General features: G+C 60.1%; 62 protein-coding genes and 1 tRNA gene (2 of these 63 only partly in view). 30 read left to right on the top strand and 33 right to left on the bottom strand.

Annotated features, from left to right (window positions below):
• From argC to LC094_RS13195, 3 genes are all read right to left on the bottom strand, one after another.
• Positions 1-151, bottom strand: the 5' end (the start) of a protein-coding gene (argC, locus tag LC094_RS13205; RefSeq protein WP_226553257.1) for an N-acetyl-gamma-glutamyl-phosphate reductase. Its footprint begins 878 nt before the window's first position; only the first 151 of its 1,029 coding nucleotides appear in the window; it begins with the start codon at positions 149-151; its stop codon lies off the left edge, out of view.
• A 121-nt stretch (positions 152-272) separates the two neighbouring features.
• A complete protein-coding gene (locus LC094_RS13200) occupies positions 273-1,085 on the bottom strand; it encodes a glutamate racemase (RefSeq protein WP_226553256.1) in 813 nt (270 codons plus the stop codon).
• A 1-nt stretch (position 1,086) separates the two neighbouring features.
• Positions 1,087-2,055, bottom strand: coding sequence for a lysophospholipid acyltransferase family protein (locus tag LC094_RS13195; RefSeq protein ID WP_226553255.1), 969 nt, complete (start codon positions 2,053-2,055; stop codon positions 1,087-1,089).
• 240 nt (positions 2,056-2,295) lie between these two features.
• Here LC094_RS13195 and LC094_RS13190 point away from each other — a divergent pair, with 240 nt between their 5' ends.
• The 5 genes from LC094_RS13190 to grxD all read left to right on the top strand — a co-directional run bounded on the left by LC094_RS13190 (position 2,296) and on the right by grxD (position 7,016).
• On the top strand, positions 2,296-3,204 hold the full coding sequence (locus LC094_RS13190; protein WP_226553254.1) for a LysR family transcriptional regulator: 909 nt from the start codon (positions 2,296-2,298) through the stop codon (positions 3,202-3,204).
• Positions 3,205-3,560: 356 nt separating this feature from the next.
• Entirely contained in the window at positions 3,561-5,720 is a 2,160-nt protein-coding gene (purL, locus tag LC094_RS13185) for a phosphoribosylformylglycinamidine synthase subunit PurL (protein WP_226553253.1), read from the top strand.
• 72 nt (positions 5,721-5,792) lie between these two features.
• Entirely contained in the window at positions 5,793-6,278 is a 486-nt protein-coding gene (locus tag LC094_RS13180) for a hypothetical protein (protein WP_226553252.1), read from the top strand.
• 65 nt (positions 6,279-6,343) lie between these two features.
• A complete protein-coding gene (locus tag LC094_RS13175) occupies positions 6,344-6,574 on the top strand; it encodes a BolA family protein (RefSeq protein WP_167602179.1) in 231 nt (76 codons plus the stop codon).
• 82 nt (positions 6,575-6,656) lie between these two features.
• Positions 6,657-7,016, top strand: coding sequence for a Grx4 family monothiol glutaredoxin (gene grxD, locus LC094_RS13170; RefSeq protein ID WP_226553251.1), 360 nt, complete (start codon positions 6,657-6,659; stop codon positions 7,014-7,016).
• Between the two features lie 194 nt (positions 7,017-7,210).
• Here the strand turns inward: grxD and LC094_RS13165 are convergent, their stop codons facing one another.
• Together LC094_RS13165 and LC094_RS13160 are read right to left on the bottom strand one after the other, a co-directional pair.
• A complete protein-coding gene (locus tag LC094_RS13165; RefSeq protein WP_226553250.1) occupies positions 7,211-7,624 on the bottom strand; it encodes a cell division protein ZapA in 414 nt (137 codons plus the stop codon).
• Positions 7,625-7,627: 3 nt separating this feature from the next.
• Positions 7,628-8,194: a hypothetical protein gene (locus LC094_RS13160; protein WP_226553249.1), complete on the bottom strand. Its 567-nt coding sequence runs from the start codon at positions 8,192-8,194 to the stop codon at positions 7,628-7,630.
• Between the two features lie 384 nt (positions 8,195-8,578).
• Between LC094_RS13160 and tkt the strand changes: the two genes are divergently transcribed.
• The 6 genes from tkt (at position 8,579) to LC094_RS13130 (ending at position 14,887) form a co-directional block, all read left to right on the top strand.
• Positions 8,579-10,600, top strand: a complete 2,022-nt coding sequence (tkt, locus tag LC094_RS13155; protein WP_226553248.1) for a transketolase — start codon at positions 8,579-8,581, stop codon at positions 10,598-10,600.
• Between the two features lie 137 nt (positions 10,601-10,737).
• Positions 10,738-11,274, top strand: coding sequence for an NADPH-dependent FMN reductase (locus LC094_RS13150; RefSeq protein ID WP_226553247.1), 537 nt, complete (start codon positions 10,738-10,740; stop codon positions 11,272-11,274).
• A 214-nt stretch (positions 11,275-11,488) separates the two neighbouring features.
• A complete protein-coding gene (gene gap, locus LC094_RS13145; RefSeq protein ID WP_226553246.1) occupies positions 11,489-12,487 on the top strand; it encodes a type I glyceraldehyde-3-phosphate dehydrogenase in 999 nt (332 codons plus the stop codon).
• Positions 12,488-12,664: 177 nt separating this feature from the next.
• Positions 12,665-12,808 carry a glyceraldehyde-3-phosphate dehydrogenase gene (locus tag LC094_RS13140; protein WP_226553245.1) on the top strand — a complete coding sequence of 48 codons (144 nt, stop codon included), beginning with the start codon at positions 12,665-12,667 and terminating at the stop codon, positions 12,806-12,808.
• Between the two features lie 151 nt (positions 12,809-12,959).
• On the top strand, positions 12,960-13,961 hold the full coding sequence (gene gap / locus LC094_RS13135; RefSeq protein WP_226553244.1) for a type I glyceraldehyde-3-phosphate dehydrogenase: 1,002 nt from the start codon (positions 12,960-12,962) through the stop codon (positions 13,959-13,961).
• Between the two features lie 275 nt (positions 13,962-14,236).
• Positions 14,237-14,887: a MarC family protein gene (locus tag LC094_RS13130; RefSeq protein ID WP_226553243.1), complete on the top strand. Its 651-nt coding sequence runs from the start codon at positions 14,237-14,239 to the stop codon at positions 14,885-14,887.
• A gap of 8 nt (positions 14,888-14,895) precedes the next feature.
• On the opposite strand, the gene LC094_RS13125 is transcribed toward LC094_RS13130, so the two are convergent.
• Positions 14,896-15,522 (bottom strand): hypothetical protein, encoded by a 627-nt coding sequence (locus LC094_RS13125; protein WP_226553242.1) that lies wholly within the window; start codon positions 15,520-15,522, stop codon positions 14,896-14,898.
• A gap of 216 nt (positions 15,523-15,738) precedes the next feature.
• Between LC094_RS13125 and LC094_RS13120 the strand changes: the two genes are divergently transcribed.
• Positions 15,739-15,897 (top strand): hypothetical protein, encoded by a 159-nt coding sequence (locus LC094_RS13120; RefSeq protein WP_226553241.1) that lies wholly within the window; start codon positions 15,739-15,741, stop codon positions 15,895-15,897.
• Positions 15,898-15,974: 77 nt separating this feature from the next.
• Here the strand turns inward: LC094_RS13120 and coaD are convergent, their stop codons facing one another.
• The 3 genes from coaD to LC094_RS13105 all read right to left on the bottom strand — a co-directional run bounded on the left by coaD (position 15,975) and on the right by LC094_RS13105 (position 18,028).
• Positions 15,975-16,469: a pantetheine-phosphate adenylyltransferase gene (gene coaD / locus LC094_RS13115; protein ID WP_226553240.1), complete on the bottom strand. Its 495-nt coding sequence runs from the start codon at positions 16,467-16,469 to the stop codon at positions 15,975-15,977.
• A 145-nt stretch (positions 16,470-16,614) separates the two neighbouring features.
• Positions 16,615-17,049 carry a CBS domain-containing protein gene (locus LC094_RS13110; RefSeq protein WP_226553239.1) on the bottom strand — a complete coding sequence of 145 codons (435 nt, stop codon included), beginning with the start codon at positions 17,047-17,049 and terminating at the stop codon, positions 16,615-16,617.
• Between the two features lie 85 nt (positions 17,050-17,134).
• Positions 17,135-18,028: a LysR family transcriptional regulator gene (locus LC094_RS13105; RefSeq protein ID WP_226553238.1), complete on the bottom strand. Its 894-nt coding sequence runs from the start codon at positions 18,026-18,028 to the stop codon at positions 17,135-17,137.
• 158 nt (positions 18,029-18,186) lie between these two features.
• Here LC094_RS13105 and LC094_RS13100 point away from each other — a divergent pair, with 158 nt between their 5' ends.
• Positions 18,187-19,686 carry a CoA-acylating methylmalonate-semialdehyde dehydrogenase gene (locus LC094_RS13100; protein WP_226553237.1) on the top strand — a complete coding sequence of 500 codons (1,500 nt, stop codon included), beginning with the start codon at positions 18,187-18,189 and terminating at the stop codon, positions 19,684-19,686.
• A 193-nt stretch (positions 19,687-19,879) separates the two neighbouring features.
• On the top strand, positions 19,880-20,080 hold the full coding sequence (locus tag LC094_RS13095; protein ID WP_226553236.1) for a YgaP family membrane protein: 201 nt from the start codon (positions 19,880-19,882) through the stop codon (positions 20,078-20,080).
• Here the strand turns inward: LC094_RS13095 and LC094_RS13090 are convergent, their stop codons facing one another.
• From LC094_RS13090 to LC094_RS13040, 11 genes are all read right to left on the bottom strand, one after another.
• A complete protein-coding gene (locus LC094_RS13090; protein WP_226553235.1) occupies positions 20,081-20,737 on the bottom strand; it encodes a Crp/Fnr family transcriptional regulator in 657 nt (218 codons plus the stop codon).
• Between the two features lie 31 nt (positions 20,738-20,768).
• Positions 20,769-21,206, bottom strand: coding sequence for a DUF302 domain-containing protein (locus LC094_RS13085; protein ID WP_226553234.1), 438 nt, complete (start codon positions 21,204-21,206; stop codon positions 20,769-20,771).
• A 78-nt stretch (positions 21,207-21,284) separates the two neighbouring features.
• Positions 21,285-22,352, bottom strand: coding sequence for a c-type cytochrome (locus LC094_RS13080; RefSeq protein WP_226553233.1), 1,068 nt, complete (start codon positions 22,350-22,352; stop codon positions 21,285-21,287).
• Positions 22,333-23,631, bottom strand: a complete 1,299-nt coding sequence (gene soxC / locus LC094_RS13075; RefSeq protein ID WP_226553232.1) for a sulfite dehydrogenase — start codon at positions 23,629-23,631, stop codon at positions 22,333-22,335. Before soxC ends, LC094_RS13080 begins: the two co-directional genes overlap by 20 nt.
• Before the next feature lie 122 nt (positions 23,632-23,753).
• Positions 23,754-25,451, bottom strand: a complete 1,698-nt coding sequence (gene soxB / locus LC094_RS13070; protein ID WP_226553231.1) for a thiosulfohydrolase SoxB — start codon at positions 25,449-25,451, stop codon at positions 23,754-23,756.
• A gap of 119 nt (positions 25,452-25,570) precedes the next feature.
• Complete coding sequence (soxA, locus tag LC094_RS13065; protein ID WP_226553230.1) at positions 25,571-26,425, bottom strand: sulfur oxidation c-type cytochrome SoxA; 855 nt, start codon at positions 26,423-26,425, stop codon at positions 25,571-25,573.
• Positions 26,426-26,494: 69 nt separating this feature from the next.
• Complete coding sequence (gene soxZ, locus LC094_RS13060; protein WP_226553229.1) at positions 26,495-26,824, bottom strand: thiosulfate oxidation carrier complex protein SoxZ; 330 nt, start codon at positions 26,822-26,824, stop codon at positions 26,495-26,497.
• 25 nt (positions 26,825-26,849) lie between these two features.
• Entirely contained in the window at positions 26,850-27,266 is a 417-nt protein-coding gene (gene soxY / locus LC094_RS13055; protein ID WP_226553228.1) for a thiosulfate oxidation carrier protein SoxY, read from the bottom strand.
• Positions 27,267-27,307: 41 nt separating this feature from the next.
• On the bottom strand, positions 27,308-27,784 hold the full coding sequence (gene soxX / locus LC094_RS13050) for a sulfur oxidation c-type cytochrome SoxX (RefSeq protein ID WP_167602153.1): 477 nt from the start codon (positions 27,782-27,784) through the stop codon (positions 27,308-27,310).
• A gap of 150 nt (positions 27,785-27,934) precedes the next feature.
• Positions 27,935-28,531: a thioredoxin family protein gene (locus LC094_RS13045; RefSeq protein ID WP_226553227.1), complete on the bottom strand. Its 597-nt coding sequence runs from the start codon at positions 28,529-28,531 to the stop codon at positions 27,935-27,937.
• Positions 28,532-28,533: 2 nt separating this feature from the next.
• Positions 28,534-29,289, bottom strand: coding sequence for a cytochrome c biogenesis CcdA family protein (locus LC094_RS13040; protein ID WP_226553226.1), 756 nt, complete (start codon positions 29,287-29,289; stop codon positions 28,534-28,536).
• A gap of 168 nt (positions 29,290-29,457) precedes the next feature.
• On the opposite strand from LC094_RS13040, the gene LC094_RS13035 reads away from it, so the two are divergent.
• The 4 genes from LC094_RS13035 to LC094_RS13020 all read left to right on the top strand — a co-directional run bounded on the left by LC094_RS13035 (position 29,458) and on the right by LC094_RS13020 (position 31,912).
• Positions 29,458-29,871, top strand: coding sequence for a thioredoxin domain-containing protein (locus LC094_RS13035; protein ID WP_226553225.1), 414 nt, complete (start codon positions 29,458-29,460; stop codon positions 29,869-29,871).
• Positions 29,872-29,903: 32 nt separating this feature from the next.
• Positions 29,904-30,416 carry a GlcG/HbpS family heme-binding protein gene (locus tag LC094_RS13030; protein WP_226553224.1) on the top strand — a complete coding sequence of 171 codons (513 nt, stop codon included), beginning with the start codon at positions 29,904-29,906 and terminating at the stop codon, positions 30,414-30,416.
• A 73-nt stretch (positions 30,417-30,489) separates the two neighbouring features.
• A complete protein-coding gene (locus LC094_RS13025; RefSeq protein ID WP_226553308.1) occupies positions 30,490-30,816 on the top strand; it encodes an ArsR/SmtB family transcription factor in 327 nt (108 codons plus the stop codon).
• A 40-nt stretch (positions 30,817-30,856) separates the two neighbouring features.
• Positions 30,857-31,912, top strand: coding sequence for a YeeE/YedE family protein (locus LC094_RS13020; RefSeq protein WP_226553223.1), 1,056 nt, complete (start codon positions 30,857-30,859; stop codon positions 31,910-31,912).
• 47 nt (positions 31,913-31,959) lie between these two features.
• Here LC094_RS13020 and LC094_RS13015 read toward each other — a convergent pair whose 3' ends face one another.
• On the bottom strand, positions 31,960-33,195 hold the full coding sequence (locus LC094_RS13015) for a glycerate kinase type-2 family protein (protein ID WP_226553222.1): 1,236 nt from the start codon (positions 33,193-33,195) through the stop codon (positions 31,960-31,962).
• A 118-nt stretch (positions 33,196-33,313) separates the two neighbouring features.
• Between LC094_RS13015 and selD the strand changes: the two genes are divergently transcribed.
• Complete coding sequence (selD, locus tag LC094_RS13010; protein WP_226553221.1) at positions 33,314-35,494, top strand: selenide, water dikinase SelD; 2,181 nt, start codon at positions 33,314-33,316, stop codon at positions 35,492-35,494.
• A 2-nt stretch (positions 35,495-35,496) separates the two neighbouring features.
• Here selD and mnmH read toward each other — a convergent pair whose 3' ends face one another.
• The 5 genes from mnmH to LC094_RS12985 form a co-directional block, all read right to left on the bottom strand.
• Positions 35,497-36,546 (bottom strand): tRNA 2-selenouridine(34) synthase MnmH, encoded by a 1,050-nt coding sequence (gene mnmH, locus LC094_RS13005; protein WP_226553220.1) that lies wholly within the window; start codon positions 36,544-36,546, stop codon positions 35,497-35,499.
• 45 nt (positions 36,547-36,591) lie between these two features.
• Positions 36,592-36,894, bottom strand: a complete 303-nt coding sequence (locus LC094_RS13000) for a hypothetical protein (RefSeq protein ID WP_226553219.1) — start codon at positions 36,892-36,894, stop codon at positions 36,592-36,594.
• Between the two features lie 240 nt (positions 36,895-37,134).
• Positions 37,135-37,905, bottom strand: a complete 771-nt coding sequence (locus LC094_RS12995) for a formylglycine-generating enzyme family protein (RefSeq protein WP_226553218.1) — start codon at positions 37,903-37,905, stop codon at positions 37,135-37,137.
• A gap of 14 nt (positions 37,906-37,919) precedes the next feature.
• On the bottom strand, positions 37,920-39,140 hold the full coding sequence (gene nirK, locus LC094_RS12990) for a copper-containing nitrite reductase (RefSeq protein WP_226553217.1): 1,221 nt from the start codon (positions 39,138-39,140) through the stop codon (positions 37,920-37,922).
• Positions 39,141-39,216: 76 nt separating this feature from the next.
• Positions 39,217-39,645 carry a pseudoazurin gene (locus tag LC094_RS12985; protein WP_226553216.1) on the bottom strand — a complete coding sequence of 143 codons (429 nt, stop codon included), beginning with the start codon at positions 39,643-39,645 and terminating at the stop codon, positions 39,217-39,219.
• Positions 39,646-39,832: 187 nt separating this feature from the next.
• On the opposite strand from LC094_RS12985, the gene LC094_RS12980 reads away from it, so the two are divergent.
• A complete protein-coding gene (locus tag LC094_RS12980) occupies positions 39,833-40,534 on the top strand; it encodes a Crp/Fnr family transcriptional regulator (protein WP_226553307.1) in 702 nt (233 codons plus the stop codon).
• Here LC094_RS12980 and LC094_RS12975 read toward each other — a convergent pair.
• Complete coding sequence (locus LC094_RS12975) at positions 40,476-40,733, bottom strand: DUF1858 domain-containing protein (RefSeq protein WP_226553215.1); 258 nt, start codon at positions 40,731-40,733, stop codon at positions 40,476-40,478. The genes LC094_RS12980 and LC094_RS12975 overlap by 59 nt on opposite strands.
• A gap of 125 nt (positions 40,734-40,858) precedes the next feature.
• Here LC094_RS12975 and LC094_RS12970 point away from each other — a divergent pair, with 125 nt between their 5' ends.
• The 8 genes from LC094_RS12970 to LC094_RS12935 are packed head-to-tail and all read left to right on the top strand — an operon-like array spanning position 40,859 to position 47,671.
• Complete coding sequence (locus LC094_RS12970; RefSeq protein WP_226553214.1) at positions 40,859-41,311, top strand: c-type cytochrome; 453 nt, start codon at positions 40,859-40,861, stop codon at positions 41,309-41,311.
• A gap of 12 nt (positions 41,312-41,323) precedes the next feature.
• On the top strand, positions 41,324-42,673 hold the full coding sequence (locus LC094_RS12965; protein ID WP_226553213.1) for a cbb3-type cytochrome c oxidase subunit I: 1,350 nt from the start codon (positions 41,324-41,326) through the stop codon (positions 42,671-42,673).
• Entirely contained in the window at positions 42,670-43,482 is an 813-nt protein-coding gene (locus LC094_RS12960; RefSeq protein ID WP_226553212.1) for a CbbQ/NirQ/NorQ/GpvN family protein, read from the top strand. The genes LC094_RS12965 and LC094_RS12960 overlap by 4 nt, the downstream gene beginning before the upstream one ends.
• 10 nt (positions 43,483-43,492) lie before the next feature.
• Complete coding sequence (locus tag LC094_RS12955; RefSeq protein WP_226553211.1) at positions 43,493-45,382, top strand: nitric oxide reductase activation protein NorD; 1,890 nt, start codon at positions 43,493-43,495, stop codon at positions 45,380-45,382.
• A gap of 1 nt (position 45,383) precedes the next feature.
• Positions 45,384-45,557 (top strand): protein NnrT, encoded by a 174-nt coding sequence (locus LC094_RS12950; RefSeq protein ID WP_226553210.1) that lies wholly within the window; start codon positions 45,384-45,386, stop codon positions 45,555-45,557.
• Positions 45,554-45,787 carry an NnrT protein gene (locus LC094_RS12945; RefSeq protein ID WP_226553209.1) on the top strand — a complete coding sequence of 78 codons (234 nt, stop codon included), beginning with the start codon at positions 45,554-45,556 and terminating at the stop codon, positions 45,785-45,787. The genes LC094_RS12950 and LC094_RS12945 overlap by 4 nt, the downstream gene beginning before the upstream one ends.
• A gap of 13 nt (positions 45,788-45,800) precedes the next feature.
• Complete coding sequence (locus LC094_RS12940; RefSeq protein ID WP_226553208.1) at positions 45,801-46,997, top strand: NnrS family protein; 1,197 nt, start codon at positions 45,801-45,803, stop codon at positions 46,995-46,997.
• Between the two features lie 11 nt (positions 46,998-47,008).
• Complete coding sequence (locus tag LC094_RS12935; protein WP_226553207.1) at positions 47,009-47,671, top strand: NnrU family protein; 663 nt, start codon at positions 47,009-47,011, stop codon at positions 47,669-47,671.
• A 64-nt stretch (positions 47,672-47,735) separates the two neighbouring features.
• Here the strand turns inward: LC094_RS12935 and LC094_RS12930 are convergent, their stop codons facing one another.
• The 3 genes from LC094_RS12930 to LC094_RS12920 form a co-directional block, all read right to left on the bottom strand.
• Positions 47,736-48,140 carry a hypothetical protein gene (locus tag LC094_RS12930; protein ID WP_226553206.1) on the bottom strand — a complete coding sequence of 135 codons (405 nt, stop codon included), beginning with the start codon at positions 48,138-48,140 and terminating at the stop codon, positions 47,736-47,738.
• 305 nt (positions 48,141-48,445) lie between these two features.
• Positions 48,446-48,521 (bottom strand) — tRNA-Thr (locus LC094_RS12925).
• A gap of 98 nt (positions 48,522-48,619) precedes the next feature.
• A complete protein-coding gene (locus LC094_RS12920; protein WP_226553306.1) occupies positions 48,620-50,194 on the bottom strand; it encodes an ABC transporter permease in 1,575 nt (524 codons plus the stop codon).
• Positions 50,195-50,526: 332 nt separating this feature from the next.
• Here LC094_RS12920 and LC094_RS12915 point away from each other — a divergent pair, with 332 nt between their 5' ends.
• Complete coding sequence (locus LC094_RS12915) at positions 50,527-51,405, top strand: hypothetical protein (protein WP_226553205.1); 879 nt, start codon at positions 50,527-50,529, stop codon at positions 51,403-51,405.
• Positions 51,406-51,690: 285 nt separating this feature from the next.
• The gene (locus LC094_RS12910) at positions 51,691-52,347 is read left to right on the top strand and encodes a hypothetical protein (protein ID WP_226553204.1); all 657 of its coding nucleotides are present in this window, start codon (positions 51,691-51,693) and stop codon (positions 52,345-52,347) included.
• Positions 52,348-52,390: 43 nt separating this feature from the next.
• Here LC094_RS12910 and LC094_RS12905 read toward each other — a convergent pair whose 3' ends face one another.
• From LC094_RS12905 to LC094_RS12895, 3 genes are all read right to left on the bottom strand, one after another.
• Positions 52,391-53,068: an eCIS core domain-containing protein gene (locus tag LC094_RS12905; RefSeq protein WP_226553203.1), complete on the bottom strand. Its 678-nt coding sequence runs from the start codon at positions 53,066-53,068 to the stop codon at positions 52,391-52,393.
• A 23-nt stretch (positions 53,069-53,091) separates the two neighbouring features.
• A complete protein-coding gene (locus tag LC094_RS12900) occupies positions 53,092-53,373 on the bottom strand; it encodes a DUF2312 domain-containing protein (RefSeq protein WP_404815011.1) in 282 nt (93 codons plus the stop codon).
• Between the two features lie 134 nt (positions 53,374-53,507).
• Positions 53,508-53,729, bottom strand: the final stretch of a protein-coding gene (locus LC094_RS12895) for a LamB/YcsF family protein (RefSeq protein ID WP_226553201.1). Its footprint extends 534 nt past the window's final position; the window shows 222 of its 756 coding nt (coding positions 535-756); its start codon lies off the right edge, out of view — the gene reads right to left on this strand; its stop codon occupies positions 53,508-53,510.

The following is a 53,729-nucleotide window of genomic DNA, read 5'->3' as shown; positions in this document are numbered from 1 at the left end:
GCAGATGCGGATAGACCTCGCTCATGTCCATGCCTGCCTTGCGGTCACCCGAAAGCGCCACGATCTCCATCATCGGATGGGTCGCGATCAAGCGGACAAGTTCGGCGCCCGTATAGCCGGAGGCACCCAGAATGGCGATTTTATAGGTCATGTCGGTCGTCTCTCATATGAGCTCGGCACTGCCTTTGATCGGGCGCAAGCCTGAGCGCTTAATTTAGAAGAATTCTGATTTTATCGCAATTGCGACGGGTCACCGCAGGGCAAACTGCCCATCACGCTTTGATGAACTCGACTTTTCGTCGCAGGAATTGCGTGGCTCCTCGGGACACTTTCGCCGGATCGCCCGTGGTCAGGAACATCGACTCGGTGCCCGACCCGATCATCTGCGGGTGACGTTTCAGGTAATCATCCAGTGACGAGGCCACCAGATTTGCCTGACTGAACACCTTCACATCCGTGCCCAAAGCATCCTGAAACGCCTCCTCCATCATCGGATAATGGGTACAGCCCAGAATGGCCGCGTCGGGCGTCGGCATCTTGCGTTTGAGCGCGTCAACGTGCGAGCGCACCAGCGCATCGGCGAGGATCATGTCGCCGTCTTCGATCGCGTCAACCACACCGCCACAAGCTTGCGCCTCGACATCCACGCCGATGGCGCGAAACGCCAATTCGCGCTGAAACGCCCGCGAGGCAACCGTGGCAGGAGTCGCAAACAGCGCCACATGTTTCACATCGACCTCACGCGGCGGCGAATTGTCACCCCACTGCCGTTCGGTCAGCGCCTCGATCAGCGGCACGAAAACCCCCAGCACACGTTTATCGCGCGGGATCCAGCTTTCCTGCATCCTCCGCAAAGCCGCCGCAGAGGCGGTATTACACGCGAGGATCACGAGATCACAGCCTGCCTCCCAAAGCCGCTCCACGGCAGCCGTCGTCAGATTGTAAATGTCATCCGCTGTGCGCACCCCATAAGGCGCATGCGCATTGTCACCGAAATAGACGAGCGGCACGTCCGGCAGACGTTTCGACACCGCGTCATAGACCGTCAACCCGCCCAAACCACTGTCAAAAATACCGACTGCCATCTCAATACCGATCCTTCAGGCCCTGTCGGACCTTTGCGCCATGTTTCGCTTCGAATTCAAAGCCCAGCCCGGCCTTCACCAAAGGCTTTGACGATAGTGAATAGGTCTCGGCGCGCAGAAAATCCATCAACTTTTTCGCATCCCCGCGGAATTCGGCCAGACGCTCCGGCCCGATGGGCGCGCCAATCGCCACCCGCACCGGCGCGCCGAGGCTGCGGCGGAACTCCCGGATCAACAACCCCATCCGCAAAGTCGCGTGCAGATGGCTTGCCAATTGGAACAGTCGCGAATTGGCCCCGTCGAAAAAGATCGGCACCACCGTGGCGCCTGATTTCGCCACCATTTTCGCGGTAAACGCCCGCCAACCAGGATCCAGCGGCGGCCCCAAAGGCTTCGCCGAGGTCGACACCGTGCCCCCCGGGAAAATGCCGATACAACCGCCGTCGCTGAGATAGCGCAACGCCTCCTTGCGGGTCTCCAGATTGAGCGCCACCGCCTCTTTGGTCTCCTCGAAAGAAATCGGTAAAATCACCCGGTCGATGTCCTCGGCCTTCTTGAACACCCGATGCGCCAGAATGCGAAAATCGCCGCGTGCCAGCGACAGGATATGCCCCAGCATCAGCCCATCGAGAATGCCGTAGGGGTGATTTGCGACCACGATCAGCGGGCCTTGCGCCGGGATATTGCCCAAACTGCCCCGAATGACCTCAAGGCTTAGCCCGTAGCGTTCCGCCATCACCGCCCAGAAATCACGCCCCGCGGCGACCTCTGCATCGTAGCCCTCTGCGCGTCGGATCACCCCCAACCGCCCGGTGGCGTTCTCCATCACCCGGATCAAAACACGGCCTGATCGCGTCGCCGCAGAACTGGCATAGGAAATGTCGCGCGTCGCCCGTCCAGCGTCGAAAACCGCGCGCTTGCCCGTCGCGTGCTCTGGCGAAGGGCCGACCTCCTGAGCTTTGACATCCATGCTTTGATCCTCCCCGATCGTCACGAAAACGATATGAAAAATCCGCATCAAGGCCAAGCCGGAGCCGCACAAAGCACGTCGCCCGAAAAATTTGCAAATGCTCAACTTTCCTGCGGTAATTTGTGTTGGCGCAAAGCATTTTGCTTGCGATCCGGACAAAAAAAACGAAAGAAGCGGCCAAAACGCGCCGTCAGCCCCTATATTGTGTAAAATGACGGTAAATCGAAGCAGGTGATGGGTATGGATTGGGACAAACTGAGAATTTTTCACGCGGTTGCGGACGCAGGATCGCTCACGCATGCGGGGGATACCCTGCATTTGAGCCAGTCCGCCGTGTCGCGCCAAATTCGCGCGCTCGAAGAATCGCTCTCCACCACCCTGTTTCACCGTCACGCCCGCGGGCTGATTCTGACCGAACAGGGCGAATTGCTCTTTGAGGCCACCCGTTCGATGGCGAAACGTCTCGACGCCGCCGCCGCGCGCATTCGCGACAGCGAGGAAGAGGTTTACGGCGAGTTGCGGGTGACCTCCGCGACCGGCTTTGGCACGCTCTGGCTCGCGCCGCGCCTGTCCAAGCTTTATGACAAATACCCCGATCTCAAGATCGACCTGATGCTCGAAGAGCGCGTGCTCGACCTGCCAATGCGCGAGGCCGACGTTGCCATTCGGATGAAAGAGCCGTCGCAGGCCGATCTGATCCGCAAACGCCTGATGAACATTCGCATGCGCCTGTTTGCCACTGAGGAATATCTCGAAAAGAACGGCACCCCCGCGACTGTCGACGACCTCTCGAGCCATCGCCTGATCTGTCAGAACCCGAATGCGCATCAGGTCGCCGCCGGCGCGCGTCTGGTCGAAGAGTTGAACGAACATGACATTCGCTCGAAACTCTTTGTGAACAACTATTTCGGCGTGTTGCAAGCCGTGCTGAACCACCTCGGCATTGGCGTCCTGCCCGATTACCTCGTGGAAAGCGCGCCGCATCTGGTGCGGGTGCTGCCCAATTTGGAAAGTGGCGAAGTGCCCGTGTTCCTCGCCTACCCCGAGGAATTGCGGCATTCGAAACGGATCGAAGTGTTCCGGGATTTCATCACCGAAGAGATCAACGCCCACCGTCGCAACATGCGCGACGAGGACGAGACCGCCTAAGCCACGCGCTGCTCCTTTGCCCGCCCTTTGACCTCAAGGCGCAGTTGCGCCTTGAGCGCTATGCGTTTTCTGCATGACAGCATTGCACTGCAATCGCAGAAAATCCCTTGAACGATTCATAAACTGCCCCTAAATGCAGCAATGAGGCCGCCAATTGAGGAAACTCTCGGCGGTTTTACCTCCCTGTTGGACTTAGGCCGAGCTTTGCTCGGCCTTTTTTTTGCTCTCGCATATAAATGAATGCTTTCGGCACCGCGCGGGCAAAGCACACCCTTTCCGACGCCATACCCCCTTCCCCCAAAGCCACAAACAGCCTAATAGGACGCCAAAGCGAAGCTGCCGTTTAGGGGACCCACATGACCGAGCCCACCATCACCGAAGAGATCATCGCCGCCCATGGCCTCAAACCCGACGAATACGCCGAGATCCTGCGCATTCTGAACCGGGAGCCGTCCTTCACGGAGCTTGGCATCTTTTCCGCGATGTGGAACGAGCACTGTTCCTATAAGTCCTCCAAGAAACACCTGCGCGGCCTGCCGACCTCTGGTCCGCAAGTCATCTGTGGCCCGGGCGAGAACGCAGGCATCGTCGACATCGGCGACGGCCAATGCGTGGTCTTCAAAATGGAAAGCCACAACCACCCCTCCTACATTGAGCCCTATCAAGGTGCTGCCACCGGCGTGGGCGGCATTCTGCGCGACGTCTTCACCATGGGGGCACGCCCCATCGCGGCGATGAACTCGCTCTCCTTCGGCGTCAAAGACCACAAGAAAACCAAACAGCTCGTCCACGGCGTCGTCGAAGGCGTCGGCGGCTACGGCAACTGTTTCGGCGTGCCGACCGTGGGCGGCGAAGTCCGCTTCCATGAAGCCTATAACGGCAACTGCCTTGTGAACGCTTTCGCGGCAGGTCTGGCAGACACCGACAAGATTTTCTACTCGGCGGCCTCTGGCGTCGGCATGCCCGTCGTCTACTTGGGCGCAAAAACCGGCCGTGATGGCGTCGGCGGCGCGACCATGGCGTCTGCCGAATTCGACGACACCATCGAGGACAAACGCCCCACCGTTCAGGTCGGCGATCCGTTCACCGAGAAATGCCTGATGGAAGCCACCCTTGAGTTGATGGCCACCGGCGCCGTGATCTCGATCCAAGACATGGGGGCCGCGGGCCTGACCTGTTCCGCCGTCGAAATGGGCGACAAAGGCCAACTCGGCATCCGCCTTGATCTCGAAAACGTGCCGCAGCGCGAAGAGAACATGACCGCCTATGAGATGATGCTCTCCGAGTCTCAGGAACGCATGCTCATGGTGCTGAAGCCCGAGAAAGAGGCCGAGGCCCGCGCCGTGTTTGAGAAATGGGATCTGGATTTTGCCATCGTCGGCGAAACCATCTCCGAGGACCGCTTCCTCATCATGCACAACGGCACCTGCATGGCCGACCTGCCGCTCTCGACACTCGCGTCCTCCGCGCCGGAATACGACCGTCCGTGGGTGCCGACACCTGCCGCAGAGCAAGTCGCCGACGTGCCGCAGATCGACGGCATTGACGGTCTCAAAGGCCTGCTCGCCTCGCCGAACTACGCCTCCAAAGCCTGGGTCTATGAGCAATATGACACCCAGGTCATGGCCGACACGGTGCGCAAACCGGGCCTCGGCGCGGGCGTGATCCGCGTGCATGACACCGGCAAAATGCTGGCCTTCACCTCTGACGTGACCCCGCGCTACGTCAAGGCGAACCCCATCGAGGGCGGCAAACAGGCGGTGGCCGAAGCCTACCGCAACCTTTCCGCTGTCGGCGCGAAACCTCTCGCGACCACCGACAACCTGAACTTCGGCAACCCCGAAAAGCCTGAAATCATGGGCCAATTCGTCGGCGCTCTGGACGGCATCGGCCAAGCCGTCGCCTTCCTCGACATGCCGATCGTGTCTGGCAACGTGTCGCTCTACAACGAGACCGACGGCGAAGGCATCCTGCCGACCCCGACCATCGGCGCCGTGGGCCTCATCGCCTCCGAGGACGACCTTATTTCCGGTCTGGCGCAGGACGGCGACGTCGCTGTGCTCATCGGCGAGACCAAAGGTCTGCTGGGTCAATCCGCGCTCCTCTATGAGGTGTTCAACCGCCAAGACGGCGACGCCCCGCATGTGGATCTGGCCGCCGAGAAACGCAACGGCGAGTTCATCCGTGCCAACGGCGCGCTGTTCAACGCCGTGACCGATTTGTCCGACGGCGGCCTCGCGCTTGCCGCCTTTGAAATGGCCGAAGAGGCCGGTGTCGGCGTGCATCTCGACGCAAGCGACACCGCGACGCTCTTTGGCGAAGATCAGGCCCGCTACCTCGTCGCCTGCTCCTTCGACCAAGCCGAAGCCCTCATGGCCGCCGCCGCCCAAGCCGGTGTGCCGCTGGCCACCGTCGGCAAGTTCACCGGTGACACGGTCAGCTTCGGCAGCTCCAGCGCACCTCTCTCCGAGCTTTCCGCCCTCTACCGCGGCACCTTCGGCGAGATTTTCGGCTAAGTTTCCTTTGCTGGACAAATACTCATTCAAAGGCCCGCTGATCTGGCGGGCCTTTTGCCTTATAAGAGCCTCATGACCACCCTCCCCGACCTCACCTCCGATTGTTCCCAATGCGCAGCCCTCTGCTGCGTCGGGCTGACGCTCGACAAGGGCGATCTGTTTTCCTTCGACAAACCGGCAGGCACGCCCTGCCCCAATCTCGATAGGCATCTCTGTTCGTGCCACGACCAGCTCGACGAGATCGGCAATCATGGCTGTGTTCTTTATGACTGCGCAGGCGCCGGGCAACGCGTCACGCAGCTGCGCTTCAACGGCGAAAGCTGGCGCGATGACCCGACACTTTTGCCCGCAATGATCCGGGATTTCGAGCGGCTCAAACCGCTGCACGAACGCATGAAACAGTTGATCGAGGCCGAAAGCCTTGCGTTGACCGAGAACTTGGAAGCAGAGCGCCAGCGTCTCCTGCGCAAATGCGCGCGTCTTTGGGCCGACACCCCCACGCTTACATCTGACTACGAGCAGTTCCTGAGCGACCTTGCACAGCAGACCCGCGCCTGAATGCTTGCAGGCCCGCGCAGCAGAGCTTACATTTCATTCCGACGACCAACCAAGGAGCGCCCTACATGGCCATCACCGCCACCGATATCGAACACCTGATCCGCGCAGGCTTCCCCGACGCCCAGATCATCGTTCAGGGAGATGACGGTCAGCATTTCGCCGCCGAAGTGATCGACGCTTCGTTCAAAGGCATGAACCGGGTGCAGCAACAACGCGCCGTGAATGCGACGCTGAAAGAAAAGCTCGCCAGCGGCGAGTTGCATGCGCTGGCTCTGACCACCCGCGCCCCCGAGTAAATACCGCTTACTGGCCACTCCGCGCCGAAGCCCTAATCTCATGTCGGCCCAGACTGCACCGACACCCGAAAGGAAAACGCCCATGTCCGCTCAGGAAACCATCCAGAAAACCGTCGACGACAATGATGTCGTGCTCTTCATGAAAGGCACCTCGCAGATGCCGCAATGCGGGTTCTCGTCGAAAGTGGCGGGCATCTTGAACTTCATGGGCGTCGAGTATCTCGACGTCAACGTGCTGGCCGATCAGGACATTCGTCAAGGGATCAAGGACTTCTCCGACTGGCCGACCATCCCGCAGCTTTACGTCAAAGGCGAATTCGTCGGCGGCTGTGACATCGTGATCGAAATGACGCTGTCTGGCGAGCTGGACCAGATGCTGGCCGACAAAGGCGTGGCCTTCGACACCGAAAAAGCCGACCAGATTCGCGCCGCGAACGTCTGAGCCGCTTCTTAAAGCGTTTTTCGTTTAATCTGAATCAGATTGAGCGAAAAACGTTGCGACACTGAATTGATCTTGCTGCATTTTTCAAAAATTGAGTGCCTCAAGTTTTTTGAAAAACGCTTTAGTCTGCAAAATACAAAAGGCGCACGTCTGTGCGCCTTTTTGCTGTCTTCTGCTTGAGCTTTCAGGCCTCCTCAGGCCTCGAAACGATCCGTCACGCCCAGACGCTCCTCAAACGCCGCCGCCATCGCCTCGGTCCGCGCCGCCATTTCGGCCAGCGTGTCCATGACCTCATTGGGCACCACAGGCACCTCGACCTTTTGCGGCTCGGGTTCAGGCCGCGCGCGCATTTCCTCGATCAAGGCTTCCTGCGCGCCAAGTTTGGCCTCGAGGTTGCGCATCTGCTCTTCCATGCCCGCGGTCTTATCCGCAAGCATCAAGCCCGCCATCAACAGCATCCGCTCAGCCGGCAGACGTCCGATCTGGCTCGACAGCACAGAGGCCTCATTGTCCAAAAGCTCGGCGGCGGATTTCAGGAAATGCTCTTCGCCGACCTGACAGGCCACATCGAAATCGCGTCCGCCAATGGAGATTTTCACTTCAGGCATCTCTTAATACTCCTCGCGCGGGGATTGGTCCGGTCCGGGCGCATCTGCCCCATGGCGCGACACCACAGCGCGCAGCTCGGTCAGGATCGCATCCAGTTCCGTGACATCGGATTCGCGCGCCACTCGCAGCGCCTCCACTTCGGCATGAAGCCCCGCATCGATCAGACCGGCATCGCCGACGCCTTCGGCATTGGCCGCCCTGAGCGCCGCGTTGTTGTCGCGCAGCTGGGTGTTCACATGGCGCAGTTTCTGCATCTCGCGGTCATGATCCATCAACTGGCGACGCAGGGTTTCGACCTCCACTTCAAGGGCCGCCACATGGCTTTCCTGACGGTCGTGAATCGCCTTCACCCGCTCTTCAAGCTGGCTGTTGACGGATTTTTCTTCCTCCAGAGCATCGTGCAGGCGGGCAATCTCGGCCTCTGCCGCCTCGCTGGCGATTCCTCCAACAGGGGCGCCATTGGCCGCTTCTGTGGCCGCCTCGGCACGCTCTTCGGCCACCGCCACCGCGCGCCCGATCCGCTCCAGCGCCGCCGTGATCCGGGCTTCGAAATCGGAAATCTCGCTCATTGCCGTCTACTCACACTCTGCTCAGTCTCTGTTGCAACGCCTCGCCTGCATCTTCATGCGGCCCCGACTTTGGAACAGGAAACTCGAAACTTCCTTTGTCCTCAAGGGCGAAGCGCAAAAAGCTCATCCGCGGGCACATCTGTTTTCTCTTGATTCGTGAGCCTAGCCTATAGGGCAGGATTTACCAATATGCGAAGGCAAAACCGGCAAAAACCGCCCGCCCGGCCCGCGTCACACCGTCTTGAAAGCGCCGCAAGCCCCCAATCTACCGCCTCGCGGCTTGCACTTTGGGCCAGTATCGTTATCAGAAGGCCCGAAAGGCCAGACATCGTGGCGTTCCGCACCGATTTCGGCCTCATACCGGAGCTATGAGGAGATCCGCCCGTGGACATCGCAACCCTGCGCGAGGCGCACCCCGATCACTGGATGCGTGCCGCCGCCATCCGCACCCTGACGCTCGATGCCGTCGCCGGTGCCAATTCCGGTCACTCTGGCATGCCGATGGGCATGGCCGATGTGGCCACCGTGCTGTTTGAAAAGCACCTGAAATTCGATGCCGCAGCACCGCTTTGGCCGGATCGTGACCGCTTCATCCTGTCGGCGGGCCACGGCTCCATGCTGATCTACTCCCTGCTCTATTTGACCGGCTACAAAGAGATGCCGCTCGAGCAGATCAAGAACTTCCGCCAGATGGGCGCGAAAACCGCCGGTCACCCGGAGAACTTCCTGCTGGATGGTGTTGAAACCACCACCGGTCCGCTGGGCCAAGGCATCTCCAACGCCGTCGGTTTCGCCATGGCTGAGGAATCGCTCCGCGCCCGTTTCGGGTCCAAGCTCCAGAACCACCACACCTATGTGATGGCCGGTGACGGCTGTCTCATGGAAGGTGTGTCGCAAGAAGCTATCGCGCTCGCCGGCCGTCAGAAACTCGGCAAGCTGATCGTCTTCTGGGACAACAACAACATCACTATCGACGGCACGGTGGACATCGCCGACCGCACCGATCAGGTGATGCGTTTCAAATCCGCTGGCTGGCATGTGCAGAGCATCGATGGTCATGACCCGGAACAGATCGACGCCGCCATCGAGGCTGCGAAGAAGTCCAAGAAACCGTCGATGATCGCCTGCAAAACCCACATCGCGCTGGGTCACGCCGCACAGGACACCTCCAAAGGCCACGGCGCCTTGACCGATGCCGACCAGCTGGCCGCCGCCAAAGCCGCTTATGGCGTCAACTGGGGCGCCTATCAGGTTGCCGACGACGTCAAATCCCAGTGGGAAGAGATCGGCGCGAAAGGCCGCGAAGACCGCGTCGCCTGGGAAGCCCGTTTCGAAGAGCAATCCGAGCGCCGTCAGGCCGAGTTCAACCGCGTCTTCGCGCTTGAGGCTCCGAAGAAACTCTCCGCCACGATCAAGGCGTTCAAGAAACAGATCTCCGAAGAGCAGCCGAAGCTGGCCACCCGGTCGTCCTCGCAAAAAGTGCTCGAAGTGATCAACCCGATCATGCCCGAGACCATCGGCGGCTCCGCTGACCTCACCGGCTCGAACAACACGTTGACCGGCGACATGGGGGTCTTTGACGAGACCAACCGCAAGGGCCGCTATGTCTATTACGGCATCCGCGAGCACGGCATGGCCGCCGCGATGAACGGCATGGCTCTGCACGGCGGTATCCGCCCCTACTCCGGCACCTTCTTCTGCTTCACCGATTACGCGCGCCCGGCGATGCGTCTCTCGGCTCTGATGCAGATTCCGGTGACCTATGTGATGACCCACGACTCCATCGGTCTGGGCGAAGACGGCCCGACTCACCAGCCGGTCGAGCATCTCGCCATCTGCCGTGCGACGCCGAACACGCTGACGATCCGTCCCTGTGACACGGTCGAGACCGCCGAGGCTTGGGAAATCGCACTCACCTCGCAAAAAACGCCCTCCGTCCTCGTTCTGACCCGCCAGAATGTCCCGACGCTGCGCACCGAGCACAAGATCAACAACCTCGTGTCCAAAGGCGCCTATGTGCTGGCCGAAGCCGAAGGTAAGCGTGAAGCGATCCTGATCGCCACCGGGTCCGAAGTGGCCATCGCCATGGAAGCTCGCAAAATCCTGCAAGACAACGGCATCGGCACCCGCGTCGTCTCCATGCCCTGTATGGAGTTGTTCGCAGAGCAAGACGAAGCCTACCGTCGCAAGGTCCTGCCCGCAGGTCCGGTGCGCGTTGGCGTCGAGGCCGCTGTGCGTGACGGCGGCTGGGACCGTTGGCTTTTGGGCGAGCGTGGCCGCGAAGCGAAACAGGCCTTTGTCGGCATGACCCGCTTTGGTGCCTCCGCACCGGCCGACGAGCTTTACGAAAAATTCGGTATCACCGCCGAAAACATCGTGGCTCAGGTCAAAGCACTTCTGGGCTAACGCGAACGCCCCTCCTTCGGGCGCGCTCGCAGGACAAAGACACAAAAAGCCCGCCCCAGCGCGGGCTTTTTCCTTTTCTTATAAAGGCATTCCCAGATGACCTTGACCCGGACGGGCCGCTGTCGTGATCTGCGCGCATGAACATCCTCGCCCTCTCCGGCAGCGCCCGCCGCGCCTCAACCAACACCGCCCTGCTCCGCAATCTCGCCGATGTCGCGCCCGATGGGATCGACATCACGGTCTTTGACCGCATCGCCGAGCTTCCGGTGTTTTCCCCCGACCTCGAACATCCGCGCCCGGCCTCCGTCGCCGCCTTTGCCGATCTTATCGCAGGCGCCGACGGGCTCATCCTCTGCGTCCCGGAATATGCCCGTGCGCTGCCCGGCGGGCTCAAGAATGCGCTCGATTGGCTGGTCTCCGGCGAAGAGCTGATCGCCAAACCCGTCGCCTTGGCCCATGCCTCACATCGTGGCGACGACATGCTCGCGGATTTGCGCCGGGTTCTGACGACCGTGACCTCGGCGTTTCAGCCGGACGTTTTCTTACGCTTGCCTCTGATGGGCCAATCCCCGGAAGAGATTACCGCCCTATTCGAACAGCCCGACACCCGACACAAGACGCGGGCCTTTCTCAACGCCTTCGCCAAGACGCTCCCCCCAAAGTCACAAATCTAATCGCAGTCGCGAAGCCACCCTTCTTTTGTCCTGAAATATCCCGGGGAGCACGAGGGGCTGGCCCCTCGTTTTGGCGCTGAAAACCTCATGAATGTTTGCGTTAACGAAAATGTTTTCGCTAACATGTTGGCGTTAAACACTTTTCTGAAATCGCACACCTTTGTATACGCCCCTCAAAGACCCACGCCAACCAGATCAAGCTTGGAGACTCATCATGACCATCAAACTCGGGATCAATGGCTTTGGCCGCATCGGGCGCTGTACTCTGGCGCATATCTCCGAAGCCGGACTCAATGAAGTGGAAGTGGTCAAGATCAACGCCACCGGCCCCATCGAGACCAACGCGCACCTCTTGAAATACGATTCGGTCCATGGTCGCTTCAACGGCTCCGTCAAAGTGGCGGGCAACACCATGGATCTGGGCCAGGGCCCGATCGAAGTGATGTCCACCTACAATCCCGAAGAGCTGGATTGGGAAGGTGTCGATGTCGTGCTCGAATGCTCCGGCAAGTTCAACGATGGCGAAAAATCCGCCATTCACCTGCGCAATGGCGCCAAAAAAGTGCTGATTTCCGCGCCCGCGACCAATGTCGCGCGCACCGTGGTCTTTGGCGTGAACCACCGCGATATTCTGGCCGAAGATAAAATCATCTCCAACGGGTCGTGCACCACCAACTGCCTCGCGCCGCTGGCGAAAGTGCTGAACGATGGCATCGGCATCGAGAGCGGCATCATGACCACGATCCACTCCTACACCGGCGACCAGTCCACCCATGACCGCCGCCACAAGGATCTGTATCGCGCCCGCGCCGCCTCCATGGCGATGATCCCGACCTCGACGGGTGCCGCCAAAGCACTGGGGCTCGTTCTGCCGGAACTCAAAGGCAAGCTGGACGGCACCTCGATTCGCGTGCCGACCCCGAACGTCTCCTGTGTCGATCTGACCTTCCAGGCCTCCAAAGACGTCACCGTCGCCGATGTGAACGAGGTCGTGCGCGAAGCCGCCGCCGGTCACATGGGCGCCGTGCTGGGCTATGACCCGGAGCCGAAGGTCTCCATCGACTTCAACCACACCACCGAGTCGTCGATCTTCGCCCCCGACCAGACCAAAGTCGTTGGCCGCACCGTGCGCGTGCTCGCTTGGTACGACAACGAATGGGGCTTCTCGGCACGTATGGCCGATGTCGCCGCCGCCATGGGCCGCCTGTCCTAAGGACAAGGCCCAATACGGGGCGGAGGAAGAGGAGCCTCCGTCCTGTCTCTTTTTTCAACACCGCTTTGAGGTCCAAAGGGCAACCTTTGGGCCCTTTTCCGCTTTTTTTGATCTGCCCCCTTTTTTTCTTCACACCCCTGACGCATTGTGCCTGCAAGACAGACAAAAGCGTAGAACATGACCAACTCAATCGCCGTCGGGCTTGCCATCGTAATCGTGATCGCGCTCGGCTTGGATTTTGGCCTCACGGGAGGGGCGGGATCGCTCTTTCTGGCAAAAGAAATCCTGCGGTTGATCCATTGGATGGCGTTCTGGCGCTGATTTAAGGTTTTTCATGGCGTTCCCTCTCAGGTAGCGCTAACAGTGTGGAACTGATGTCAATCAGAGGGCTGAAAACCGGCCCAAAGATATTATGAGCGAGAGAACACCCTCCCCGTTCTCTCACCAGCCATCGCGTCAAGGAGGTGCTGACATGGCCGTGAAAGTTGCAATCAATGGATTTGGGCGTATCGGGCGTAACGTATTGCGCGCCATCATCGAATCGGGCCGGACCGATGTCGAGGTGGTGGCGATCAACGATCTGGGCCCGGTGGAAACCAACGCCCACCTGTTGCAGTTCGATAGCGTGCATGGCCGTTTCCCGGTCGAGGTGAAATTCACCGAAGACACCATCGACGCCGGTCGTGGCCCGATCAAGGTAACCGCCATCCGCAACCCCGAAGATCTGCCTTGGGGGGATGTGGACATTGCGCTGGAGTGCACCGGCATTTTCACCGCTAAGGAAAAAGCTGCCCTGCACCTCAAGAACGGGTCCAAACGCGTTCTGGTCTCCGCCCCCGCCGCTGGCGCCGACAAGACCGTCGTCTTCGGCGTGAACGACGACGTGCTGACCGCCGATGACATCGTTGTGTCCAACGCCTCCTGCACCACCAACTGCCTCTCACCGGTCGTCAAAGTGCTGAACGACGAGATTGGCATTGTCAAAGGTTTCATGACCACGATCCACAGCTACACCGGTGACCAGCCGACGCTCGACACGATGCACAAAGACCTGTATCGCGCCCGCGCCGCCGCCCTGTCGATGATCCCGACCTCCACCGGTGCCGCAAAAGCCGTGGGTCTGGTGCTTCCGGAACTCGCCGGCAAGCTAGACGGTGTCGCGATCCGCGTGCCGACCCCGAACGTCTCTGTCGTCGACCTGACCTTCGAGGCCGCCCGCGACACGACCGTCGAAGAGATCAACGAGAAAATCCGCGCCGCCGCAAATGGCCCGCTCAAAGGCATCCTCGGCTTCACCGACCGCAAGCTCGTGTCTTCGGATTTCAACCACGATCCGCACAGCTCGATCTTCCACACCGATCAGACCAAAGTCATGGAAGGCACCATGTGCCGCATTCTGACTTGGTATGACAACGAATGGGGCTTCTCGAACCGTATGGCCGATACGGCTGTCGCCATGAGCAAGTTCCTCTGAGGCACGCTGACGCGGCGGGGGGAAAGCTCCGCCTGCGTCGGAGCTTTTGAACCGTATGGCAGACACGGCTATCGCCATGAGCAAGTTCCTCTAAAAACGCCATAAGTTATCCCGCGCGAACGGGAGAAGGAGACGCCCCGGAGAATTCCGGGGCGTTTTTTTAGGCATTCTGTCTGCTTTCGCGCTGTACAGGCAGAGAGCCTCTTGTTCCCGCCCGAACGCATGTTATCTGCTGTCTATCACGCCCTACCCCCACCCGCTCAGCCAAAGTATCCATGCCCAGCTTTTCCACCATTCTCAGCGAGTTCATCACGCTTTGGGTCGTCATCGACCCGATCGGCACCCTGCCCGTCTTTATCGCCGCAACAGCAGGCCTCGCGCCGCGCCTGTCGCGCATGGCGGCGGCGCGTGCCGTGGTCATCGCTTTTGTCATCCTGCTGGCCTTCGTGCTCCTTGGACAGGCGGTACTCGAAGCCCTAGGCCTCGGCCTCCCGTCCTTCCAGATCGCAGGCGGGCTGGTCCTGTTCCTCTTTGCACTCACGATGATCTTCGGCGACGGCAAACCCTCGCTCGAAACCGCACAAGTCGAAAAGCCCCGCAGCGATCAACAGGCTCAGGCCCGCCGCGTCTCCGTCTTTCCGCTCGCCATGCCCTCCATCGCCTCGCCCGGTGCGATGCTGGCCGTGGTCATGCTCACCGACAACGACCGCTTTTCCGTTGCCCATCAGGCCATGACCGCCGCGATCATGGTCGTCGTGCTTTTGATCACCCTCGTGATCCTCCTGGCCGCGCAACCGATCCTGCGGGCCATTGGCGAAACCGGGGCGGCCATCGTGTCCCGCGTCATGGGGATGATTTTGGCCGCCGTCGCCGTGGATGCGGTGCTCAACGGCTTCGTCGCGATCGGGGTGATCCCGGCGTTCTGATCCGCGTATCAGCGGTGCGCAGCCTCGATCTTGCGGCGAAGGTCCTGCTTCACAATCCGGTTTGGAAATTCGAAAACACCGTCCACCTCCAACATGTCACTCATGAAGAGAGGAATCGGATCGACCTCCGGTGTGGGCAAACGCAGGATAGCCTTGGTGATCGCCCCCATCAAAATGATTGGAGGAATGACATCGGATTCAATCTGTTTATTCTCAATCATTTCGTCCAGACGGTCCTTAATATCTTCGATCGAGCTGGGTTGCTCCTGCGGTGACATTTCAGGCGGTTGCTGCAGAAGACGCAGAAGATCTGACAGCTGTTGAGCACTCGCTTTTCGCAGCAATTCCTCTTCAAGGGTCTGCCTGAAATACGTGACGTTTTCAGCAGTCACCTCATCAGGCAACGGCTCCGCAAAAAGATCCGGATCCGCGATCCGCACCCTATAGGGCCGCAACGCGACAGTCATATGATCCGCATAGCTTTGCGCAACAGAGGCCTGCACCATCTGACCGATCCCCGCCTGCAAAAGATGCTCTGAAATCCGTTCCACATCGTCTTGTGGCCCGGCCCGTAAGGGCGTGACGCAGGAAAGTGCTGTGCAAAATATAACGGCAAACAATATCAGCGGTTTCACAAATGCATTCCTCTCTAAAATCAATACACAGAGCAAATCAGATCATTTTGACATAAATAAGGATGGCGCTCGTCAGACCACGCAGAACGCCATGCATTTCCGGAAAACCCATGCACAAAGCGCATAACGATCTTGGCGAACCGGCATTGGTGTTAGCGCTAATTCGAGCGCATATAGGGGCCAGAAAACGCAGACTGGACCCAAAGGATCGGCATTATGAAAACGCTCGTCTCCCTCGCCACCGCCGCCCGCAAACGGGCCGCTTATCGCCGCACACTCGCCGAGCTGAACCGTCTTTCCGCCAAGGTCAAAGCCGATCTGAACATCGACGAGATCCGCGCTCGCCAAATGGCCCATGACGCGATCTACGGATAAGATTTAGACATCACGCACGAAAAACGCCCCGCAGTCCTCCTCCTGCGGGGCGTTTTCATGTCTCGTGTTTCAAACCTTCAGGCTTTGAACTTGGCCAAAAGCCGCGCTTCGACCTCGGGCGCGACGAATTTGGAGATGTCGCCGTCCAGACGCGCGATCTCTTTCACCAATTTCGAGGCAATCGCCTGATGCCGCGCATCGGCCATGAGGAACACGGTCTCGATCTTGCTGTCGAGCGCGCGGTTCATGCCAACCATCTGATATTCGTATTCAAAATCCGCCACGGCGCGCAGGCCGCGAATGATAATCGAGGCGTTCACATCGCGCGCGCATTGGATCAACAGGTTCTCGAACGGATGCACCACGATCTCGCATCCGGTGTCCGACGCCAGACCTGTTGTGTACTCTGCGAGCATCTCGACCCGCTCTTCGAGGCTGAACAAAGGCCCCTTGTCGCGGTTGATCGCGACGCCGATCACCAGACGATCCACCAAAGCACAGGCCCGGCGAATGATGTCGCCATGGCCGTGGGTCACCGGGTCGAATGTGCCGGGGTACAAACCGATACGCATGGGGTGATCTCCTCCTCTTCGTTCTGCGCACGCAACAATATTGCAGGTGCGAAATCAAGAGGGTTGAGGCGCATTGGGGCGCGAACGCCCCGATACGTGTCATAATTTCTTTGCAACCCCGGCAAACACCATGACTCTCAGGGCCTTAATGCCCCATGATCATGCCTTCGAGCGATTTGTTCTCCATCGCAAGCTGTTCGAGCCGCGCCTTGACCACATCGCCGATGGACACGAGGCCGATCATCTCGCCATCGCTCATCACCGGCATGTGGCGGAATCGCCCATTGCTCATCCGCTCCAACACGGCCAGCGCCGTATCGTCGGGCCGGCAGGACACAAGTTTGCGCGTCATGAAATCCGACACCTTATGGGCCAGAACCTCACTGCCGGTCTTGCCCAGCTCACGCACGATGTCGCGCTCCGACAGAATGCCTTCGGGGTGCTTCGGGTCCGTCGCGACGATCACCGCACCGATCTTGCGGCTCGACAAAAGATTTGCCGCCTCGCCCACGGTCATATCCGGCCGAATGGTGATGGTTTCGTCGATGGCCTTGGCTTTCAGAATCTGTCCTACGATCATGTGTCCTCCCTAAAATATCTGATGCGCCGTCGCGCGTTTTCCCTGTCTCTCCCTGATGTTAGCGTTCACTGCCTGCGACAATCTGTCAAGCTTCGCGTTCAAGGTGTTCGACCACCTCCCGCATGCTTTGGCACAAAACCTCGGAAAACCGCGACAGGCGTTCGACTTTGCGGTCATCCGCATGGCGCACCAGATAGAAGGCGCGTTTGAGCCGCACGTCCTCGGGCAAAACCCGCTCCATACGGTTCACATAGGGCAGGCAAAAGTCGTGCACGACCCCCACGCCCAGCCCCGCGCGGATCATGTTGAGCTGCACAGAGACGGAATTCGACGTATAATCCGCCTCGCTGGCGCCGATTTCCTCAAGATAGTCGAGTTCCTTGTCGAAAATCAGATCGGGCACATAGCCGACCAATTTGTGCCGTTTCAGGTCCTCTCGCGTGGTAATGTCCTCATGCTGGCGCAGATACCAGCGCATCCCCGCGAGCGAGAGGTGATAGTCGGTGATCTTCTGCACCAGCAAACGCCCGGAACTTGGCGGAGACACGCTGACATAAAGGTCGACCTCGCGTTTCGACAGGCTGAACAGCCGTGGCTGCGCGATGATCTGCACCTCCAGCTCCGGGTGTTCCTCAGCGATTCGCGCCACAACGCGCGGCAGCACATAGTTCGCACAGCCATCCGGCGCGCCGATGCGGATCACGCCCTTGAGCTGCTCATCCCCGTCACCGGACAGGTCATCGAGCCCTAAGGACACCGCCTGCTCCGCCGCCTCCGCATGGGCCAAAAGCCGCCCGCCATCGCGCGTCAATTCATAGCCCTGCGGCGATTTGGCGAACAGAGGCGCGCCCAGCCCCTCTTCGAGCCGCGCAATGCGCCGCCCCACCGTGGCCGGGTCGATCTTGAGCTGTCGCCCCGCCCCCGACAGGCTTTCCGTGCGCGCCACCGCCAGAAACACCCGCAAATCATCCCAATTCATCACCTTCGCCTCGTCAGTTCTTCATGCGATCCGCACCCTGCGCAATTGCAGCTCAACAAAGCTCCACCATTGCGAAAATGCAAAATGTTTTTGAAATCTTCTCTCTTTTAGAGACAAAAACGCAAAGTTAAACTCCCCTCAAAGATCAGGAGGTTTCCATGCAAGAGCTCAAACATTTCATCAACGGCACCTATGTCGCAGGCACGTCCGGCCGCTTCTCCGAAGTGCGCAACCCGGCCACCGGCGAAGTCATCGCCAAAGTGCCGCTCGCCACGCCTGCCGAGCTGGCCGATGCGGTCGAAAAAGCCGCTGTCGCCCAAAAAGAATGGGCCAAGGTGAACCCGCAGCGCCGCGCGCGAGTCTTCATGAAATTCGGTCAGTTGATCAACGAGAACATGGATGCGCTGGCCGAATGCCTGTCGCGCGAACACGGCAAGACGCTGCCGGATGCCAAGGGTGACGTGCAACGTGGCCTCGAAGTGGTCGAGGTCTGCATGGGCGCGCCGGCTTTGCTCAAAGGCGAATTCGTCGGCGACGCGGGTCCGGGCATTGATCTCTACTCCATCCGCCAACCGCTTGGCGTCGTGGCTGGCATCACGCCGTTCAACTTCCCGGCGATGATCCCGCTCTGGAAAATGGCGCCTGCGATTGCTTCGGGCAACGCGATGATCCTGAAACCGTCCGAGCGCACGCCGATGACCTCCCTGATGCTCGCTGAGCTGATCCAACAGGCCGGTCTGCCGGATGGCGTTCTTCAGGTCGTCCATGGCGACAAAGAGGCCGTCGACGCGATCCTCGACAACGAAACCATCCAGGCCGTGGGCTTTGTCGGCTCTACCCCGATTGCGCAATATATCTACGGTCGCGCCGCCACCAACGGCAAGCGCGCGCAATGTTTCGGTGGGGCGAAGAACCACATGATCATCATGCCCGACGCCGATCTCGATAAGGCCGCCGACGCGCTGGTCGGGGCCGGGTTTGGTGCCGCTGGCGAACGCTGCATGGCCGTGTCCGTCGCCGTGCCGGTGGGCAAGGAAACCGCAGATCGCCTGATCGAAAAGCTGGTGCCGAAGATCGAAAAGCTCAAAGTGGCCCCCTACACCGCAGGCGAGGACACGGACTACGGCCCGGTGATCACCGCGCAGGCCAAAGAGCGCATCGAGAGCCTCATCACCGCCGGTGTCGATCAGGGCGCGACGCTTTTGACCGATGGCCGCGGCATGAAAATCCAGGGCTATGAGAATGGCTATTTCGTCGGCCCGACGCTCTTTGACAACGTCACCCCGGACATGGACATCTATAAGGAAGAGGTCTTCGGCCCGGTGCTCTCCACCGTGCGGATGGACAGCTATGAGGACGCGCTCAACCTCATTCTCGACAACCAATATGGCAACGGCACCGCGATCTACACCGCCGATGGCGACACCGCGCGGGATTTTGCCGCCCGTGTCGATGTGGGCATGGTCGGCATCAACTTCCCGATCCCTGTGCCGCTGTCCTATTTCTCCTTCGGCGGCTGGAAAAAATCCGCCTTTGGCGATCTCGACCAATACGGGCCCGACGCGTTCAAATTCTACACCAAGACGAAAAAAGTCACCGCCCGCTGGTTCTCCGGCATCAAGGACGGGGTTGCTTTGAACTTCAAAGCGATGGACTAAACCATCTCTTTTCGAACCATTTGGCGGGGTCTCACACGAGGCCCCGCTTTCTTTTTGTACAAATCGAACATTTACCCCGCTTCTCTTTCTTATGAGAAAAACCGTCGAGCCTATGCGCTGGATGTGAGTTTGTTACAGACAGGCGGGCGCGCGGAGCCGTAGCTTACCCATAGGTTCACCAATGGAGGGTTCCATGCTCAAAAAAAATGTCGGCGGCCTTGACCGCATCCTGCGCATCGTTGTCGGCCTTGCGCTCATCCTCGGGTTCTTCCTGAACGCCGACGCCTCGCTGCGCTGGCTCTATTTGATCGGGATCATCCCGCTGGTGACCGGGCTGATGTCCTCTTGCCCGCTCTATTCGATCTTCGGAATCAACACCTGCAAGATGAAATAATCAGGCGGAATGCGCGAGCGCGTCCAGCGCCTCGCGATCCGTCAGCTTGACCTCGCCGCGGGCGGTTTGAACCCATCCGCGGCGTTGGAATTCCTGCAACTGACGCGAAATCACCTCGCGCGCTGACCCCAGTTCTGCGGCCAGTTGCGCATGCGTCGCCTTAAGCACAGGCCCGCCGTTGGTCAGCTCCAACAGCTTCTGCGCCAGCCGAATATCGATCTTTTGAAACGCAATCTCTTCGATCACATGGAACAGATCGGTGATCCGGCGCGAATAGGCGGAGAACACGAAATTGCGAAAGCTCTGCGAGGTGGCGACCAGATCGTCGAACACCCGGCGCGGGATGGCGACGGCGTCGATTTCAGTCTCGGCAATACCCTCGGCGCTATAATCTTCATAGGCCAGCAGGCAGGCCGTGGTCATCACACAGCTCTCCCCAGCATGCACCCGGTAAAGCACAATCTCGCGCCCCGCTTCGGTGGTCTGCTGCACCCGCACCGTGCCCTCGATCAGCATCAAAAGGTTTTCGGGGCTTTTTCCGGGGCCGAACAAAATTGTTCCAGCGGGCAGATGAATGATCTGCGACTGCGCCACGAGACGCGCGCGCACCTTGGGCTCAAGTGTCGAGAGCCCCGCAAACCGGTCGATCCAATCCATCTTTTATCCCTTCCATCGTCCGAAGGAATATTTAAAAGCTCGTGGCCTCTTCGACAATCTCTGTCAGCAAATCTTCGACCGCCTGCATCGGGCCGTCGGGATAATCGCGGAACCCGATCGTGACCTTGCCTTCACGATCCGCGACGTAGATCGAATAGGGGCAATGCACGATATTGCCGGGATCAGCCTCCATCACTTGCCGCGACACAACCGCCGAGCAGAACAGAAACACATCCGCCGCGTCGAAAATCGTCACCTCGGAGCCGACATCCGCTTTCGTGCGCTCCAGCATCTCGCCAGTGTGCGAGCGGTAGTCGATCACGAGGCCTTTGGAGACGATGGCATCCTCGACCGCGAAGGTCGCATCCTCGAAGGTGCCGTCATAGTCAAAGGTGATCGCCTGATCGTTTGCCAAGGCTGGCGTGGCACAAACCAAGGCGAGCGCGACAGTTTTGAACAATGTTTTCATAGTGAACATCCTCCCGGTTTTCATCCTACCCGAGAAAAGGGCGGCCCGATAGCCGCCCTCTTTGAGACTTGGTCGCGCCTACTGCGTCGTGGCCTTCAGATATTCGATCACCGCCGCAATATCGTCGTCGCTTTTCAAACCGGCGAAGGACATTTTGGTCCGCGGGAACATCGCCTTCGGCCTATGCAAATAGGCAATCAGGTTCTCTTCGGTCCAGGTGAACCCTTCCTCACGCGCATCCAGGAAGTCATTGGAATATTTGAAATCTTCCACATGACCGATGGTGGCTCCGAGCACCCCGTTGAGGACCGGACCGGTGCGGTTCTTGGCGCCCTCGCCCACTTGGTGACAGGCTTTGCACTTCTTGAACACGCTCTCGCCCTCGGCGGCCAGCGCCTCGTCAAATGCGGCTGCTGCGACCTCAACCGGTGCTTCCTCTGCGGGGGCCTCTTCCGCCACCGCGACCTGAACTGTCTCTTCCGCGACAGGCTCGGCGGCAGCTTCCGTCGTCTCCTCCGGCGTCACATCCAGAACGGTCGCCCGTTTGGTGATCTCGACCACCTCCTTACAGTTCTCGTAACAGGCGTTTTCTTCAGTAAAGATCGTGTATTCCGTCTCGGCGCGATCATCGGTGATGAAGCCCTCGGCATTCGGCATCTCGACCTCGAGGAAATTCTCGTTCGAGAGCACGAAATCATCCTCAACGATGTAGTTCGAATAGAGGATATAGGCCGTGATCGCGTAGACATCGTCATCCGTCATGGTCTGCGCCGCGCCGAAGGGCATGGAGCGACGCACATAGTCGTAAACAGTGGACAGATAGGGCCAGTAAGAGCCCACGGTCTTGAGCGGATCTTTGTCGGCCAGAGTGCCATCGCCACCCGCCAATTTGGGCCAGTTATCAACACCTTCCGCGAATTCGCCGTGACAGACGGCGCAGTTCTCGGAAAAGATCATCTCGCCATCTTCGACCGAGCCGGAGCCAATCGGCAAGCCGTCACCATTGGGCGAAATATCGTGGTTCCAGGCGGCGATTTCTTCGGGCAGAGCCGCGCGACCGAGACCGAATTTCTCCGCGAAAGCCGGCATCGCCAATGTCGCGGAGAGAGCCGTGGTGAGGATCAGTTTAGGAAGAAACTTCGACATTTTCCGCCTCCCCGTTCGATTTGACATGCCAGGTTTGGATACAGTTGTTGTGATAAACGGAGTTCTCGCCGCGCACCTCTCTGAGCTGCGCTTTGGTCGGCTGAACATAGCCCGTGTCATCATGGGCACGGCTCTGCAGGAGCATTTCCTCACCGTCCCAAGTGATATCAAGATAGAACCGCGTCAGCGCCATCGGTGCGCCCGGATTGGCCAGACGGGCCTTCTCCCAAGTCTTGCCACCGTCTTTCGACACATCGACGCCGGTGATGGCGCCACGTCCCGACCAAGCCAGACCTGTGATCACCAAAGGCCCCTTGCCATGCGTGATCGGCATCTGCGGGCTGGGCGAGGTCACCACCGATTTCGCATCCATGACCCAGGTCCATTTGCGCGAGGTGCCATCCGCCAAAGTGTCGGTGTATTTCGATGTTTCTTCACGCGATTCAATGGCTTGCGCGGTCACTTCGATACGGCGCAGCCATTTCACCCACATGTTGCCTTCCCAACCGGGCACGACCAGACGCACCGGATAGCCATGCTCCATGCGCAGCGCTTCGCCATTGGCCTTAAACGCAATCATGCAATCATCGAGCGCCTTTTCCATCGGAATAGACCGCCCGTTTGAAGACGCATCCGCGCCCTCGACATAGACCCATTTGTCCGCGAGATCTCCCGCAGCCCCCAGCCCCGCCTCTTCCAACAGAGTGCGCAGCGTGACGCCGGTGTATTCCATGTTGTGGATCATGCCATGGGTGAATTGCGAGCCATTGAGCTGCGCGCCAGCCCATTCCATGCCGGTGTTGGCCGCACATTCGAGGAAAAAGGTCTTGTTCACCCGCGGGAAGCGTTCGAGGTCTTCGTAGGTGAAGACCAGCGGCGTATCGACCAGCCCGTTGATCATCAGGCGGTAGTCTTCCTTTTTCAACTCAATCGCGCCGGAGTGGTGCCGCTCAAAGGCACAGCCCTGCGGCGTGATCGTCCCGTCGAGCGCATGGATCGGCGTGAAGTTGATCGAAGAGATCGGATCGGCGGTCAGCCACGGCACATTGCGGCGAATGACATCGCTCTCGTATTTGATCGGCAGACCATAGGGCGTTTCATCGACCCCTTCGCCGAGGCTCATCGCCCAATCTTGCTTTTCCGTGATCAGCGGATCGGGGCCATCGGCGGCAGCCTGACTCGCCGCCAGTCCCACGCCCGTGGCAGCCGCGCCGCGTAGAAACGCGCGACGGCTTGTTCCCTGACCGGTGCTCCGATTGTCGTTTTGGGTCTCACTCATCTCTCGTGTCTCCCTTCCGATGTGCATGCTTTGCATGAATTCTTTCATTCTCTTATGTGAATGAATTCATTGTAGAAAAACCGCTCCAACGAGGGTCAGAGCGGCAGATGTCAGGCCCGATTTCAGGCGCCGATGACCTCGACCGAGGTGTTCGGCGCGACCGTGACGGTGCCTTGTTTGCGGATGTGATCCTCCACCACATCCCAGATCTGCGGCCCTTCGGTGCCCTCATTCACAGAGGCCCAGCCCGCCACGACGTAGTTTTTCGCCGGGTCGAGTTTTTCGCCGGTTTTCAAAAGCGTCAGCTCCGAAATCCGCTCGCCCTGCGGCTTGGTGATGTCGATGCGATAGCCAAGACCGCCCATCCGCACCATGTCGCCGCCCTGCTGGTAATAGGGATCGGGGTTAAAGATGTTGTCGGCCACGTCTTCCATAATCGTATGGATGAACTCGCCGGTCATCTCGCTCCGATACGCCTTGCCGTAGGTCATCGAGGTGGCGTTCCAGATGTCCTCGCGGGTGATATTGTCCCCCGGCAGGAGGCTCGGCCCCCAACGCACGCCCGGCGACATCGCGATATCCGCCTCACGCTCGCTCAACAGCGCGTCACAGATCAGATCATCCCAAGTGCCGTTGAAGTTGCCGCGACGGTACAAGAGGCTGTCGGTCTGACCGATCACCTCGCCCATCGCCTCCTCGTAAGGCGCGCGTTGTTCGTTGATCAGCGCCGAGACCTCTTTGTCTGGCTCGATTACGTCGGAGAAGATGGGGATCAATTTGTGGCGGAAGCCCATCATGCGGCCATCGCGCACGTCCAAATCCACACGCGAAACAAATTTGCCGTTGGACCCCGAGGCAATGATGATCGTCTCGCCCACCAGCACAGGTTCCGGCAGCGCGTCATGGGTGTGGCCGGAAAGCACAACGTCGATGCCACTCACCAGCGACGCCATCTTCTTGTCGACGTCGAACCCGTTGTGCGACAGCAAAACGACCAGTTCTGCGCCCATGCCGCGCACCTCGTCGACGACCTCCTGCATCCGCTCGGTGCGAATGCCAAAGGAGTATTCCGGGAACATCCAGCCGGGGTTGGCGATGGGCATATATGGGAAGGCTTGGCCGATGACGGCGATCTTCACCCCGCCACGTTCAAAGAACTTATAGGGCGCGAAATCCTCCGCCGGTTCGTCCCATTCGGCGTCATAGATATTGGCGCCCAGAGCCGCAAAGGGCAGATCGGCCACCACTTCGCGCACCCGATCAGAGCCAAGCGTGAACTCCCAGTGGAAGGTCATTGCATCGGGTTTCAGTGCGTTCATCACATTGACCATGTCCTGACCCTGCGTGTGGTAGCAGGTGTAGGAGCCGTGCCATGTGTCGCCGCCATCGAGCAAAAGCGCATCGGGGCGTGCGGCGCGGATCGAGTTGATCACGGTGGCGACCCGGTCGAGGCCCCCAACCTTGCCGTAAGCTTTTCCCAAGGCGGAAAAATCATTGTAGCTCAACGCATAAGCCGAAGGGGAATTGTCCTCGATACCGTAAAGTTTGCGGAACTCCGCGCCCGTCACATGCGGCACTGCGCCCTTGTTGTCGCCCACGCCAATGTTGATCTCCGGCTCGCGGAAATAGATCGGTTTCAATTGCGCATGAATGTCGGTGACATGGATCAGAGAGACGTTGCCGAACGTGTCGAACTCCAAAAGCTGGTCCTGCGTCAGCGCCTGTTGCGCCGCGAGACGCGCCCAGTTGCCAAAGCCGGAGGCGCCCACCATAGCCGAAGCAGCCATGGACACCTGAAGGAAATCACGACGTGAAATCATGCGGAAACTCCGTTGTCGGACGCAGAAAACCTGAGCATTTCCAAAGGTTTCATGCGCAAATTTGAATGTATTGAGAGGAACAAAGCCCCGCTCGTCGCCAAGCGGGGCCCCGTCAAAGATCAGTTGCGGACAGAGGGGCCCTCGACCGAGAGGCCGTTGCCACGCGACGCCACATAAAGCTCAAGCGCCACAAATTCCGGCGAGCCCGCGTTGAACGTCTCACCACGGGTATCGCGGATACAGCCCTTGAACCGGCTATGCGCGCCATTCAGTTGCGCGTTCTTCAGACGGTAGGCCGGGAAGGCGTTGATCTGACCCTGAGACAGGTGATCTGCGCGGATCATGTTGCCGTAGTTTTGCTCGTGGCAGTTGGCACAGGACAGATCGAGCTGACCGTAGCGGGTGTAATACATCTCCTTGCCCTGCTCCCAAGTGGATTGGGCGGGACCGTCGATGGCGACATTCACCGGCATGCCACGCGACACAGAGGCCAAAGCCGCCTCGAAGTTCAGCATGGTGCTGTTGTCGTATTTCTGCGCATCGGCCCCCATCCGCTCTGTCAGACAGTCGTTGATCTGCATCTGGATGGTGTAAACCTGTTCTTTGTCGTCGTTCCATTTCGGATAGGTCGGACGCACATTCGCGAGGCTTTCGACGCCGTCGTGGCAATCCATGCAGGATTTGCCCTCGGACCCCATCACGGTCTCGAACTGTTCGAACCCGGCTTCGGCCCCCAGCATCCCGGGATTGTCGAAATCGTCCATCTCCATGGCCTGCGTGTCATCCGAACGGAAGCGCCAGCCGGACATGATCTCGCTCAGGTGACCGTCGAGATGCGCGGGCGCAGCCGTCTTGGTCACGATCTCGATCTCGCCGTTGATCACCAGCTCTGCGTCTTCATCCGCCAGCACAGGTGTTGCGATCACAAACGCCGTCAAAGCCGCCGCAGTGCTGAGCATTTTATTGATTTTCATGCGTTATCTCCTCCCTAGAGTTGGCTGGCGCGCCCCGCATCTTTGGCGGGACGCGCTTGCGGTCTTGGATCAGGCGATTTCGATCGCTTTTGCATCCTCGTAGACGGAGCCGTCGTCATCGTACCAGGTGAATTTGAATTCACCGGCCTCGGGCACAGTCGCATCGAATTCGATATAGGGGTTGGTCGAAATCGACGGTTCCAGCGTCACATCGACCACGCTCTGCCCATTAAATTCACAGGTGAAACGGTTGATGATCGAGCGCGGAATGACGTTGCCGTCGCTGTCTTTGCGCTGGCCGGATTCCATCGGGTGGGAAATGAGGGTTTTGATCGTGATCACCTCACCGGCAGAGGCCGATTTAGGGACTTTCACGCGGGGTTTGACACCAGATGCCATTGTCTTTGTCTCCTAAAAAATCGGGTTAGCCGCCGCAGCCGCCGATAGTCACTTTGACCGTGGCGGAGGTTTGGACGAAAGAGCCATCGGCCATTTTCGCAACCGCCACAACGTCTTGCGTGCCAGCGAGACGGATGCGGGTGGAGGCCGCCTGGCTGCCTGCCAGCGGACCGAAGTTGAACACCACCACTTCAGGCGTCGGGTTGCCGGTGGCGAACACCGCGATGGCCGTGGCGCCCGGCGCATTGACAGCGATCGGCACGGTGTTGCCGTTTTCGGCGATCTCCGGCGCGGTCAGGCTTAGATCGCCCGCGCCCGCCTCGGCACCCCCGGTGAATGCGGCGATGGCGTCTTCGGCAGCGGCGGTCGCACTCAGCGGCATAAACGCCGCCGCAGTCGCACCAAGGCCCAGAGCCAGAGCGTCACGTCGTGTGAGATTCATGGTTTGCTCCTAAGTTCTAAGTGTCAGGATCCGACGGGAGATCACTCGTCCGTCAGCGTCATAAGATAGGCGACCACATCCTCGACCTGCTGGGCCGAGAGGATCGGCGGCAGATCGGCCGGCGCGGCCTTGCCCGTGTAAGCATCACCCGGACGGGTGAAACCGTCGACCTTGTAAAAGGCCGGCATCACAGTGCCCTCAAAGGTCATCTTGGCGTTGACCACAAGGCCACGCAACTCGGCCGCAGACCAGCGCGAGCCCGCGCCATCGAGCCAAGGGCCGACCTCGCCGTGGAACGGCACATCGGCATAGGCGTCGGCGGCATGGCAGGACACACAGTTGCCCATGGATTTCGTGGTCAGGATCTTGCGCCCTTCTTCCGCGTTGCCCGGCGTGCCGGTCAGAGAGGCCTCAATCGCGCCGTAGTCGTCGAACTGAACGTCGCCCGGAGCCGTTTCGGCCAATGCTGCGCCGGTGCTCAGACCGAGTGCAACAAGACAGGTTGCGATGCGTTTCATGTCTCCTCCCTAAAAGACTGTGCTTACATTTCCGCATATCTGCGGTGTTTGTTTTAAAGAGCGTAGCGCGCCATTATGTCGCAGAGCAAGAGACAAATTCAAATACTTGAATTTTTCTGCACCGCAGCGTTACCTATACGCGAACATATATCACTCGCCAACCTTAAGCTTCCCCTGCTCTTGCTGCATAACCACTTGGCGCGCATGGTATTTTTGAAACGGCTCCTCGCCCTCATAGCCATGCCCCAACACCCATTGCATCATGTTGTAGGTCGTCAGCTTTCCAAAGGCGCCGGGCACTGTGGCCACTGCTGCGTCCTTGGCGGAGACATCTTCGGCCACCTCTTCGGGGAAATAGAGATTCGTCGGCGTGAACAGCGCGCCCCATTTCTGCACCATGTCTTTTTCCGGCAGGCTCTCGCCATCGAAATCCGTCACCTCGACATCGCCGAACATGTTGATCTGGATGACAAAGAAATTGTCTTCGATCATCTTTGTGATCTCCGGATCCGGATAGACCTCTTCGTGCATCTTGGTGCAATAGATACAGCCGCGCTGCTCGACCATCACGAGCAAGCGCTTCCCTTCTGCATTGGCCTCGGCCAAATCCTCGCGCAGGTCCTTGAAGGTGTCGCGCTGCCAGGCGGTTTTATGTAGCCCGTCATCGCCCATTTCCACCGCCAGCGCGGGAAAGGCAAAGGCAGCGAGACCCAGAGACAAAAGCGTACGTCGTGCGAGTTTAAACATTTTTACAGGCTCCCGTTTGATCCGATGTTCGCGAAAGAGGGGAAGGTCTCCAACATCCACGCCGCAATCACGTTCACCGAATTGGTGACGATCAATATAGCGAAGAGGATGAGGAAAAGCCCCATCACCTTTTCGACCTTCGGCAAATGGCGGCGGAATTTGGCCGCAAATTTGAGGAAGGGTTTGATAAACACGGCGGCCACCACGAAGGGCGCGGTCATGCCGATGCCGAAGACCACCATCATGATCAGCCCGCGCATCGCGGTCGCCTCATTCGACGCCATCATCACCACGCCGACCAAGACGCCGCCGACGCAGGGCGTCCATCCGGCGGCGAAGGCGAGGCCGACGATGTAGGACGACCACACGGTCATATTGCGCGTGTCGCCCGCCTGCATCTGGAACTGGCGATTGAGAAAGCCAATGCGGATCACGCCCAGAAAATGCAGCCCCATGACAAAGACGATGGCGGCCGACGCGATGCGAAAGATGTCCTGATGGCTGCGGAACGCCTGAGACAGCGAAAACGCCGCCGCGCCCAGAAGGACAAACACTGTGATGATCCCCAAAGAGAACATCACCGACGAGATCACCGCCCGTTTGCGCGCGCCCGGCGCCAATTCGCCCTCGGCGTTGATGTCGGCCATCGAGGTGCCCGCCATATAGGACAGGTAAAACGGCACGATCGGCAAAATGCAGGGGGAGAAAAATACCACCAACCCGCCCAAAAGGGCAGAAATAAAAGTCACGTCCAGCATATGGTCCTCCCAAATCGACCCCCAGTGTGCGCATCCCTGCGCCTCCGGACGGGGCTCCTCTTCCCCGCAAGCTTTGCGCCTGTCACCCTCTGGTGATTGCCTCAAAGCTTGTGTCATTCATATATTCAAATTATGTAGATTATGTCGCACCCGTCAATCGGTAGAGATATGTTGACACGAATCCTGGTCACACTGGCCACCCTCTTTGCCCTGATTCTCCCCGCCTCCGCCTGTGAGCCTTCGATGGAACTGGTGATGGTGGAACAAGACGGCTGTGCCTATTGCGCCCGCTGGAACGCGGAGATCGCGGAGATTTACCCGAAAACGCCGGAGGGCGCCTATGCGCCCCTGCGCCGGGTGGACCTGCGCGCGCCGATGCCGGAGGACTTGTCGTTCAAAGGCCCGGTGATCTTTACGCCCACCTTCATTCTCGTGGAGGACGGGATGGAACAGGGCCGGATCGAAGGCTACGCGGGTGATGAATTGTTCTGGACCATGCTGACCATGGTGCTGCGCGATCATTCGGATTTCAAAGAGATCACGACGGGTGCCCCGGTGCAGGAGGTCCAGCCGGGCGGGTGACAGGACATAAGGGACATTCAAGGGAGGAAAAAATGAAACTGTTTAAAATCATGGCGCTAAGCGCCACTATGGGCGCCGCAGCTTTGGCAACACCCGCCGTCGCACAAGACGACGATGCCTTCGTCACCTTTCAGGTGCTGAAACCCGAAGTGGCCCAAACCGCCGCCATCGCCGCAATGGAAAGCTGCCGCGAGGCGGGCTATCAGGTCGGCGTCATGGTGGTCGACCGCTTCGGCATCCCGCAGGTCTATGTGCGCGACCGCTTCGCCGGGCTTCACGTCTTCGAGACCGCCCGTCGCAAGGCCTGGACCGCTGTGTCATTTCGCACCGACACGCTGTCCTTGGGCGAATTGACCGCGCCGGGCGAGATGATGGCAGGCATCCGGGAGCTGAGCGAACCTCTGGCCCTTGGAGGCGGTCTTGTGATTGAGGCGTCAGGCTCTATAGTAGCAGGTATCGGAGTCTCAGGCGCTCCCGGACCGGACCTCGATGCCGACTGCGCGCAGGCAGGCATCGACGCCATCATGGATCAAATCGCCTTTTAGAGACGGGAGTCATATCTTTGAGGAACATGGGGTGGACAAAGTGAATTCGCCTTTACCAATCGTCACGGAAAACATGTCCGAAGAGGACCTGGATGTGATGATGTCAAGCGCCTGCGACGCATCGCAGCTTTTGAAAGCCCTCTCGCATGAGGGGCGGCTGATGATCCTGTGTCATCTGGTGACCGGCGAGAAATCCGTCACGGAACTCGAAGACCTTCTGTCCGCGCGTCAGGCCGCGGTGAGCCAACAGCTCGCCCGGCTACGCCTTGAGGGTCTTGTGACGCCGCGCCGCGAAGGCAAGGCAATCTACTACTCTTTGACGGATGACCGCCCGAAACGCATCCTCGAAGTGATCTACGACATGTTCTGTTCGGGGAATGGTGGCCCGAAAAAAGCCTGACCCCCAAGACAGAGACGCGCCGGGCATCAGGGGAGGAGACATGCTCGACACAGTTGCACCGGGGCTGCTTGCGGCCCTGATCGGTCTGTTTGGAGGTCTGGTCCTCGGACTTGCCGCCCGTCTGGGGCGGTTTTGCTCCATGGGCGCCATCGAAGACGCGCTCTATCAAGGCTCTGATCTGCGCGCCCGGCAATGGGGCGTGGCCTTGGGCGTGGCGCTCATTGGCAGTTTCAGCCTCATGGGATTTGGCCTTTTCGATCCGACCAAAACGCCCTACCTCGCGCTGGCATGGTCGCCCATGGCCTCGATCTTCGGCGGGCTTGTGTTCGGCTACGGCATGGCGCTCGCGGGCAATTGCGGCTTTGGCGCGCTGGCGCGTCTGGGCGGTGGTGACCTGCGCAATTTCGTCATCGTTCTCGTCTTGGGCCTCACCTCATACATCACACTGAACGGCCCACTGGCCGCGCTGCGCGTCACACTCTTCCCGCCCCGTCCCGCCGAAGGCCCCCTACCCGGTCTGGCGCATGGTTTGGGCCAAAGCCTCGGCCTACCCATCGTCGCCACCGGCCTCGGCTTCGGTGTGCTCTTTCTGGCCGTGGCGCTGTCGTCCCGCGCCTTTCGCGCAGAACGCAAACTCATCCTCTGGGGCGTGGCCGTCGGCCTCGCCGTCACCTCCGGCTGGGCGGGCACGGCGTGGTTGTCCGAGGCGACATTCGAGGCCACGCAGGTCGCCTCCCACACCTTCGCGGCGCCCATCGGAGACACGCTTTTCTACCTCATGACCTCCTCTGCCACCTCGCCCGGCTTTGGCGTCGGCTCCGTCATTGGCGTGCTTGCGGGCGCAGCGATCGGCTCGCTGATCAAAGGCCATTTTCGTTGGGAAGCCTGCGAAGACCCGCGCGAATTGAAACGTCAGATCATGGGCGCCGCGCTTATGGGCGTCGGCGCCGTGGTGGCCTTTGGCTGCACGGTCGGACAGGGACTGTCGGCTTTTTCCCTCCTCGCCTATTCGGCGCCGGTGACCGTGGCCGCGATCATCGCAGGCGCCGCCTTGGGCCTGCGTCAACTGATCTACGGCTTCTCATTCGCGCGTTGAATTCGTGCGGTGAAATGTGAGTATTTTTCGCAGCAAAGGAAACAGCTTTAGGCGCGGATCAAGACCTGAAGGTCCGCCACATTCGTCCCCGTCGCGCCGATCTGGAGCAAATCTCCGGCGGCCTGAAGCCCGTGATAGCTGTCGTTGCGCCCCACCACCTCATTGGGGTCAAGCCCCACGGCGCGCATCCGGTCCAGCGTGCCGGGGTCGACCAGACCACCCGCCGCATCCGTCGGCCCATCGCGCCCGTCGGTGCCACCCGAGAGGAAGGCGAACTCCGTGAGCCCGGCCTTTTCGGCCAGCATCGCAACACGCAGCGCCAACTCCTGATTACGCCCGCCCATGCCGTCGCCCACGAGTTTCACCGTGGTTTCGCCCCCGAACAGATAGGTCCCCGCGCCGCCCGCAAGTGCGCGATCCATAATAAACTGCGCGGCCTCGGCCACATCGCCCTCCAAAGGCGTTTCATCGACCTGCGCCTCAGGCCCCGCCGTACGGGCCATGGCCGCAACGGAAATTTTGTTCGAGCCGATGAGAGCGACATCGCTGTCGGGCAATGCGCCCAGATCGGCCTGCGGGCGCGCCAGATAGGCGGAGACGGAATGCGGCAGTTTCTCCCAAAGCCCGAGGTCTTGCAGCACCTTCGCGGCCTCTTCGCGGGTGCCGATGGGTGAAACCGTCGGCCCGGAGGCAATCGCGCGCAGATCGTCAGAGACCACATCGGACAAAAGCAAAGCCGTCACTTTCGCGGGTGCGGCCGCCCGCAACAACCCGCCGCCCTTGAGGCGCGAGAGCTGTTGGCGCACGAGATTCATCGTCACGATGTCGGCCCCCGAGGCAAGCAAAAGCCGGTTGACCTCAGCCTTGTCCTCCAAGGAAACACCCACCACCGGCGCAGGCAAAAGCGCGGAGCCGCCGCCCGAAATCAACGCGATCACATCGCCCTTGGCGTGCGACAGCGCCTCTTCGACACGGAGTGCTGCGCGCGCCCCTTCGGCATCGGGCACAGGGTGACCCGCGGCGCGGACTTCGGCGCCCTCCAAGGGTTTGGCGTTTTCGTAATTGGTGACCACGATCACGGTTTCAGCAGGCACATGTTTCATCGCCGCCTCTGCCATGGTGCGCGCGGCTTTGCCGACGGCGATGATCAGCGGATCGGTGAATTGGCGCCCTTTCAAGGCCGCCTCGACCGCATGGGCCGGATCGGCAGCCTCGACGCCTTGGAGGAAAATCTGACGCGCTTGGGCACGCATCGCTTCAAACGGGGAGGATGTGCGTAACATGGTCGCAATCTTGGCATGTGCAGCATGCGGCGTCCAGCACCCTTGCCCCCCCTTGCCAACTGGCGGACTTCGGGTCAGGTTTTCGCCAATATCCTTTTGCCGCAACAGGACTGAGCCGATGCACCCCCTGCCCCTGACCCGAGAGCTTGTCCTGATCGGCGGTGGGCACAGCCATGCGCTGATCCTGAAACGCTGGGGCATGCGGCATCTGCCGGGTGTGCGGGTGACGGTGATCAACCCGGGTGCCGTAGCCGCCTATTCCGGGATGCTGCCGGGATTTGTGGCGGGGCATTATGTCCGCGAAGACTTGGAATTGGACCTCCTGCGGCTGGCACGTTTCGCGGGCGCGCGGGCGGTCTTGGGACGCGCCACGGGGATCGACCGGGAGGCGCGGCTGATCCATGTCGAAGGCCGCCCGCCGGTCCGCTATGACATCGCCTCCATCGACATCGGCATCACCTCCGCCATGCCGGATCTCACAGGCTTCACGGAGCACGGCATCCCCGCCAAGCCGCTCGAGGCCTTTGCCAGTCGCTGGGACCAGTTTCGCAAAGAGGCCTTGGCCGGAGAGATCGCGCCCGAGGTGGCCGTGATCGGCGGCGGGGTCGCGGGGGCAGAACTGGCGATGGCCATGGCGCAGAGCCTCAAGACGATCCCGAACACGCAGGTCTCTCTCATTGATCATGGCGAGATCCTCACCGAGATGCGCCCCGCCACGCGCGATGCGGTGATGGGCGCGCTGGCGGAGGCTGGTGTCAAACTGCGCCCGCAGTCGCAGGTTATCGAGGTCCGCGCCGATGAGGTGCTTTTTGCCGATGGCACCACCCTGTCGTCGCACTTCACCTTGGGCGCGGCAGGGGCGCGGCCTTATGGCTGGCTGAAAGACACCGGGTTGGACCTGACCGAAGGGTTCATCACCGTGACTGAGACGCTGCAATGCTCCGACCCGCGCATTTTTGCCGCCGGCGATTGCGCCCATCTGTCCCATGATCCACGTCCGAAAGCCGGGGTCTATGCGGTGCGCGAAGCGCCCGTGTTGTTCGACAATCTGCGTCGGAGCCTGAGCGCAGGATCAGCCGCAAGGCTGCGCACTTATCATCCGCAAAAGGACTACCTCAAACTGATCTCTCTGGGCGGTAAGGCGGCGCTCGCGGACAAATCCGGCCTGCGCCTCAAAGGTCCGCTCATGTGGCGTTGGAAAGACCACATCGACCGGGCCTTCATGCGCAAACTCAAGGACTTGCCCGCCATGCCACCGCCGCCCTTGCCGGACACCGTGGCCGAAGGGCTGCGCGAGGAGGTCGAGGGCAAAAAGCCCATGTGCGGGGGCTGCGGCGCCAAGGTCGGCGGCGATATTCTCCACCGGGTGTTGAGCGCGCATCCCGGCCCGAAGCGGCGCGATGTGCTGCATCTCGCGGGCGATGACGCGGCGCTTTTGACCCATGGCGACACCTGGCAGGTGGCCTCTGTCGATCACCTGCGCGCCTTTGTCGAAGACCCCGTGTTGATGACACGGATCACCGCCATTCACGCGCTTGGCGACATCTGGGCAATGGGCGCGGCACCCCAAGCCGCACTCGCCACCGTGACGCTCCCGAACATGAGCGAAGCCCTGCAGGAAAGCTGGCTCACGGAGATCATGGAGGCCGCCCGCGACGTCTTTGAGGCCGAAGGCGCGGAGATCATCGGCGGGCACACCGCGATGGGGGCGGAACTGGCCATAGGGTTTACGGTCACCGGGCTGTTGGATCAGCCGATCACGCTCAAGGGCGCGCGGGCCGGGGATCGAATTTTACTCACAAAACCCATCGGCGCCGGCGTGATGCTGGCGGGCGAGATGGAGATGAAGGCCAACGGACGTGATCTGGAACGGGCCTATGCCTTTATGGTGCAAAGCTCCGGCGAGGCGGCGCGGATTTTGAACACTACGCATGCGATGACCGATGTCACGGGCTTCGGATTGGCCGGGCATCTCTTGGGGATATGCCGCGCCTCTGAGGTGGGGGCCGTGATCCGCCCGAAAGATGTGCCCATTTTGCCAGGCGCTCTGGCGCTTGCCGAAACTGGCCTGCGCTCGACGATTTTCCCGGCCAACCGCGCCTATGCCGCCGAATTCGACGGACCGGAGACGCCAGAGACCGACCTGTTGTTCGACCCGCAAACGGCGGGCGGGCTTTTGGCCGCTGTCTCGCCGATGCGGGCGGAAAAATGTCTGACGGCGCTCCGTGAGGCAGGGTATGAGGCGGCCATCATTGGAGAGATCACCGAAGGCCCGCCGCATTTGACCGTCGAAACGTAATTTCAGCGCGTTTTCAACAGGCTGACGATCCGTCCTACCACATCGTCACGCGCGCCGACGCTCAGATCGCCAAGATCAAACCCTGCAATCACATCAGGCGCATGGCGGGCGCGGGCTTTCTCGTAGCGCGGGTCGTAATGCTGGCCCATCAGCGCCTCGGCCAGCGCAGCAAAAGCCCCCTCTTCGGCCATCTCGCGCCAAGTCTTGACCCGCTCATGGCCCTGAAGCGGGATCAGCTGATCCAGACGCGCCTGCATCTTTGGGACATCCTCGGTCAGATCGGCATAGGCCTCCGCCAGATAGCGCGCCCGCGCGGGCAAACCGGCCGTCACGTCAATCCGAGGCGCGGCACACATCGCCTGCCAAAGCCGCGCCGGGATCGTGACCTCGCCGATGCGCGAGCTTTCCGCCTCCACCAAAACGGGCCGCGCGGGGTCGAGACGGCTCAAAGCCTCCGCCAACTTGCTTTCGAACCCCTTCTGCGCCGGTTGATCGCCCATCGGGCCGAAAATAGATCCGCGATGCTGCGCCAGACCTTCGAGATCGAGCACCTGCCCACCCAGCGCCCGCACCCGCTGCAAAAGATCGGTCTTCGCCGTGCCGGTGTTGCCGTCGAGCAAAACGAGCCGATGCGGCAAGGGCGTGTCATGCAACATGCCGATCACCAGCCGCCGCCACGTCTTATAGCCGCCGTCCAGAACCTCCACCCGCCAGCCGATCTGCCGCAGGATGATCGCGAAGGAATTCGACCGCTGCCCGCCCCGCCAGCAATAGACCAAAGGCCGCCAGCCGCCCTCTTTCTCGGCCAGAGGCCCCTCGATATGCGTGGCGGCATTGCGCGCCACCAAAGCGGCGCCGAGCTTGCGCGCCAGAAAGGGCGATTGCTGCGTGTAGATCGTGCCGACACGCGCGCGTTCCACGTCACTCAGCACCGGCAGGTTGATCGCGCCGGGAATGTGATCCTCGGCAAATTCCGAGGGCGCGCGCACGTCAATGACCGTGTCGAAACCCGCGTTCAAAACATCCGTCACAGAAGAAAAAGCCATGCTCATAGGCCCATTTTAAAAGCCTTTTTCACGACAGATGAAACACAAAATTCATGTGACGTGCACCGCCCTAGCCCGCCGCCTCAAGTGCCGCAAATGTCCTTTCTCTTGCGGCGTTTGAGCATGTTGTCGCAGCGCACCTTCCGCCGTTTGCGGGTCGGAGGCGAAGGAATAGATCAGATCAGCCGCCGCATCTGTCGCCAGTTCGACCTTGTTGAGCAAACGGGCGTTGAACAGGCTTGCTGAGCCGCCATCACGCCCGGGCGGAAAATAGCCGAAGTGATCGAACAGAGACCGCGCATAGGACAGCGGGCGATCTTCGACTTCGGACAGATCGGCAACCGGCAGAGCCATACAATAGCGCCAAAGCCGCCTCTGACGCCCCGTCCTCCGGTCGGACAGACGAGGGCACGACGGCGTAGCCTTCGAGATGCGCAGCGTGCAGGCGCGCGGAATTTGACACTTCGGCCAAACAGCTGGGCGGTGCAAGTTCACCTCTTCGGCCCCTTCTCTATCGCAGATGGCCTGCGCCTTTTACCTTTTGTCCTGGCAAGAGCGGATCGGCATCAAAGCCCCTAAGACACGCGCCGCCTCTCACCAACGCCTCAAAAAGCGCGTTGCGACGCCCTTCTCCGACACCAGTCTGAGTCCCAGATGCGCGGGCGGGCTTCCTACGGCGCAGCCGCCGCGCGCCGGGTCGCGGACGAGGTAAGGGATGGCGGCGATATGTTCGCCCGCGGCAAAAAACGCCGGGCAGCGGTCGCGGTCGATGGGCACACCGCCGTCGCCCGCGTAACAATCCTCGGTCCATTCCCAGACCGAGCCATCGAGATCGACAATGCCTTCTGCGCTGACCGAAAAACTGCCCCGCTGCATCAGGCGCCGGGGGGCGAGGCCTTCGGTCAGATAGGCCGAGGCCCAGCTCAGCTCCGGATCGGTGAAAATCGGATCGGGTTCCTCGGGCAGGACATCCTTCGCCATGAATTCCCATTCTTCCATCGTGGGCAGGCGAAACTCGTGCCGGGCACGGCGATTGATCCAGTCGAGATACTGGCTCACATCGACAAAATTGAGGCCGGTGGCGGGAATAAGTGTCGGGTCTTCGCCTGCAGGTGCACGCAGTTCCAGATCACAGGCCCCATCGGCATGGCACGCATTCCATTCCGCCACGGTGACTTCGAATTTCTGAACGTACAGGTTGCGGTGGTCCGGCAACACCACCGGATGTTCGGCCATTTCAGGCACATAGGTCAGATCGGGGCCGCGCAGCATTCCCCACGCGCCCCCGATAATCGCGACCGTCACTACACCTGCCATGATCTTTGGAAGGGACGTCCAGATCGTATGAGATGTGGTGCCGGTCATCGGTTCAGCCTCCGTCAGGCCTCAATGCTTTTCGGGGCGACGACCTGTTCCATCAGGGCGTTGTTCCACTCCCCTTCCACCACGAAGTGAGCGGTGGCCCCGAGCAAAGCAGCTTCGATCAGGTTGTGGTTCACATAGGCGTAGACCCCCGGCTGCATGAAAGTATACATCGCAGCGCCCGCCGAGCCGCCCCGGATGAACCAGCTCTCAAGACCGGTTTGCGGCGCGTCAGAGAAGGACCCTGCCTCCCAGACATAATCGCCATGGCCGCCAATGAGGTGCGGACGGGTGTCGCGGTTCGCCTGGTTGTGGATCATCAGAACCGTGTCGCCGACTTTCGCCTTCAGCGCATTCTCACCGGTCAGCGCACCAACGGAGCCGTTGAACACCTCATGGGTCGGAACCAGCGTCCGCATAGCGTCAAGACTGTCGGCGTAATCGTCCCCGGCGGCCTCATAGGTTTTGTAGTCGCCATTGTCGTCGACCGGCAGATAGAAATCCTGTTCGCCGATATAGGCGATGCTGTCGTATTTCAGCGGATTTCCATCGCGGTCTTTCAGACCGTCCCGCGGCAAGACCATCACCGCACCGTTCATGCCATGGGTCACGTGATAGGGGATCATCGCCCCGCCCGGCGCACAGTGATAGGTGAAGCAGCCCGGTTTCGTGGCTTTCCAGCGCAGCACGGTTTCCTCGCCCGGGAAGACATGGGTCAGGCCACCGCCGCCCAGCGCGCCCGTGGAGGCGTGGAAGTCGATGTTGTGTTCCATCATCGAATCCGTCGGGTTGCGCAGAGTGAGTTCGACATAATCGCCCTCATGCACGATGATCAGCGGGCCGGGGACGGAACCGTTATAGGTCAGCGCCCAGATTTCCGCGCCCGTGTCTTCGTCCACCGTCAGAAGCATCTCTTTGGTCTCCATCGTGATCTCGACAATCTTCGGTCCACCCGTGGCGACCTGTTCGTGTTCGGGGGCAAACGGCGGGGCGACAAGCTCCTGTTTCACGCGAGTGTAGCCGGAGAGATCGACTTTCGGAGCGGCGGCCTGCGCCTGAGCCTCGGCCTGAATGAATTTCGGCGCGGCGGCGCGCGGCGCGGCCAGCGGTGCGGATTTGCGCACAGGCGTGGCGGCGGCAGCTCCGCCGACAGCGGCAGCAGCACCAGCAAGAAGCGAGCCGCGCAGCACGTTGCGACGGTTGGTTTTGACGAGACCGGGGTTGATGTAATTGGTCATGTGACCCTCCAAGAATTTTTAGAGTTTTTTTGTTGTCTTGTGCGTCGGGTCGTTATTCTTTGTTATCGTTGATATTTCAGAGATTGCCGAGCTGGGCTTCGAACCGCTCTTTGGCTTTTTTCGGCACACGGCCTTCGAGGAAGCCTTCGGGAACCGTGGTCTCGCCCACGGCGACGGTCATCACCATGCCCATGGCGTAATGCGGGTTGCATTTCACGGCATAGAGCCCTTCGACGTCGAAGGTGACATCCAGTTCTTGATTGATCTTGCCGACAAAGGAGGCCGCGCCTTCAGGCATCATTTCGTCGATGCTTTGGGCGTTGTGGCTTTTGTCCGTGGGGATGAACTTCACCGTGTCACCAGGTGCGATTTGTACAAAATCAGGCTCAAAAACCATGCGTTCATCGCCATTTTTGTTGAGCATGTGCACCTCGAACACTTCGGCGTGGGCCGCTGTTCCAAACAGCGCAGCGAGGGCCAAAGCGGAGATCAGGGGGCGAAACATTGTCTGTCCTTTCGGTTTGTCTGTTTTCGCCCTCCTTGTAGACACGGTTTCGTGACCGGAATTTGCGATGGCGCAAACTTCTGAGAAATTTTCGGACCGGCGGGACAAAAAACAATTCGAACAACAGCACTTGGATTAAAGCACAAACCTGTGCTTAGAAGGCCCAATGGAGGACACACCCAAAACAATGCCGCGCCTCGACGAGAGCTTGCTGAGCCATGTTCCGCCCTTTTCAAAGCTGGACAAACGGCAGATTCGCGAGATTCTCGATGTCGCCAGCGTGCGCCGCCTCGGCGAAGGCGTGGCCGTGTTCGAAGAGGGCGCGCCTGCGGAGCGATTCTTCATGTTGCTCGACGGGTATATCCGGGTGATGCGGATCACGCCGGCCGGCGAGCAGGTGATCGCGCTCCATATTCCCTCGGGCCAATTGTTCGGCATCGCCAAAGCCATCGGACGGGACACCTATCCGGCCACATCTGTCACCGCCTCAGAGGCGATCATCCTGAGCTGGCCGATGCGGGTCTGGGACGAATTCGCCGTGCGCTATGACGGCTTTGCCTCCGAGACCTATAAGACCGTGGGGCAGCGGATCGGTGAGATGAACAACCGGATCGTCGAAATGGCGACACAGCAGGTCGAACAACGGGTGGCGAATGCGCTGTTACGGCTGATCAACCAGACCGGGCGCAAGGTCGAGGGCGGCATCGAGATCGACTTTCCGATCACCCGTCAGGACCTGTCGGAAATGACCGCCACCACGTTGCACACCGTCTCGCGCCTGTTGAGCGCCTGGGAAAAACAGGGCCTTGTGTCCAGCAAGCGCAAGCGGATCACAGTGACCGACCCACATCGTCTGGTGCTGCTGTGCCGGGGTGTGGCGGCGAATTAATCGCGGCGCGCAATTCGCCTAAGAAACTGTCCTGATCGAGACGGTATTCCGCACAGGCATCTTCGACGGTGTGAAACGGCGTCACGAGACAGCCAACGCATAGCATCTTATGGCGCAGAAAGACGTCGATCGTCGCAGGCCAGGTGGTCATAAGATCATTCAATGTCAAATCGGGATCGGAAATACGTGTCAGGGGCATGGCATGTCCTTTCGACGATCAATCTAAATCGCTGAATATGTCTGAACGTTGCGCTGGCGCAAACTTCGGGCATTTCAGGGCGGCTAGCTCTGGGGACATCAAGTGACCCCAAAGAGAGGCCCACCATGGCTGAAATTCTGACCAAGACGCGGGCGCGCAACATCTTTTACGGAGGATCCATCTTCTTCGTCGTGGTGTTCATCGCGCTGACCGCACAAAGCCACCGTTATATTGTCGACAGCTCCACCGCAGGCATGCCGCTGACCGAAGAGGTCGCGCTGGGCAAACATGTCTGGGAGAGAAATTCCTGCATCAACTGTCACACGCTGCATGGCGAAGGCGCCTATTTCGCGCCCGAACTGGGCAATGTCATGACCCGCTGGGGCGTCGCAGACGATCCTGAGGGCGCCTATGAGGTGCTCGACGGCTGGATGCAGGCGCAGCCCTCCGGCATCGAAGGCCGTCGCCAGATGCCGCATTTCGAGATCACCGAGGAAGAGATGCGCGCCCTCGCGGAGTTTCTGCGCTGGGCCGATCAAACCGACACCCAAGGCTGGCCGCCGAACGACGCGGGCTAAGGAGATATTCAGATGAAATACCAATCCCAATCCGTGGCGAAAGCCTATTTCTACTGCGCGATGGCGCTGTTCGGCGTTCAGGTGCTGGGCGGGCTTCTGGCCGGGTGGATCTATGTCTCGCCCAACACGCTCTCCGAGATCCTGCCCTTCAACGTGATCCGCATGATCCACACCAATGCGCTGATCGTCTGGCTCCTCTTGGGCTTTTTCGGCGCCGCCTATTTCCTTGTGCCCGAAGAGGCGGAGCGCGAGCTGTTCTCGGTCAAACTGGCCTATCTGCAATTGATCCTTCTGATGGTCGGCACGCTCGGCGCGGTCGGCTCCTACCTCGTGGGCATCCACGGCGGGCGCGAATTCCTCGAACAACCGCTCTGGGTCAAATTCGGCATTCTCGTCGCGGCGGTGATTTTCCTTGTGAACATCTCGATGACCGTGCTCGCGGGGCGCAAAACCGCGATCACCAATGTGCTGTTGATGGGGCTCTGGCTTTTGTGCCTTTTGTGGGTTTTCGCCTTCATCAACCCGGAAAACCTCAGCCTGGATAAAATGTACTGGTGGATGGTCGTGCACCTTTGGGTCGAGGCCACATGGGAACTCGTGATGGCGGCAATCCTTGGCTACCTGATGCTGAAACTCACGGGCGTCGACCGCGAGGTGGTGGAAAAATGGCTCTATGTCATCGTCGCCACCGCGCTGTTCTCCGGCATCCTCGGCACCGGCCACCATTTCTACTGGATCGGCACGCCGGGCTACTGGCAGTGGATCGGCTCCGTTTTCTCGACCTTTGAGGTTATCCCCTTCTTCCTGATGATGTCCTTCGCCTTCGTCATGGTCTGGAAGGGCCGCAAGAACCACCCGAACAAGGCCGCGCTCCTGTGGTCCTTGGGCTCCTCCACGGTGGCTTTCTTCGGCGCGGGCGTCTGGGGTTTCCTGCACACGCTGCATGGGGTGAACTTCTACTCCCATGGCACCCAAATCACCGCCGCCCACGGCCACCTCGCCTTCTACGGCGCCTATGTCGCCCTGAATCTCGCGGTCTTCACCTATGCCATGCCGATGCTGCGCGGACGTGATCCCTACAACCAAGTGCTCAACATGACCTCTTTCTGGCTGATGACCGGCGGCATGGCCTTCATGACCTTTGTTCTGACCTTCGCGGGCACCATCCAGACCCATATGCAACGCGTGCTCGGCTCCTATTACATGGAGGTCCAGGACAGCCTCTCCGTCTTCTACCTGATGCGGTTCGGCGCAGGTGCGGCGGTGGTCGTGGGCGCACTCATCTTCATCTATTCGCTGGTGGTGGTGCGCAAACGCGAAGTCATCGAACCCGGCCCGGCCCAGCCCATCGCAGGAGAATGACCATGACCCTCGATCTCTCTCCCGATCTCGCAGCCGACCTGCCATTCTATCAGCCCACGGGCCTGGAATGCGATCTGTTCGAGACGGCCCATGACAACGGTTTGCCCCTTCTTTTGAAGGGGCCGACCGGCTGCGGCAAAACCCGCTTTGTCGAACATATGGCGGCGCGTCTCGGCAAACCGCTCTATACGGTGGCCTGTCACGATGACCTGTCCGCCGCCGATCTCATCGGACGTTACCTGTTGAAAGGCGGCGAAACCGAATGGGTGGACGGGCCGCTGACCCGTGCCGTGCGCGAGGGCGCGATCTGTTACCTCGATGAGGTGGTCGAAGCGCGCAAGGACGTCACGGTGGTGCTGCACCCGCTCACCGACAGTCGCCGTACCCTGATGATCGACCGCACCGGCGAGGAGCTTGTCGCGCCGCCGGGATTTATGCTCGTCGCCTCCTACAACCCCGGCTATCAAAACGTGCTCAAACGGCTGAAACCTTCGACCCGGCAACGCTTCCTGTCGCTCTCCTTCGACTTCCCGAAACCCGATCTTGAGATCGCCGTGGTCAGTCAGGAAAGCGGGCTGGAGCCGGGCCGCGTGGCGCCTCTGGTGCGGCTGGCCGGGCACATCCGCGCGCTTTCCGGCATGGACCTCGAAGAAGGCGTCTCCACCCGCCTTCTGACCTATGCCGCGCGGCTCATGGCGGGGGGGATGGGCGTCGATCAGGCGCTTCAGGTCGCCATCATCGAACCGCTCACCGACGAGCCCGACGTGCAGCAAGCGCTGCGCGATCTGGTCTCGACGATCTACGGTTAGGAGACCCACCATGCGCTTGATGGACCTGATGGAACCCGAGGAAACGGTGGGCAATCTCTGGCACGATCTGGCCAAGGACATCGGCGCCGACAGCCGCTTTCCCGAGGCCGCCGTCACGCTTGCCGATCTGCGTCCCTCGCTCTCGTTGCTCTTTCGGGCCTTGGGCGGTGGCGCAGGCGTCGAGATCGTCGAAGCGGCCCCCACGCCGGTCCGTCACCGCACCGCGCTGCGGCGCAGGCTCGGGGCGGCGCGCGAGACGGAACATGTGGCCAGTTTCGACACGGAACACCTGCGCCTGCCGCCGGTGATGGAGGTTTTCCCGGAGGCCCGGCTCAACCGGGCTGCCTATTTCTGGCTGATCGCTCTGGCGGCCAGTCAGGGCGACGCAGCCCCTGAGTTGCCTGCCGCAGAAGACGGCCCGGAGATGGACTGTGCCCAAATCCGCGCCAATGCCCGGGCCTGCGATCAGGCCTATCTGACCTGTCCCGGTTTGCGCCCCGCCTATCGTGAATTGGCGGCTCTTTGCGCGGCGCGGCGCGGCAATCTTATGCGCCCGCAGGCGGAGACCATTCTGGAACAGGCGGTGCGCGATCAGCTTGGCGGAGAGACGCAAAACCTCGTGCTGCCGGAGGCCGCAAACGGCTACATGCCGCTCGCGCCTGTGCCGATCTGGCTTCGGTTCGAACGCCCCAGATCGGGGCAAGGCGCCAGCGACATGCAAGAGCCACAAAGCGCCCCCGCCCCCGCCGCCGCACAATCGAAACGCAAGCTTGGCGAGCGGCGCGATCTCGATCAGACCCAGCGGCGCGACAGCTTTATCATTCACCGTTTTGAATCGATCCTGTCCTGGGTCGAGGCGATGAACATCAACCGTTCCGTCGATGACGACGACGAAAACGCCGCCAAGGCCGCAGACGATCAGGACCGGATCACGCTCAGCAAACACAACCGCAAAGCCGCCACGCGCCTGCGTCTGCATCTCGATCTCTCGCCCAGTGACGCCGAACATGAACGCCTCGCGGGCACGCATGTCTATCCCGAATGGAACCACCGCACCCGCAGCTATATGGAGGGGCATTGCCGGGTGCTTGAGGCCCCTGTGGTGCCCGGCGCGGGCGATGGGTTTCGTCCCGATCCCCGTCATATCCGTGCCGTGCGGCGGCAATTCGAGGCGCTGCGCCCGAAACGCCTGCTGCGCCCGCGTCAGGTGGATGGCGAAGAGCTCGATCTCGAAGCGGTGATCTGCACCCGCGCCGATCTCATCGCCACCGGGCGCGGATCGGACCGGATCTGGCAACAGGCCCGCAAGGTGGATCGCGATCTGGCCGTGGCCTTTCTGATCGACACCTCGCGTTCGACCGAGGCCGCGATTGGCGACACCTCCGTGATCAACGTGGCGCGCGAGGCCATGCTGGCGCTCAGCGCCGGGATTGATGCCGCTGGCGACCGCTTTGGCATCTGGGGCTTTTCCTCGCTGCGCCGGGACCGGGTGTTCGTGTCGCGGATCAAAAGCTTTGCCGACCCGATGGACCATAAGATCGAAGAGAATATCGCCGCCTTGAAACCCGGCCATTTCACCCGGCTGGGCGCCGCCATCCGCCATGTCACGACGCAACTGGCCGAGCAGACCGCCAGCCGAAAGCTGTTGATCGTGCTCACCGATGGCAAGCCCAACGATCTCGATCATTACGAAGGCCAGCACGGCATCGAAGACAGCCACATGGCCGTCCGCGAGGCCCGACGCGCCGGACTGACGCTTCATGGCGTGATCATCGATGAGGATGGGCAGGATTGGTTCGCCCGCATCTTTGGCCGGGGCGGATTTACGCTTTTGCCCCATCCCGAGCGCCTTTTGCGCGCGCTTCCCGATATTTACCGCAGCCTCACACAGGAGAGTTGATATGCGTTTTCTCCCCCTTCTTCCGCTCTTTTTGGCCTCGCCCGCCGTCGCCGAAACTTTCGACCGCCCGATCCCACAGGCCCAATCCGCCACCGCCGAATTCTGGTTCTTTCTGGCAACGCTGGCGTTGATCGCCGCCTTGGCCGTGGTGGCCCGCGTTGTGGCCCGGCGATGAGCGTCACAGGCAGACAGTGGTCCGCGACCCGGATCGCGGTGCTCCTCTACCCCTTTGGCTGGGGCGCTTTTGCTGTGAATGTGTTTTTCGCCTCGCTCATCGGCTCATGGGTCGGTTTTCCCGTCGCAACGACGCCGGTTGCACTTGGGCTTGGCGCCCTGATCGCGGTGCCTGCCACCTATGCCTTTGCCCGCCATATCCGCCGTCTGATGGATCAGGCCGACGCGTGAAAGGATATTGAACATGACCCTCTCCTCGACCGAACAGATGCGCCGTTGGACCGGCCCTGCCCTGTTTTCCTACGGCTTTCGCCCGTTCTTTTTCTTTGGCGCGGTGTGGGCCGGGGTGGCGATGGTGCTGTGGATTCTGGCACTGTCCGGGCAGATCAGCCTGCCTTCGCGGCTCGATCCAGTGAGCTGGCACACCCATGCTTTCCTCTTCGGCTACCTCGGAGCCGCCATCGCAGGCTTTCTGCTCACCGCCGTGCCGAATTGGACCGGACGCCTGCCGGTTGTTGGCACGCAATTGATCGGGCTTTTTGCACTTTGGGGGGCCGGGCGCATCGCCTTGCTGATCTCCGGAATCATTCCTTTTGCCTTGGCCGCAACGATGGATCTCGCCTTTCCTCTCCTCCTCGGCGCCTTTCTGTTGCGCGAGATTTTGTCGGGCAAGAACTGGCGCAATCTGCCGGTGCTGGTGCTGCTCGCGATCTTTACCCTTTCAGACCTGCTGTTCCTTTTAGACGCCGGGCGCGGAGGCTATGCCGCAGGCGGTCTCGGGTTGCGGCTGGGGCTTGGTTCCGCCGTGATGATGGTGGCGCTGATCGGCGGGCGGATCATCCCGTCTTTCACCCGGAATTGGTTGGTGAAAACAGGCCAAAGCGCTCGCCCGGCCCCACCGATGCAGCGCTTTGACAAGGCGGCATTGGTCATCGTCGCTCTGGCTCTTTTGGCATGGGCCGCATCTCCGACGCATCGGCTCACGGCGGGAATGCTGGCCATGGCTGGCGTTTTGCACCTGATCCGTCTGGCGCGGTGGAAAGGCGGGCTGACGCGCCGTGAGCCGCTGCTTTTGGTGCTGCATGTGAGCTATCTGTGCCTGCCTCTCGGCGCCTTGGCTGTGAGCCTGTCGATCCTTTGGCCGGAACTGCTTGCGCCCCCCGCGGCCCTGCATCTGTGGACCGCAGGCGTGGTCGGCGGGATGACATTGGCGGTGATGAGCCGTGCTTCTTTGGGGCATACCGGACGCGCGCTCCATGCCGGTCGCGGGACCGTGGCGATCTATGGCGCGATTTTCACCGCGACGGCGGTGCGCCTGTCGGCCGGATTTGTGCCGCTGAGCGTGCTCTATCATCTCTCTGGTGGCTTCTGGATCATGGCGTTTCTCGGCTTTGCCGCAGTATATGGCCCGATGCTTTGGTCCGCGAAACGACCCAATTGAGGACGAACAAAATGAGCTGGTTTGCATATGCGGCGATGTTCGGGCTGTTTCTCATCAGCCATTCCCTGCCGACACGCCCGGGGATCAAACGCCGGGCGGTGGCAAGGATCGGAACACGCGGTTTTACCATGCTCTATTCGCTCCTGTCGCTGGCCATGCTGCTCATGCTGATCCGCGCGGCCACATGGCCGGAGCCGATTTTTCTCTGGCCTCAGACCGCGCTGACACGAACTGTCACACGGATCGGCATGCTGGGTGTCTGTCTGATTTTCGCGCTGGCGATCGGGCGGCCAAACCCGTTCTCCTTCGGCGGGGCCAAGAATGAGCGGTTCGATCCGGCACAGCCTGGCATCGTACGGCTCCATCGCCATCCGCTTTTGCTGGGGCTGGCACTTTGGGCCGGGCTGCATCTGCTGCCCAATGGCGATTTGGCGCATGTGGTTCTATTTGGCCCGCTGGGCGGCTTTGCGCTTTTGGGTATGCGCCTGATCGACCGGCGGCGGCAAAAAGAGATCGGACGCGAAGCGTGGCAGGCTCTACGCGCCCAAACTCGGCGCGCGCCGTTGCTTACGGTGCTGCAAAGAGGCGATCTGAAACGCTGCGTCTTAGGAGGTTTGGCCTATTGCGGTCTGGTTTTGACCCACAGCTATATCGCGGGCATCTCAGTGCTCTGATGAGCCCCCACTTCATGTCATCTACCCCAAAAGGGCCTACCCAATTCGGTGCGCCCCAACACAATCAGAACTGCGGCTCACTATGGGCCGTGCAGACCCCATGCCAGCTTTCCGTAACATTTCCCATATCGAGGACGCCGTCAAAATCATTGCGGTGATATCGTCCAGTAAAGCGATGTATTTCGACATAGACCGAGCGAGCCGGTGTTTTGTCTGCATTCAGCGCAGTGACGCAGTGCCACGTGGCATGTGTATCAGTGATGTAAAACTGTGGTTCATCGACGCAATGCGATCGTTTACCAGCAGCAACCAACTGTCCATCTTCATAATATAATGGGATGGACTGGCTTTTTGAAATCGGATCGTCGGCAAGGCTTTCATATTCGCAAAATAAGAATGAAAGATCATCTGCCTGAACAGATATTGCAGCAAGCGAAAACATCCCTGCCAACCCGATAGCCCGTAACATCGTCATCCCCTTTAAATGCCTTTCGCGCAACATTCAGGATATGCGCAACTGTGGCAACCCTACGAATGATCCTCGGAGACATTGACCCTATGAGACACGCGATTATTGCTACGTTTCAGCACAGCGAAATTGCTTAACTTTCCTGACGTAACGTATCGCAGAGCGCGCCGCTGCTTTTGCGCGTTTATTGCCGACAAAGCACACACAGGTTCTTCCCTCCGTGTGCTTCCGTATTGCTTCCGTTTTTCAAAACGGAACAAACGCAAACGCGGAAAATCGTGCATTTTTTGATTTTATTGATTTTATGGTGCCCCCACACGGACTCGAACCGCGGACCTACTGATTACAAATCAGTTGCTCTACCAGCTGAGCTATAGGGGCACTCGGGCGTCGTTTACGCGGTGACGGACTTGTGCGCAAGTGGTTTATCGTAGAGGGATGTCAAATCCGGAAAGCCTTCGACAGCGAGGCGTTGAGACTTAGCTCAGGTCTGCCGCATTCTCGGAGCGGGCCATGAGGATCACGGCCACGAGGCCGACGCCGATCACCAGAAGCGCTGCCGGGGAGGCCTGTTCGAGCTGTTCGAGCGAGGCCTTGTCGTAGACCCGTGTCGCCAGCGTGTTGTAGTTGAACGGGCGAAGCAGCAGGGTCGCGGGCAGTTCCTTCACGCAATCCACAAAGACCAGCAAAAGCGCCGTTCCAACAGAGCCGCGGATCAGAGGGACATAGACCCGGCGCAGTGTGCCGCCCAAGCTTTGCCCCAAGGAGCGCGCCGCCATGGGCAGCGACGGGGAAACGCGGCCCAATGCGGCGTCGGTCGCGCCTTGGGCGATGGCGAAGAAGCGGACCACGTAGGCCAGGATGATGGCGAAGGCAGATCCGGTGAGCAAAAGACCCGGATCAGAGCCGGTCAGCGCCGCGATGGCATCGGCCAGAACATGGTCGAGACCAGCCAGAGGAAACAGGATGCCGAGGCCCAAAACGGCGCCTGGCGCAGCATAGCCCAAGGTCGTGAAGGGCAGGATCAGACGCGGCAGCTTGCGGCCCGTGAGACGCACGCCGTAGACCATGAAGAGTGCGGCCAGAACCGTAAAAATCGCCGCCATTCCCGCCACAGTGAGTGTGTTTTTCAACGCTGTGATCAGACCGGGAACGGCCCATTGCTCCGGCTCACCCAAGGCGTGGTAGGAGATCACCGAGACCGGCAAGACAAAGCCCACGAGGAAGGGCACCGCGCATAAAGCCAGCGCTAAAAGCCCCTGCCAGCCGGTGAGGCGAATGGGCGCGATCGGGCGGGTTTGGCGCGCGCTCTGGTGGAACCGGGCGCGGCCGCGCGAGGCTTTTTCGAAGGCCACCAAGAGGAGCACCACGACCAGAACGACGGAGGCGATCTGCGCCGCGCCGCCGGCGTTGCCGCCTTCGAGCCAGGTGGAGAAAATGCCGGTGGTGAGGGTCTGGACCGCGAAATAGGACACGGTGCCATAATCCGAGACGGCTTCCATCATCACAATCGCCGTACCCGCCGCAATGGCAGGGCGCGCGAGCGGCAGGCCGACGCGCCAAAACCGCTCAAAAGGTCCGGCGCCCAGCGCGCGGGCGGTCTCATAGACGGAACCGGATTGTTCGCGAAAGGCGGCGCGGGTCAAAAGGAAGACATAGGGCGTGAGCGCGGCGGCCAGAACGACGATGGCGGAGCCGAGAGAGCGGATTTCCGGGAACCAATAGTCGCGCGCGCTCTGCCAGCCGAAAACCTGCCGCAAGCCGCCCTGCACCGGTCCGGCATATTCCAGAAAATCGACCAAAGCATAGGCGCCGACATAGGCCGGGATCGCCAAAGGCAAAAGCAAAAGCCACTCCAGCGCCTTCGACAAGGGAAAGCGGTACATGGTGACGAGCCAGGCCGATCCGGTGCCGACACAGGCCGCCAATCCCGCGACGCCAAAGGCCAGAAACGCGGTGGTTTTCATGTAGCGTGGCAAGGTGGTGGCCATGAGATGCGGCCAGATGTTTTCGCTTGGGTGAAAGGCGATCCAGACCACGGCGATCAGTGGCATCAACACCAGCCCCGCGATCACAAAGGCCCCCGCCGACCAGGGCGACAGACGCGACACGCGGGCCAAACCGCCATGACGGCGCGCGGCACTTGAGCCGCCAGAGGCCTCGCAGGCCGGTGTCTGAGAGATTTGGTCGGTCATTCATCCGACATAGAGGCTTTTGCAAGCGAGGTGAAGAGAAACCCGCGCGATCAAAGCAGGCTTGCCCAGCTGTCAAAAGCACATATGGTAAATCCCCCCTTAACCTTCTTGTCTCACAGAGGCATAAGTGGGGCACCAAGAGACAAGAAGACCGCTGCCAGACCGTCGCCAGGCCAGAGAAAGACCCGACCATGATCATCTCAATGCATATCGGCGCCCATTGCACCAATGGCGCGCAGCTCATGCGCGGGCTTTTGAAGAATAAGGCCGTGCTGGCCGAACAAGGCGTCGCGGTGCCGCCCCTCGCGTATTATCGCGATATGCTGCCGCAGATCATGAAAAAGGTGAAAAGCGAACGCGCCACCCCCGAGACGCAGGAAATGTTGCTCGATCATATGCTCGACATCGACGACTGCGCGCGCATGGTCTTGAGCTACGAAGACGTGATCTGCATGCATCCGTTCATCTTCGAAAAGGGCGGGTTCTACGAGAAGGCGAATTTCAAACTGCCGTGGCTGCGCAATGTTTTCGCCGATCACGAGATGGAATTCTTCATCGGCATCCGCAACCCGGCGACCTTTGTGCCGGAGGCCTTTTCCTTTTGTGGGCCGAGCGTGAGTTTCGAGGGGTTTCTCCATGGGGTCGACGTTGAGGCCCTTCGCTGGTCTGAGCTTTTGCTGCGCATCCGCACGGTCTGCCCCGACGCGCGTCTCACCTGTTTCGCCTATGAGGACACGCCGCTGACCTGGTCGCAGGTGATGCGTGACATGACCGGGGTCGGGCAGATGGTGCCGATGTCCGGCGGGCTCGACATTCTGGCGACGATCATGAAACGCGAGGGGATGAAGCGGCTGCGCACCTATCTGCACACCCACCGCCCCCAGACCGAAGAACAGCGCCGCCGCATTCTCCAGGCCTTTCTCGATAAATATGTCGACGAAGACGCGTTGGAAGAAGAGATCGACCTGCCCGGCTGGGACGACGCCTTGGTGGAGCGGTTGACCGAGGCCTATGAAGAGGACTTGGAAAAGATCGAAGAGATGGAGGGCGTGCGGTTTATCGCGCCTTGAGGACGACATTTAGATCGAAAATCAATCACGCTTCCCTATTCAAAGTCTCATTTGCATAGCCGTCACACGCAGTGCACGAATGCTGGTATACAAGCTTTTTAGAATGGAGGGGATCGAGTAATCTGACGCCCATTTAGCCCTCCATTGTCAATCAATACAAATCCAAGTGTTGCGTACACCCCGTAAAATTCTTCTTTAGTTCGAATGCGAGAAGTTAGTAATAGATTAAAGAGACCGACAAATTGGAACTTTTAGATTACAAAAATGAAGGCGAATAAATAATTCATGAATAGGAAATTTAAGTTCTTTCCAAAATTGAACGGCGATCGAATTCTTAACGTTCTTTCTTTGATTATCGCAATTTTTTCATTCGTGTTCTCTGCATTTGGGGTTTCGATCGCAGACCGAGCACAAACTTACACAGAAAACCTCGAAAACAGTCGCCGCTCCATTGTTTTAGAAGGCGATACGGGTTCTCAGGAGGATAGCCTCACCATCGCACCACTCCAACAAGGAATGAGGTTTCTACAAGGATACGCATATTTCCCAAATGAAATTATCGATAGGGCGGTCCCCATTGATTCCAAGGGCCATGTACGATGGATGGGGTCTATTATGGCCAATATTGAACAACACATTTGGAAAAACACCCCTGCGTTAGACGGATATGTAAGCATATCCGAGGGTGAAATACCCCTCGTAATTTACAGCAACTATGCATTTGAAGGCCAAGTCTATGAAGACTGGTCCTTATATACAGCTACATACATTGCTCAAGTCGGCAGCAAGGAAACAGGAGGCCTTACAAAAGCTAACCTGACGGGCCTGATCTATAGGTATCGAATGAATGCAATGGATGAAGAAGAAGCAAAACACACTCCTGAAGCCCTTTGGAATTCAATGAAAGAACAAGACTTCGGCTTACCTTGGCCAGCAGAGTAAAATTCTGTTCTCAAAAATTATTGCGTTTAACCAAACGCTTCCCTCACTCCAAAGCCCCCGCAATCAGCCCCTCGATGCCGCTCACCGGATGCGCCTTGGCCCATTGCGCCACACGGCAGCCAGCCTGCGCATAGGCGCTGGCGTTGCGGGCGGCCTCGGAATGGCGCCAGTCGTGGGCCTGCATCGGCAAATCCCCCGCCCCCGGATCACAGGTGTCAGGATTGAGATCGAACCGCGGATCGCGCGATACATAGGTTGCAATGCCCTCATCGAGCCAGGCCGGAAACTGCCGCTGGGCGCTGAGCCCGATCTGGCGGTGCAGCGCCACATGGGTCAGCTCATGGGCGATGATCTCTGTGTCATGGCCACGCGGCGTCAGATAAAACAGATGAGTGCCATAGGTCATCGCCCGCGCCGTCATGCCGCCCATGACACTGTTACAGGTCGCCGTGTAGCAAATCAGAATGCGCGGACGCTCCTGAGGCCCGAACACGGCCTCGACGCGTTCTTCGGCCAAGGCCAGTCGGCGCAGCATCTCTTTCGAGGTGGTCGGGCCCCGCAGTTCGGAATAGACCTGCGGCGCCACTTTTTTAAACCCGAAACAACCGGGGCAAACGCCCGCCAGAACCGGCGACAGGCCCAAAAGCATCAGCCCAAGGCCAAAGCCCAAAGCGAGCGCGAGGGCAGATACGGCAAGGCGATGACGGGTGCGACGGCTCATCCGGCAAGCTCAGAACAGGCGCCTCAGCGCATGCCCAGAGCTTCCTTATACATGTCCAAAATCGCCTCTTCTTCGGCGATCTCATCGGCGGTTTTCTTACGCAGCGCGATGAGTTTGCGCATCGCTTTGGTGTCGTAGCCACGGCCTTTCGCCTCGGCCATCACCTCTTTTTGCTGATCCGCGATGTCTTTTTTCTCAAGTTCCAGCCGCTCAAAGCGCTCCACGAACTGGCGCAGCTCGTCGGCAGTCACGCGGTAGGAGGCGTCGGGGCCGGAGCTGTGGCCGGATTCGATATCGTCGTCCATCATGGGGAAACCTTCCTCAGGGGTAGTGGGATATTTTTGCTCTTCTCAAGCCCCGATCCCTACCCGGCAAGCGACGTCATGGCAAGCCTCGGACCCAGCCCAATGCGACGGATTTCGCCGATATGATTGCGGGCTCAGAGCTTGGCAATCTCGACCCCCGCCGCCTGCAACCCGGTCTTGAGCGCCGTGGTCATGGCCAGCGCGCCCTCCGTGTCGCCATGCACGCAAATCGTGTCGATTTTGCACGGAATATGTTTGCCACTTTCCGTGATGATCGCCCCCACTTTGAGCATCTCAAGAATGCGCGTGGAGATCACCGCCGGATCATGCAGCACCGCGCCGGGTTGGCGGCGATC

The organism is Celeribacter naphthalenivorans, from assembly GCF_020524585.1.
Taxonomy (GTDB): domain Bacteria; phylum Pseudomonadota; class Alphaproteobacteria; order Rhodobacterales; family Rhodobacteraceae; genus Celeribacter; species Celeribacter naphthalenivorans.
The sequence above is the reverse complement of the archived record's forward strand: the minus strand, read 5'-3'. Positions and strand labels throughout refer to the sequence as shown.

Bases quoted from the DNA above. Each gene is read 5' to 3' on its own strand.
- LC094_RS13200 (WP_226553256.1), bottom strand. From the start codon at position 1,085: ATGGCAGTCGGTATTTTTGACAGTGGTTTGGGCGGGTTGACGGTCTAT.
- LC094_RS13195 (WP_226553255.1), bottom strand. From the start codon at position 2,055: ATGGATGTCAAAGCTCAGGAGGTCGGCCCTTCGCCAGAGCACGCGACG.
- LC094_RS13190 (WP_226553254.1), top strand. From the start codon at position 2,296: ATGGATTGGGACAAACTGAGAATTTTTCACGCGGTTGCGGACGCAGGA.
- purL (WP_226553253.1), top strand. From the start codon at position 3,561: ATGACCGAGCCCACCATCACCGAAGAGATCATCGCCGCCCATGGCCTC.
- LC094_RS13180 (WP_226553252.1), top strand. From the start codon at position 5,793: ATGACCACCCTCCCCGACCTCACCTCCGATTGTTCCCAATGCGCAGCC.
- LC094_RS13175 (WP_167602179.1), top strand. From the start codon at position 6,344: ATGGCCATCACCGCCACCGATATCGAACACCTGATCCGCGCAGGCTTC.
- grxD (WP_226553251.1), top strand. From the start codon at position 6,657: ATGTCCGCTCAGGAAACCATCCAGAAAACCGTCGACGACAATGATGTC.
- LC094_RS13165 (WP_226553250.1), bottom strand. From the start codon at position 7,624: ATGCCTGAAGTGAAAATCTCCATTGGCGGACGCGATTTCGATGTGGCC.
- LC094_RS13160 (WP_226553249.1), bottom strand. From the start codon at position 8,194: ATGAGCGAGATTTCCGATTTCGAAGCCCGGATCACGGCGGCGCTGGAG.
- LC094_RS13150 (WP_226553247.1), top strand. From the start codon at position 10,738: ATGAACATCCTCGCCCTCTCCGGCAGCGCCCGCCGCGCCTCAACCAAC.
- gap (WP_226553246.1), top strand. From the start codon at position 11,489: ATGACCATCAAACTCGGGATCAATGGCTTTGGCCGCATCGGGCGCTGT.
- LC094_RS13140 (WP_226553245.1), top strand. From the start codon at position 12,665: ATGACCAACTCAATCGCCGTCGGGCTTGCCATCGTAATCGTGATCGCG.
- gap (WP_226553244.1), top strand. From the start codon at position 12,960: ATGGCCGTGAAAGTTGCAATCAATGGATTTGGGCGTATCGGGCGTAAC.
- LC094_RS13130 (WP_226553243.1), top strand. From the start codon at position 14,237: ATGCCCAGCTTTTCCACCATTCTCAGCGAGTTCATCACGCTTTGGGTC.
- LC094_RS13120 (WP_226553241.1), top strand. From the start codon at position 15,739: ATGAAAACGCTCGTCTCCCTCGCCACCGCCGCCCGCAAACGGGCCGCT.
- coaD (WP_226553240.1), bottom strand. From the start codon at position 16,469: ATGCGTATCGGTTTGTACCCCGGCACATTCGACCCGGTGACCCACGGC.
- LC094_RS13110 (WP_226553239.1), bottom strand. From the start codon at position 17,049: ATGATCGTAGGACAGATTCTGAAAGCCAAGGCCATCGACGAAACCATC.
- LC094_RS13105 (WP_226553238.1), bottom strand. From the start codon at position 18,028: ATGAATTGGGATGATTTGCGGGTGTTTCTGGCGGTGGCGCGCACGGAA.
- LC094_RS13100 (WP_226553237.1), top strand. From the start codon at position 18,187: ATGCAAGAGCTCAAACATTTCATCAACGGCACCTATGTCGCAGGCACG.
- LC094_RS13095 (WP_226553236.1), top strand. From the start codon at position 19,880: ATGCTCAAAAAAAATGTCGGCGGCCTTGACCGCATCCTGCGCATCGTT.
- LC094_RS13090 (WP_226553235.1), bottom strand. From the start codon at position 20,737: ATGGATTGGATCGACCGGTTTGCGGGGCTCTCGACACTTGAGCCCAAG.
- LC094_RS13085 (WP_226553234.1), bottom strand. From the start codon at position 21,206: ATGAAAACATTGTTCAAAACTGTCGCGCTCGCCTTGGTTTGTGCCACG.
- LC094_RS13080 (WP_226553233.1), bottom strand. From the start codon at position 22,352: ATGTCGAAGTTTCTTCCTAAACTGATCCTCACCACGGCTCTCTCCGCG.
- soxC (WP_226553232.1), bottom strand. From the start codon at position 23,631: ATGAGTGAGACCCAAAACGACAATCGGAGCACCGGTCAGGGAACAAGC.
- soxB (WP_226553231.1), bottom strand. From the start codon at position 25,451: ATGATTTCACGTCGTGATTTCCTTCAGGTGTCCATGGCTGCTTCGGCT.
- soxA (WP_226553230.1), bottom strand. From the start codon at position 26,425: ATGAAAATCAATAAAATGCTCAGCACTGCGGCGGCTTTGACGGCGTTT.
- soxZ (WP_226553229.1), bottom strand. From the start codon at position 26,824: ATGGCATCTGGTGTCAAACCCCGCGTGAAAGTCCCTAAATCGGCCTCT.
- soxY (WP_226553228.1), bottom strand. From the start codon at position 27,266: ATGAATCTCACACGACGTGACGCTCTGGCTCTGGGCCTTGGTGCGACT.
- soxX (WP_167602153.1), bottom strand. From the start codon at position 27,784: ATGAAACGCATCGCAACCTGTCTTGTTGCACTCGGTCTGAGCACCGGC.
- LC094_RS13045 (WP_226553227.1), bottom strand. From the start codon at position 28,531: ATGTTTAAACTCGCACGACGTACGCTTTTGTCTCTGGGTCTCGCTGCC.
- LC094_RS13040 (WP_226553226.1), bottom strand. From the start codon at position 29,289: ATGCTGGACGTGACTTTTATTTCTGCCCTTTTGGGCGGGTTGGTGGTA.
- LC094_RS13035 (WP_226553225.1), top strand. From the start codon at position 29,458: ATGTTGACACGAATCCTGGTCACACTGGCCACCCTCTTTGCCCTGATT.
- LC094_RS13030 (WP_226553224.1), top strand. From the start codon at position 29,904: ATGAAACTGTTTAAAATCATGGCGCTAAGCGCCACTATGGGCGCCGCA.
- LC094_RS13025 (WP_226553308.1), top strand. From the start codon at position 30,490: ATGTCCGAAGAGGACCTGGATGTGATGATGTCAAGCGCCTGCGACGCA.
- LC094_RS13020 (WP_226553223.1), top strand. From the start codon at position 30,857: ATGCTCGACACAGTTGCACCGGGGCTGCTTGCGGCCCTGATCGGTCTG.
- LC094_RS13015 (WP_226553222.1), bottom strand. From the start codon at position 33,195: ATGTTACGCACATCCTCCCCGTTTGAAGCGATGCGTGCCCAAGCGCGT.
- selD (WP_226553221.1), top strand. From the start codon at position 33,314: ATGCACCCCCTGCCCCTGACCCGAGAGCTTGTCCTGATCGGCGGTGGG.
- mnmH (WP_226553220.1), bottom strand. From the start codon at position 36,546: ATGAGCATGGCTTTTTCTTCTGTGACGGATGTTTTGAACGCGGGTTTC.
- LC094_RS13000 (WP_226553219.1), bottom strand. From the start codon at position 36,894: ATGGCTCTGCCGGTTGCCGATCTGTCCGAAGTCGAAGATCGCCCGCTG.
- LC094_RS12995 (WP_226553218.1), bottom strand. From the start codon at position 37,905: ATGACCGGCACCACATCTCATACGATCTGGACGTCCCTTCCAAAGATC.
- nirK (WP_226553217.1), bottom strand. From the start codon at position 39,140: ATGACCAATTACATCAACCCCGGTCTCGTCAAAACCAACCGTCGCAAC.
- LC094_RS12985 (WP_226553216.1), bottom strand. From the start codon at position 39,645: ATGTTTCGCCCCCTGATCTCCGCTTTGGCCCTCGCTGCGCTGTTTGGA.
- LC094_RS12980 (WP_226553307.1), top strand. From the start codon at position 39,833: ATGCCGCGCCTCGACGAGAGCTTGCTGAGCCATGTTCCGCCCTTTTCA.
- LC094_RS12975 (WP_226553215.1), bottom strand. From the start codon at position 40,733: ATGCCCCTGACACGTATTTCCGATCCCGATTTGACATTGAATGATCTT.
- LC094_RS12970 (WP_226553214.1), top strand. From the start codon at position 40,859: ATGGCTGAAATTCTGACCAAGACGCGGGCGCGCAACATCTTTTACGGA.
- LC094_RS12965 (WP_226553213.1), top strand. From the start codon at position 41,324: ATGAAATACCAATCCCAATCCGTGGCGAAAGCCTATTTCTACTGCGCG.
- LC094_RS12960 (WP_226553212.1), top strand. From the start codon at position 42,670: ATGACCATGACCCTCGATCTCTCTCCCGATCTCGCAGCCGACCTGCCA.
- LC094_RS12955 (WP_226553211.1), top strand. From the start codon at position 43,493: ATGCGCTTGATGGACCTGATGGAACCCGAGGAAACGGTGGGCAATCTC.
- LC094_RS12950 (WP_226553210.1), top strand. From the start codon at position 45,384: ATGCGTTTTCTCCCCCTTCTTCCGCTCTTTTTGGCCTCGCCCGCCGTC.
- LC094_RS12945 (WP_226553209.1), top strand. From the start codon at position 45,554: ATGAGCGTCACAGGCAGACAGTGGTCCGCGACCCGGATCGCGGTGCTC.
- LC094_RS12940 (WP_226553208.1), top strand. From the start codon at position 45,801: ATGACCCTCTCCTCGACCGAACAGATGCGCCGTTGGACCGGCCCTGCC.
- LC094_RS12935 (WP_226553207.1), top strand. From the start codon at position 47,009: ATGAGCTGGTTTGCATATGCGGCGATGTTCGGGCTGTTTCTCATCAGC.
- LC094_RS12930 (WP_226553206.1), bottom strand. From the start codon at position 48,140: ATGTTACGGGCTATCGGGTTGGCAGGGATGTTTTCGCTTGCTGCAATA.
- LC094_RS12920 (WP_226553306.1), bottom strand. From the start codon at position 50,194: ATGCCACTGATCGCCGTGGTCTGGATCGCCTTTCACCCAAGCGAAAAC.
- LC094_RS12915 (WP_226553205.1), top strand. From the start codon at position 50,527: ATGATCATCTCAATGCATATCGGCGCCCATTGCACCAATGGCGCGCAG.
- LC094_RS12910 (WP_226553204.1), top strand. From the start codon at position 51,691: ATGAATAGGAAATTTAAGTTCTTTCCAAAATTGAACGGCGATCGAATT.
- LC094_RS12905 (WP_226553203.1), bottom strand. From the start codon at position 53,068: ATGAGCCGTCGCACCCGTCATCGCCTTGCCGTATCTGCCCTCGCGCTC.
- LC094_RS12900 (WP_404815011.1), bottom strand. From the start codon at position 53,373: ATGGACGACGATATCGAATCCGGCCACAGCTCCGGCCCCGACGCCTCC.